This is a genomic window from Corynebacterium mustelae (assembly GCF_001020985.1).
In the GTDB taxonomy this organism is placed as follows: Bacteria; Actinomycetota; Actinomycetes; order Mycobacteriales; family Mycobacteriaceae; genus Corynebacterium; species Corynebacterium mustelae.
Window position 1 is genome coordinate 3,170,945 of the sequence record NZ_CP011542.1, and the last position, 56,217, is coordinate 3,227,161.

62 protein-coding genes (1 of these 62 running past the window's edge) are annotated in these 56,217 nt (G+C 50.4%); 19 read left to right on the forward strand and 43 right to left on the reverse strand.

Annotated elements, in window-relative coordinates; genetic code table 11:
• Positions 1-82 precede the first annotated feature (82 nt).
• Together CMUST_RS14130 and CMUST_RS17090 are read right to left on the reverse strand one after the other, a co-directional pair.
• Complete coding sequence (locus CMUST_RS14130; RefSeq protein WP_236690127.1) at positions 83-427, reverse strand: Asp23/Gls24 family envelope stress response protein; 345 nt, start codon at positions 425-427, stop codon at positions 83-85.
• Positions 330-566, reverse strand: a complete 237-nt coding sequence (locus tag CMUST_RS17090) for an Asp23/Gls24 family envelope stress response protein (protein ID WP_236690128.1) — start codon at positions 564-566, stop codon at positions 330-332. The genes CMUST_RS14130 and CMUST_RS17090 overlap by 98 nt, the downstream gene beginning before the upstream one ends.
• Before the next feature lie 192 nt (positions 567-758).
• On the opposite strand from CMUST_RS17090, the gene CMUST_RS14135 reads away from it, so the two are divergent.
• Complete coding sequence (locus CMUST_RS14135) at positions 759-1,292, forward strand: phosphotransferase-like protein (RefSeq protein ID WP_052844804.1); 534 nt, start codon at positions 759-761, stop codon at positions 1,290-1,292.
• Between the two features lie 212 nt (positions 1,293-1,504).
• On the opposite strand, the gene CMUST_RS14140 is transcribed toward CMUST_RS14135, so the two are convergent.
• Complete coding sequence (locus CMUST_RS14140; protein ID WP_047263052.1) at positions 1,505-1,726, reverse strand: hypothetical protein; 222 nt, start codon at positions 1,724-1,726, stop codon at positions 1,505-1,507.
• A gap of 119 nt (positions 1,727-1,845) precedes the next feature.
• On the reverse strand, positions 1,846-2,403 hold the full coding sequence (locus CMUST_RS14145) for a hypothetical protein (protein WP_047263053.1): 558 nt from the start codon (positions 2,401-2,403) through the stop codon (positions 1,846-1,848).
• Positions 2,404-2,797: 394 nt separating this feature from the next.
• On the opposite strand from CMUST_RS14145, the gene CMUST_RS14150 reads away from it, so the two are divergent.
• The gene (locus CMUST_RS14150) at positions 2,798-3,682 is read left to right on the forward strand and encodes a trypsin-like serine peptidase (RefSeq protein ID WP_052844805.1); all 885 of its coding nucleotides are present in this window, start codon (positions 2,798-2,800) and stop codon (positions 3,680-3,682) included.
• A gap of 69 nt (positions 3,683-3,751) precedes the next feature.
• Here the strand turns inward: CMUST_RS14150 and CMUST_RS14155 are convergent, their stop codons facing one another.
• From CMUST_RS14155 to serS, 3 genes are read right to left on the reverse strand one after another with little or no spacing between them, the layout of a single operon-like run.
• Positions 3,752-4,570, reverse strand: a complete 819-nt coding sequence (locus CMUST_RS14155; protein ID WP_047263054.1) for a Cof-type HAD-IIB family hydrolase — start codon at positions 4,568-4,570, stop codon at positions 3,752-3,754.
• Between the two features lie 9 nt (positions 4,571-4,579).
• On the reverse strand, positions 4,580-5,446 hold the full coding sequence (locus tag CMUST_RS14160) for a lysophospholipid acyltransferase family protein (protein WP_047263055.1): 867 nt from the start codon (positions 5,444-5,446) through the stop codon (positions 4,580-4,582).
• Between the two features lie 32 nt (positions 5,447-5,478).
• A complete protein-coding gene (serS, locus tag CMUST_RS14165; RefSeq protein ID WP_047263056.1) occupies positions 5,479-6,738 on the reverse strand; it encodes a serine--tRNA ligase in 1,260 nt (419 codons plus the stop codon).
• Between the two features lie 93 nt (positions 6,739-6,831).
• On the opposite strand from serS, the gene CMUST_RS14170 reads away from it, so the two are divergent.
• From CMUST_RS14170 to CMUST_RS14190, 5 genes are all read left to right on the forward strand, one after another.
• Positions 6,832-7,581, forward strand: coding sequence for a GntR family transcriptional regulator (locus CMUST_RS14170; RefSeq protein WP_047263057.1), 750 nt, complete (start codon positions 6,832-6,834; stop codon positions 7,579-7,581).
• Positions 7,582-7,591: 10 nt separating this feature from the next.
• Positions 7,592-8,599, forward strand: a complete 1,008-nt coding sequence (locus tag CMUST_RS14175) for a septum formation family protein (RefSeq protein WP_047263058.1) — start codon at positions 7,592-7,594, stop codon at positions 8,597-8,599.
• A gap of 27 nt (positions 8,600-8,626) precedes the next feature.
• Entirely contained in the window at positions 8,627-8,974 is a 348-nt protein-coding gene (locus tag CMUST_RS14180) for a metallopeptidase family protein (protein ID WP_047263059.1), read from the forward strand.
• Positions 8,975-9,399: 425 nt separating this feature from the next.
• Positions 9,400-10,401 carry a type IV toxin-antitoxin system AbiEi family antitoxin domain-containing protein gene (locus CMUST_RS16175; RefSeq protein ID WP_052844806.1) on the forward strand — a complete coding sequence of 334 codons (1,002 nt, stop codon included), beginning with the start codon at positions 9,400-9,402 and terminating at the stop codon, positions 10,399-10,401.
• A gap of 2 nt (positions 10,402-10,403) precedes the next feature.
• Positions 10,404-11,342, forward strand: a complete 939-nt coding sequence (locus CMUST_RS14190) for a nucleotidyl transferase AbiEii/AbiGii toxin family protein (RefSeq protein WP_047263060.1) — start codon at positions 10,404-10,406, stop codon at positions 11,340-11,342.
• A 461-nt stretch (positions 11,343-11,803) separates the two neighbouring features.
• On the opposite strand, the gene CMUST_RS14200 is transcribed toward CMUST_RS14190, so the two are convergent.
• Together CMUST_RS14200 and pheA are read right to left on the reverse strand one after the other, a co-directional pair.
• Positions 11,804-12,460, reverse strand: coding sequence for a histidine phosphatase family protein (locus tag CMUST_RS14200; RefSeq protein ID WP_047263062.1), 657 nt, complete (start codon positions 12,458-12,460; stop codon positions 11,804-11,806).
• On the reverse strand, positions 12,461-13,408 hold the full coding sequence (gene pheA / locus CMUST_RS14205) for a prephenate dehydratase (RefSeq protein ID WP_047263063.1): 948 nt from the start codon (positions 13,406-13,408) through the stop codon (positions 12,461-12,463). It abuts the gene before it with no gap.
• 59 nt (positions 13,409-13,467) lie between these two features.
• On the opposite strand from pheA, the gene CMUST_RS14210 reads away from it, so the two are divergent.
• From CMUST_RS14210 to CMUST_RS14230, 5 genes are all read left to right on the forward strand, one after another.
• Positions 13,468-14,646, forward strand: a complete 1,179-nt coding sequence (locus CMUST_RS14210) for an amidase (RefSeq protein ID WP_047263064.1) — start codon at positions 13,468-13,470, stop codon at positions 14,644-14,646.
• Between the two features lie 10 nt (positions 14,647-14,656).
• The gene (locus CMUST_RS14215) at positions 14,657-15,385 is read left to right on the forward strand and encodes a CPBP family intramembrane glutamic endopeptidase (RefSeq protein WP_047263693.1); all 729 of its coding nucleotides are present in this window, start codon (positions 14,657-14,659) and stop codon (positions 15,383-15,385) included.
• Between the two features lie 54 nt (positions 15,386-15,439).
• On the forward strand, positions 15,440-16,756 hold the full coding sequence (locus CMUST_RS14220) for an LCP family protein (RefSeq protein WP_047263065.1): 1,317 nt from the start codon (positions 15,440-15,442) through the stop codon (positions 16,754-16,756).
• 327 nt (positions 16,757-17,083) lie between these two features.
• Positions 17,084-17,656 carry a Panacea domain-containing protein gene (locus tag CMUST_RS14225; protein ID WP_047263066.1) on the forward strand — a complete coding sequence of 191 codons (573 nt, stop codon included), beginning with the start codon at positions 17,084-17,086 and terminating at the stop codon, positions 17,654-17,656.
• A 2-nt stretch (positions 17,657-17,658) separates the two neighbouring features.
• Positions 17,659-18,159 carry a type II toxin-antitoxin system death-on-curing family toxin gene (locus CMUST_RS14230; protein ID WP_052844807.1) on the forward strand — a complete coding sequence of 167 codons (501 nt, stop codon included), beginning with the start codon at positions 17,659-17,661 and terminating at the stop codon, positions 18,157-18,159.
• A gap of 70 nt (positions 18,160-18,229) precedes the next feature.
• Here CMUST_RS14230 and CMUST_RS14235 read toward each other — a convergent pair whose 3' ends face one another.
• From CMUST_RS14235 to CMUST_RS14335, 20 genes are all read right to left on the reverse strand, one after another.
• Positions 18,230-19,261 (reverse strand): hypothetical protein, encoded by a 1,032-nt coding sequence (locus tag CMUST_RS14235; protein ID WP_052844808.1) that lies wholly within the window; start codon positions 19,259-19,261, stop codon positions 18,230-18,232.
• The gene (locus tag CMUST_RS14240) at positions 19,261-19,857 is read right to left on the reverse strand and encodes an ABC transporter ATP-binding protein (protein WP_047263067.1); all 597 of its coding nucleotides are present in this window, start codon (positions 19,855-19,857) and stop codon (positions 19,261-19,263) included. The genes CMUST_RS14235 and CMUST_RS14240 overlap by 1 nt, the downstream gene beginning before the upstream one ends.
• Positions 19,858-19,878: 21 nt before the next feature.
• Positions 19,879-21,372 carry an alanine/glycine:cation symporter family protein gene (locus CMUST_RS14245; RefSeq protein ID WP_047263696.1) on the reverse strand — a complete coding sequence of 498 codons (1,494 nt, stop codon included), beginning with the start codon at positions 21,370-21,372 and terminating at the stop codon, positions 19,879-19,881.
• Positions 21,373-21,814: 442 nt separating this feature from the next.
• Complete coding sequence (locus CMUST_RS16915; protein ID WP_169748505.1) at positions 21,815-22,012, reverse strand: hypothetical protein; 198 nt, start codon at positions 22,010-22,012, stop codon at positions 21,815-21,817.
• A gap of 188 nt (positions 22,013-22,200) precedes the next feature.
• Positions 22,201-22,569, reverse strand: a complete 369-nt coding sequence (locus CMUST_RS14255; protein WP_047263068.1) for a VOC family protein — start codon at positions 22,567-22,569, stop codon at positions 22,201-22,203.
• A gap of 33 nt (positions 22,570-22,602) precedes the next feature.
• Positions 22,603-23,991 carry an aldehyde dehydrogenase family protein gene (locus tag CMUST_RS14260; protein WP_047263069.1) on the reverse strand — a complete coding sequence of 463 codons (1,389 nt, stop codon included), beginning with the start codon at positions 23,989-23,991 and terminating at the stop codon, positions 22,603-22,605.
• The gene (locus tag CMUST_RS14265; protein ID WP_047263070.1) at positions 23,978-25,012 is read right to left on the reverse strand and encodes a hypothetical protein; all 1,035 of its coding nucleotides are present in this window, start codon (positions 25,010-25,012) and stop codon (positions 23,978-23,980) included. Before CMUST_RS14265 ends, CMUST_RS14260 begins: the two co-directional genes overlap by 14 nt.
• Complete coding sequence (locus CMUST_RS14270; protein WP_047263071.1) at positions 25,009-26,037, reverse strand: 3-oxoacyl-[acyl-carrier-protein] synthase III C-terminal domain-containing protein; 1,029 nt, start codon at positions 26,035-26,037, stop codon at positions 25,009-25,011. Before CMUST_RS14270 ends, CMUST_RS14265 begins: the two co-directional genes overlap by 4 nt.
• Entirely contained in the window at positions 26,030-26,236 is a 207-nt protein-coding gene (locus CMUST_RS14275) for a phosphopantetheine-binding protein (RefSeq protein ID WP_047263072.1), read from the reverse strand. The genes CMUST_RS14270 and CMUST_RS14275 overlap by 8 nt, the downstream gene beginning before the upstream one ends.
• Complete coding sequence (locus CMUST_RS17095) at positions 26,233-26,622, reverse strand: acyl-CoA synthetase family protein (RefSeq protein WP_144414239.1); 390 nt, start codon at positions 26,620-26,622, stop codon at positions 26,233-26,235. Before CMUST_RS17095 ends, CMUST_RS14275 begins: the two co-directional genes overlap by 4 nt.
• On the reverse strand, positions 26,576-27,694 hold the full coding sequence (locus CMUST_RS14285; RefSeq protein WP_083987614.1) for an AMP-binding protein: 1,119 nt from the start codon (positions 27,692-27,694) through the stop codon (positions 26,576-26,578). The genes CMUST_RS17095 and CMUST_RS14285 overlap by 47 nt, the downstream gene beginning before the upstream one ends.
• Positions 27,667-28,332: a pyridoxine 5'-phosphate oxidase C-terminal domain-containing protein gene (locus tag CMUST_RS14290; protein WP_047263075.1), complete on the reverse strand. Its 666-nt coding sequence runs from the start codon at positions 28,330-28,332 to the stop codon at positions 27,667-27,669. Before CMUST_RS14290 ends, CMUST_RS14285 begins: the two co-directional genes overlap by 28 nt.
• Complete coding sequence (locus tag CMUST_RS14295) at positions 28,329-29,165, reverse strand: PhzF family phenazine biosynthesis protein (protein WP_047263076.1); 837 nt, start codon at positions 29,163-29,165, stop codon at positions 28,329-28,331. The genes CMUST_RS14290 and CMUST_RS14295 overlap by 4 nt, the downstream gene beginning before the upstream one ends.
• Positions 29,166-29,457: 292 nt before the next feature.
• Positions 29,458-31,353 carry a chorismate-binding protein gene (locus CMUST_RS14305; RefSeq protein ID WP_047263078.1) on the reverse strand — a complete coding sequence of 632 codons (1,896 nt, stop codon included), beginning with the start codon at positions 31,351-31,353 and terminating at the stop codon, positions 29,458-29,460.
• The gene (locus CMUST_RS14310; protein ID WP_052844809.1) at positions 31,353-31,976 is read right to left on the reverse strand and encodes an isochorismatase family protein; all 624 of its coding nucleotides are present in this window, start codon (positions 31,974-31,976) and stop codon (positions 31,353-31,355) included. Before CMUST_RS14310 ends, CMUST_RS14305 begins: the two co-directional genes overlap by 1 nt.
• 1 nt (position 31,977) lies before the next feature.
• Positions 31,978-32,421, reverse strand: coding sequence for a PhzA/PhzB family protein (locus CMUST_RS14315; RefSeq protein ID WP_047263079.1), 444 nt, complete (start codon positions 32,419-32,421; stop codon positions 31,978-31,980).
• 10 nt (positions 32,422-32,431) lie between these two features.
• Positions 32,432-33,568, reverse strand: a complete 1,137-nt coding sequence (locus CMUST_RS14320; RefSeq protein WP_052844810.1) for an acyl-CoA dehydrogenase family protein — start codon at positions 33,566-33,568, stop codon at positions 32,432-32,434.
• On the reverse strand, positions 33,568-34,389 hold the full coding sequence (locus tag CMUST_RS14325; RefSeq protein WP_052844811.1) for an SDR family NAD(P)-dependent oxidoreductase: 822 nt from the start codon (positions 34,387-34,389) through the stop codon (positions 33,568-33,570). The genes CMUST_RS14320 and CMUST_RS14325 overlap by 1 nt, the downstream gene beginning before the upstream one ends.
• Positions 34,382-35,743, reverse strand: coding sequence for an MFS transporter (locus CMUST_RS14330; RefSeq protein WP_236690129.1), 1,362 nt, complete (start codon positions 35,741-35,743; stop codon positions 34,382-34,384). The genes CMUST_RS14325 and CMUST_RS14330 overlap by 8 nt, the downstream gene beginning before the upstream one ends.
• 38 nt (positions 35,744-35,781) lie before the next feature.
• Positions 35,782-36,459: a class I SAM-dependent methyltransferase gene (locus CMUST_RS14335; RefSeq protein WP_052844812.1), complete on the reverse strand. Its 678-nt coding sequence runs from the start codon at positions 36,457-36,459 to the stop codon at positions 35,782-35,784.
• Between the two features lie 564 nt (positions 36,460-37,023).
• On the opposite strand from CMUST_RS14335, the gene CMUST_RS16920 reads away from it, so the two are divergent.
• From CMUST_RS16920 to CMUST_RS14350, 3 genes are all read left to right on the forward strand, one after another.
• Complete coding sequence (locus tag CMUST_RS16920; RefSeq protein ID WP_169748506.1) at positions 37,024-37,203, forward strand: hypothetical protein; 180 nt, start codon at positions 37,024-37,026, stop codon at positions 37,201-37,203.
• Positions 37,204-37,357: 154 nt separating this feature from the next.
• A complete protein-coding gene (locus CMUST_RS16640; protein WP_158408244.1) occupies positions 37,358-37,756 on the forward strand; it encodes a DDE-type integrase/transposase/recombinase in 399 nt (132 codons plus the stop codon).
• Between the two features lie 171 nt (positions 37,757-37,927).
• Positions 37,928-38,155 carry a hypothetical protein gene (locus tag CMUST_RS14350; RefSeq protein ID WP_083987620.1) on the forward strand — a complete coding sequence of 76 codons (228 nt, stop codon included), beginning with the start codon at positions 37,928-37,930 and terminating at the stop codon, positions 38,153-38,155.
• On the opposite strand, the gene CMUST_RS14355 is transcribed toward CMUST_RS14350, so the two are convergent.
• The 5 genes from CMUST_RS14355 to CMUST_RS14375 all read right to left on the reverse strand — a co-directional run bounded on the left by CMUST_RS14355 (position 38,152) and on the right by CMUST_RS14375 (position 43,627).
• On the reverse strand, positions 38,152-38,553 hold the full coding sequence (locus CMUST_RS14355; protein WP_047263082.1) for a hypothetical protein: 402 nt from the start codon (positions 38,551-38,553) through the stop codon (positions 38,152-38,154). The genes CMUST_RS14350 and CMUST_RS14355 overlap by 4 nt on opposite strands.
• A gap of 106 nt (positions 38,554-38,659) precedes the next feature.
• Positions 38,660-39,577, reverse strand: coding sequence for a DUF5926 family protein (locus CMUST_RS14360; RefSeq protein ID WP_047263083.1), 918 nt, complete (start codon positions 39,575-39,577; stop codon positions 38,660-38,662).
• A gap of 30 nt (positions 39,578-39,607) precedes the next feature.
• Complete coding sequence (locus CMUST_RS14365; protein WP_047263084.1) at positions 39,608-40,351, reverse strand: glycerophosphodiester phosphodiesterase family protein; 744 nt, start codon at positions 40,349-40,351, stop codon at positions 39,608-39,610.
• Positions 40,352-40,882: 531 nt separating this feature from the next.
• Complete coding sequence (locus CMUST_RS14370) at positions 40,883-41,833, reverse strand: L-lactate dehydrogenase (protein ID WP_047263085.1); 951 nt, start codon at positions 41,831-41,833, stop codon at positions 40,883-40,885.
• Between the two features lie 132 nt (positions 41,834-41,965).
• Entirely contained in the window at positions 41,966-43,627 is a 1,662-nt protein-coding gene (locus CMUST_RS14375) for a cytochrome c biogenesis protein CcdA (protein ID WP_047263086.1), read from the reverse strand.
• A gap of 281 nt (positions 43,628-43,908) precedes the next feature.
• On the opposite strand from CMUST_RS14375, the gene CMUST_RS16990 reads away from it, so the two are divergent.
• From CMUST_RS16990 to CMUST_RS14390, 3 genes are all read left to right on the forward strand, one after another.
• On the forward strand, positions 43,909-44,205 hold the full coding sequence (locus tag CMUST_RS16990) for a pentapeptide MXKDX repeat protein (protein ID WP_047263087.1): 297 nt from the start codon (positions 43,909-43,911) through the stop codon (positions 44,203-44,205).
• 97 nt (positions 44,206-44,302) lie between these two features.
• A complete protein-coding gene (locus CMUST_RS14385; RefSeq protein WP_047263088.1) occupies positions 44,303-44,866 on the forward strand; it encodes a sigma-70 family RNA polymerase sigma factor in 564 nt (187 codons plus the stop codon).
• Positions 44,863-45,531 (forward strand): anti-sigma factor, encoded by a 669-nt coding sequence (locus tag CMUST_RS14390; protein ID WP_047263089.1) that lies wholly within the window; start codon positions 44,863-44,865, stop codon positions 45,529-45,531. Before CMUST_RS14385 ends, CMUST_RS14390 begins: the two co-directional genes overlap by 4 nt.
• Positions 45,532-45,583: 52 nt before the next feature.
• Here the strand turns inward: CMUST_RS14390 and topA are convergent, their stop codons facing one another.
• Together topA and CMUST_RS14400 are read right to left on the reverse strand one after the other, a co-directional pair.
• On the reverse strand, positions 45,584-48,541 hold the full coding sequence (gene topA, locus CMUST_RS14395; protein ID WP_047263090.1) for a type I DNA topoisomerase: 2,958 nt from the start codon (positions 48,539-48,541) through the stop codon (positions 45,584-45,586).
• A gap of 393 nt (positions 48,542-48,934) precedes the next feature.
• Positions 48,935-49,138, reverse strand: a complete 204-nt coding sequence (locus CMUST_RS14400; RefSeq protein WP_047263091.1) for a cold-shock protein — start codon at positions 49,136-49,138, stop codon at positions 48,935-48,937.
• A gap of 296 nt (positions 49,139-49,434) precedes the next feature.
• On the opposite strand from CMUST_RS14400, the gene CMUST_RS14405 reads away from it, so the two are divergent.
• Positions 49,435-51,774, forward strand: coding sequence for a DEAD/DEAH box helicase (locus tag CMUST_RS14405; RefSeq protein ID WP_047263092.1), 2,340 nt, complete (start codon positions 49,435-49,437; stop codon positions 51,772-51,774).
• Here CMUST_RS14405 and CMUST_RS14410 read toward each other — a convergent pair.
• The 7 genes in view from CMUST_RS14410 to ssd are tightly spaced (at most 25 nt apart) and all read right to left on the reverse strand, a layout consistent with a single transcriptional unit that may run on beyond the window.
• A complete protein-coding gene (locus tag CMUST_RS14410; RefSeq protein ID WP_047263093.1) occupies positions 51,771-52,097 on the reverse strand; it encodes an Rv3654c family TadE-like protein in 327 nt (108 codons plus the stop codon). The genes CMUST_RS14405 and CMUST_RS14410 overlap by 4 nt on opposite strands.
• A gap of 2 nt (positions 52,098-52,099) precedes the next feature.
• Complete coding sequence (locus tag CMUST_RS14415) at positions 52,100-52,408, reverse strand: hypothetical protein (protein WP_047263094.1); 309 nt, start codon at positions 52,406-52,408, stop codon at positions 52,100-52,102.
• A 2-nt stretch (positions 52,409-52,410) separates the two neighbouring features.
• Positions 52,411-52,629: a DUF4244 domain-containing protein gene (locus CMUST_RS14420; protein ID WP_047263095.1), complete on the reverse strand. Its 219-nt coding sequence runs from the start codon at positions 52,627-52,629 to the stop codon at positions 52,411-52,413.
• A gap of 25 nt (positions 52,630-52,654) precedes the next feature.
• Positions 52,655-53,266: a type II secretion system F family protein gene (locus CMUST_RS14425; RefSeq protein ID WP_052844813.1), complete on the reverse strand. Its 612-nt coding sequence runs from the start codon at positions 53,264-53,266 to the stop codon at positions 52,655-52,657.
• The gene (locus CMUST_RS14430) at positions 53,263-54,078 is read right to left on the reverse strand and encodes a type II secretion system F family protein (protein ID WP_052844814.1); all 816 of its coding nucleotides are present in this window, start codon (positions 54,076-54,078) and stop codon (positions 53,263-53,265) included. The genes CMUST_RS14425 and CMUST_RS14430 overlap by 4 nt, the downstream gene beginning before the upstream one ends.
• Positions 54,075-55,241: a TadA family conjugal transfer-associated ATPase gene (locus CMUST_RS14435; protein WP_047263096.1), complete on the reverse strand. Its 1,167-nt coding sequence runs from the start codon at positions 55,239-55,241 to the stop codon at positions 54,075-54,077. The genes CMUST_RS14430 and CMUST_RS14435 overlap by 4 nt, the downstream gene beginning before the upstream one ends.
• Positions 55,241-56,217 carry the 3' portion of a septum site-determining protein Ssd gene (ssd, locus tag CMUST_RS14440; RefSeq protein ID WP_047263097.1) on the reverse strand. 103 nt of this gene lie beyond the right edge of the window, so the window shows 977 of its 1,080 coding nt (coding positions 104-1,080); its start codon lies off the right edge, out of view; it ends in the stop codon at positions 55,241-55,243. The genes CMUST_RS14435 and ssd overlap by 1 nt, the downstream gene beginning before the upstream one ends.

A 56,217-nucleotide genomic window follows, 5' to 3' on the forward strand; every position in this document is an offset into this window, starting at 1 on the left:
TGTGCCGAGGAACAGTCCAATGAGGATAGCTAGGTGTGTGGTCTTCATGCATACTCCTTGGTTGCAGCGTAGATCTTTGGGTTTACTTCAATTCGGTGGTGGAGGAGTTGTCAGAATCCTCGTCTGGCAAGTGGACGTCGGTAACGTTTACGTTGACTTCAATCACTTCGAGGCCGGTGGTGCCTTCAACCTGCTCGATAATATTGCGGCGGATAGCGTTTCCTACCTCTACGATGGAGACTCCGTATTCAACAACAACGGTGACGTCCACAGCTGCTTGGGTTTCGCCTTTTTCTACGCTAATGCCGCCTGCGACGTTGGTCTGAGCGTTAGGGATACGGTCGGTAAGCGCGGCGTGCAGCGTTGCCCATGTCGTAGACGCCGGGCACCTCGCGGGTAGCCATACCGGCGATCTTTGCAACAACATTTTCTTCAATGGTGGTTACGCCGTGCTCGGTTTGCAGCGGGCCACGGTTGGCGGTTTCGTTCTTCTCGTGACGCTTTTCTTCACGGTGCTGTGCGATCTCGCGCTGCTGACCGGTTTGTGGGATTGAGTTATTGTTCATTGTGTGTCTCCTTCAAAAGTTTGTAGTTAACGACTTTCGTCAACTGGGACACTAGTAAGACGCAGTGACTTGAGGAGTTGTCACGCCAATATTGTGTGATTTGAATCACTATATAGAATTGTGGGTGCGTGTCCTGGCGACATGCCGAGAAAAACCAACATGTTGCAGTATCAACAGAGAAAGATAAAAGCCATGATTGTCGTGATAAACGGCCCATCAAGCTGCGGAAAAACCTCCGCCGCCGCAGCTTTAACAAACATCGCCCCCGGTGCGTGGCTACGGTTTTCCATTGATGATTTCATCAACGCACTACCGCCCAAACTCGTTGGTTCCCCCGCCGGGCTAATGATTTCTGAAACTGGCACCGTCAGCACGGGCGCGACGTTTCATATGCTTTTCGACGCCTGGCTCAGCGCCCTAGGGCACCTCGCCCGCACCAGCGTTCATATTGTCTATGACGATGTTTTCCTTGACCCCATCACCAGCAAACGCACCCTTTCACAAGCTTTTAGTGGCAATGACATAGTGTGGGTGGCACTTGAATGTTCCCCCGATGAACTCGCACGACGCGAGGCCAGTCGTGGCGATCGCCCCGCCGGAATGGCTACCAGCCAATTAAGCTGTGTGGACCACCGCTACACAGCGGACATCAGGCTCACCACCGATCGGCTAACACCAGAACAGATAGCCCGGAAAATCCTTGGTTATATCAATTACCCAGAGTGAAAAATCATTCCCCCAGTCAAATAAATCCCCCGTTCCCACCAAGCCGTGACAATACGCAATCCAACACCACATCAGCTGTTTCGCAGGAGATCACACAGCAAAACCAAGCGAATAAAAGCAATGTAGAAGCACCATATCCTGATGCTTCTACATTGCTTTAAAAACAAAAAATATCAAGGCGAAAGCTTAGTCAAAAGACTTTTGGGCATCCACTAATCTTTCTTCGGCCGCCCATACACTGCCACAACAAAGAGAATTAGTGTTCCCAGTGCAACAAGATTGGAGTAAAGCTCCCAATCCACTTTTGAGTCAAAACCCAAAAGTTTAAGAAGAAAGACATACCCTAAGAGCCCCACAATCAATGTAACCCACCGCAATAGCAGGTTTTTCCATGATAAATCTATCGACCAAGCATTTTCCGCTCTTCTTTCCATCTCTTGCTCCTTTCTTTATGTCAAGAATCTAACTTCGAACCGTACAGACATGGTAGCAAATTCGACCTCGCCATCATGTCTGCACGTCAACGTTGCCCGGGAAATCCCTGAAATAGTTGCTACCAGTTGTGCCTACACTGCCAAGCCCACCAGGCAAGCATGCCAGCAATCGCAAATGCGTTACGCTTGATCCCTTGTTTCGCAAGGTGCTTCACAATAGCCCAAGCGGCTTTCGCATAATCCTTCTGCCCAATAAATGCGGCAACCACATTGACATCCAAAGCTTTTTTGATGTCATTCGTTGCTTTACCTTTAATGCATTGGAGGAATTCCCCAAAACCTTCTTCAACAACTTCATCCGATTCACGGAATACCTCGGAAGTGTTTGTACCCAATTGCGCCGCAGCATCTTCAAGGTTATCTTGCCCGAAGCGTTCAACGAAAAGCTGTTGCACTTCTGCCTCAGATCCAGCCTCATCCATTTCCTTTAACAGTTCAGCCAGAGCCTCAACCTGCTCTTCTTGTGTAGCATTTTCGAACTCTACAGCTGAAAGCTGCTGGGCAGAATCCTGCGTTTCGTACGTTACAGGTTGCGCATTTGCAAGTGAGATGTTCGCCATTGGTAGAATGGCAACCATCGAAGCGGCCACTAACCGCTTTGATAGTTCAGCTCGCATGATAGACCTAACCTTTCTTGCGAATGTTGATTTCTTGGACTCATGCACATACTCCACATTTGTGCATGAGTCCGAGACTAGATAAGACATAGAACTTTTTCTAGAAATGCAATAAAAAACTTTTAGCAATACCCCCACGATAGGGTAACCCAATGAAAAACTTGCTATAAAAACTGAGCCCTTATCTAAATTGAAGCAAATAGCAAACCAACTTCTTCATTAAGAGATAAAAGTTAAAGATTTAAAGCTTCACAGCTTCATTGAAAATTCGCACTACTTTCATTTATTTTTCTAAAAAATGAGGCAGTGATCGCAATGCTTCAGGTTTTTAGTCTAGGAAAAACATAAGATAAGGCGATTCCAAAAACCCCTCGGTTCGGTAATACTGCATTTCATGGCTATTCGAATTGAACATAGGCTTACCGCCATAATCAGCACATTGCTACTGGCTTTGTTAGCGTCTACTTCCCCACAAGCTTTTGCAGAAGAACAGTCCCAGCTTTCGCCTGTTGGCTACAACATTATTGATGGCAAACAAGACACCGAACATCCGATTACAAATAGTAGCTTGCTGAATAACCCTGGATTTACATCCACACCTTCATCGCAAGGAACACATTGGATGCTAGAAAAAGTCATCGGGTTCGACTCCAGGCAACAAGTCCACAACACTGCAACAGCTCCGTTTCGCTGGATTGGGCAAATAAACTTCATCGGCGCAGGTGGACAAGCAGAGTTTTGCACAGGCTCCCTCATCAGCAGTGACACCGTAATAACCGCTGGGCATTGCTTAGCTCGTGGTGCAGCAGATATTAGTTTTACCCCTGGAGCAAATGGAGATATCGAGTTGTTTCCGACGGCAAAAGCCACCCAGGTTTGGTACGACTCAAACTTTACAGATCCTGGCAAGGATTGGGGCATCATTAAGCTGGATCAGCCACTCGGTAACGAAGTTGGCTGGTTTGGAATGAAAATACCTACTGACAACGAGCTACAAGGAAAATTCGCCATCGTCATTGGATACCCATCAGATAAACAAACCAAAACCATGTGGAAAGATCGAAACAAAACGATTGGATTTACCGCAACTGAAGTTAAGTACCTAGCCGATACGTTCCGAGGTCAGTCTGGCTCACCTGTCGTTGACGACACTGCCACCCTCTATGCCCTACACCGGGGAGGAACAAATCGCCATAATGTTGGAACTCGTATCCACCCTGATTTATTCAGCATCATCGTGAATGTTTCAAATCTTGAAACCATTGAAGTCGGATCGTAACTTGACTTTGCCATTCAATTTTCGTTGAATGGCAAAACCACCTTTAACATGTACCTTGATTATCGACTTTTACGACTGTCCATAAACTCGCTCTAATACCCGCGCTACCCCGAAATCGTCGTTCGATGTAGTTACCTCATCCGCCACCTGTTTTAACGCGTCGATGGCGTTACCCATCGCAACACCTGTTCCTGCCCACCGAACCATCTCGATATCATTAGCCATATCCCCAAACGCAATGACATCTTCGGCGGAAACGCCCAGGATATTGCCCAATTCTTCAAGCCCGGAAGCCTTGGTCACATTCGGTGCGGATAGTTCCAGCAGACCTTCACCGATAGAGAACGTCACATGTGCGATGGATTCTGGAACCACGCTGCGCACAGCCGCATACATTTCTTTCGCCGATGCGGTGTGGTTGCGCAACAGCATCTTAATAGCGGGTTGAGAAACCACCGTATCCACGTCAGCTTCACCGTGTTCCTCAGATTCCCATGCGTGCACAAAACCTTCCGACACAAGGAAAAGCTCATCGCAACGATCAAAAGCGGATTGCCCAGCACGTTCCACGGCTACACCAACAGGTAACACTTCGTCTACCCGAGCAACAATCTCCCGCATCACATGCGGACTTAAAGTCCGGGTGTGCAGCACGCGATCCGCCTCGGAATCATAAAGCACCGCCCCATTCGCGCAGACACATATCGGGCGCAGTGGAAGTTGCTCCAGAACGGGAAACAGCCAGCGCGGCGGTCGGCCCGTCGCCAAGGTGAAGTGACTGCCAGCGGCTGTGGCACGTAGCACGACATCCCGAAGCCTAGGCGTGACACGTTCGCTGGAGGTTATAAACGTTCCGTCGACGTCACTTGCAATTAGCTTCGGGATCATTGTTCCATCTCACTTTTTCTTTTTGGCTTTCGCGGCCTTTTTCGCGGCGCGTTGCCGCTTTTCTTCTGCGTCTCGTTCGTCGGCTTCCGCCGGTGTGGGCGCAGACCCGCCTAAGGATTTCGGCCGCCAATATTCCCCACCGGGAAACGGCCCGTATTCTTCTTCATATTCAGCGCGCAGCTCGTCTAACATCACAGACATCGTATCCCTAAGCGTCTGTGTGTCTTTTTCTATATCACCAGATAGTTCAATGGGTGCCCCTGCGCGAACCCACACCGGGATATGATTACGCCCCAGCTTGCGCGGGTGATCTTTAGTCCAGACTCGCTGTGAACCCCACAACACCATCGGAATAAGCGGCACATTCGCAGTACTAGCAATGCGCACCGCCCCAGTTTTAAACTCTTTTAACTCAAAACTGCGTGAAATGGTGGCTTCGGGGAAAATACCCACCAAGTTACCGTCGGCCAAACTGTCAATGGCGGCATCTAACGACGATGCCCCCGCCGAACGATCCACCGGAATATGCTTCATTTTCCGCATGAGGGCACCAACAACCGGAACTTCAAAGATTTCTTTCTTCGCCATAAACCGCACCAACCGGTGCCCATGCAACTTGGCCACGGCCCCGCTGAAAATGAAGTCGTAGTATCCAGTGTGATTGGCTGCTAACAAAGCTGGGCCGGTACGCGGGATATTTTCCGAACCAGAAATAGAAAGTTTTATACCCTGGAACCGCAACATCGCGATCACTAACCGGATAATGATGGAGTTATAAATAGTTTCCCGGGATTCAGACGGGTGGGCTGGGATAGTGGTGAATCCGGGGCGTACCCAAAATATCGATCCGTGTTTTCGCCAACCGGCGCGTGCCATGGTGCGATTTCCTAACTTACGTGTTTAAGGGGTTACTTGATCGGCTCTAAAACGTCTTTGCCAACAAATGGCCGCAACGCTTCAGGAACAATAACAGAGCCATCAGCCTGTTGATTGTTTTCCAAAATTGCAACCAACCACCGGGTAGTAGCTAAAGTACCGTTCAACGTGGCAGCAACCTGTGCCTTGCCATTCTCGTCGCGGTAGCGGGTGCGCAACCTACGGGCCTGGAATGTGGTGCAGTTAGATGTCGATGTAAGTTCCCGGTAGGTCTGTTGGGTAGGAATCCATGCCTCAGTATCAAATTTCCGAGCCGCCGAGGATCCCAAATCACCGCCGGCGACATCAATGATGCGATACGGCACTTCAACTGCTTTAAGCATGTCACGTTCCATATCTAATAGCGCCTGATGTTGGGCGGCTGCATCTTCCGGCTTGCAGTACACAAACATTTCCAACTTGTCGAACTGATGCACCCGCAGAATTCCTCGGGTGTCTTTGCCGTAGGACCCCGCTTCTCGACGAAAACACGATGACCAACCGGCGTACTTTACCGGCCCCTGCGAAAGATCAATGATCTCATCCTGGTGGTAACCAGCCAAAGCCACCTCTGAGGTTCCCACCAAGTACAAATCGTCACGTTCTAAATAGTAGATCTCATCCGAATGCGCACCTAAGAAACCGGTGCCGCTCATCACCTCAGGCCGCACCAATACTGGCGGAATCATGAGGGTAAAACCAGCAGCTTTTGCTTTCTGCGCAGCTAAAGTCAACATACCAAGCTGTAAAAACGCACCGTCACCAGTGAGATAATAGAACCGGGCGCCGCCCACCTTGGCACCGCGATCCATATCGATTAGACCCAGCGAAAGCCCAAGATCAAGGTGATCCTTAGGTTCAAAATCGAAGCTAGACGGCTCACCTACATGTTCTAAAACCACAAAATCATCTTCACCGCCAGCAGGCGCTCCCTCGACCACGTTATCTATCTGCATCTGAAGGTCAGTTACAGTAGCTTCCGCAGCTTTACGGGCTTCTTCCGCCGCTTTCACCTTTGCTTTAAGCTCATTGGAACCTTGCAATAACGCAGGGCGTTCTTCTGGCGTGGCCTGACCGATCTTCTTCCCGAACGCGTTCTGCTCACTTTTCAGTTCGTCCGCCGCCTTGATGGCGATCCTGCGGGCCTCATCTGCAGCGATGAGCTCATCCACCAAGTCCGGATTTGCGCCCCGAGTGAGTTGAGATTGGCGAACAACGTCGGCATTTTCGCGTAGGAATTTCAGGTCAATCATGTCTATCAGCCTACCGGTAATGCCCGGGTATTACAGAACCCCTAACCGAAAAATCCAGCACTGGTTATTACCACTAGGGGTAGAATGATATACATGGCCGACACTCTTATGGAGCTGCCCGCCAGGACCCTGACTGACGGGACAGATACTCCAAAGCACCAACAACTCAGGGAGATCCTTGAAGATTACTGCACCCACCAGTTAAAACCCGGTGATATGCTGCCCGGCGAACGGGTACTAGAAGAAACCTATGGCGTTTCCCGCATCACGGTACGACGCGCCATCGGCGACCTGGTTGCCAGCGGCAAGCTTAGGCGCGCCCGCGGAAAAGGAACCTTTGTGGCCCACTCCCCCTTGGTCGCCCGAGTGCACTTGGCAAGTTTCTCCGACGAAATGTCGGCTCAAAACATTGAATCCACCTCCAAAATCCTGCAATCGGCGTGGTCTCCCGCCCCTGAAGATATTCGGGCATTTTTCAACTCCCCACCAAACCAACCACATACCCATCTACGGCGCTTGCGGTTAGGTGACAAAAAACCATTCTGTATAGATGACGGTTGGTACAATTCCGCTCTCGCCCCGAACTTATTGGAAAACGACGTATATAAATCCGTCTACGCGATTTTGGAGCACCAGTACGCAATAGCCATCACCAATGCAGAACAAATAGTCAGTGCCGTCGCAGCAACCATCGAAGAGGCCGAACTTCTGGAAGTCGATAAAGGAACCCCATTACTCAAGGTAGTGCGGCTTTCCCGGGCACACCACCGGCCAGTGGAGTGGTGCACTTCAGTCTATCGAACAGACCGCTATGCTTTGCGCTCACTGATTACTAAGGCATGATGGAATAACTATGGATAAGAAATGGCGCTCCGCAGAAGCTTTGAGAATCGCACTTGTAGCGGCCCTTGCTACAGTCGCTGCGATTGGCGGGTACAAACTCGTATCCTCCTCCACCCCGCAACCTGTCGCACCAGTGCAGTCTGAGGCGTCGCAAAGCGATAACGCCACAAACTCCATTTCGTTCACCTCAGCCGATGTCGGCTCCTGCCTCACCTGGAAGCTTGATGGCGGCGCCATAGCCTCCTTCGAACAAACTGACTGCGCTGGCCCGCACCGGTTTGAAGTTGCATCCCGCGAAGATCTTGCTGTCTACCCGTCTTCGGAATTCGGCGAGACCGCAAAACTGCCAAACCAAACCCGGCAAGCACAGCTGCGGGAAGAACTGTGTCTTGATGTCACTATGGAATACTTAGGTGGTTCCTTCGACCCATTAGGCCGATACTCGGTAGCCTCGATCTTGCCACCACAAGAATCTTGGAATGCTGGCGACCGAACCCTCCTGTGCGGCGTGCAAGCAACCGACTCCTCGGGCACCGTCATCACCACCACCGGCAAAGCCGCGCAACAGGATCAATCCCGCGTGTTCGCGGTTGGTTCCTGCGTTGCGGTGGATAGCGCCAGCGCCACCAAAGCGGTTGACTGCTCGGAACCGCACCAATTGGAAACCACCGCAATTGTTGATCTCAAAACAGTATTCCCGGACGGAACCCCCAGCATTGAAGACCAAGATTCGCACCTGCGTAAAGCCTGTACACAGGCGGGTCGGGAGTACCTCGGCGGTGAGGAACAACTCTACCGTTCTACCCTGCAACCATTATGGACATCGCTGCCAGCTAACTCCTGGAACCGTGGTTCACACAGTGTTAACTGCTCACTGATGTTCGCTGACGGCGAGAACCTCGGCACATTGGTCGGCTCTGCGAAGGAAACTTTCACCATTAACGGCAACCCGCCAGAAAACCGTCCAGAACGCTCCCCTATTGTTAACCCGGAAGCGTTAGACAAAGTAGAACACTAACCCCACCCTGACACCAGGAGGTGTGCCGTGATCGATATTAGCGATGAACGCTTTGAACAACTCGTGGATCAGGCACTAGCCAGCATCCCCGACGACATCATGCAGCACATCTTAAACGTGGTCTTTCTTATTGAGGACTTTAACCCCGACAACCCGTGGATACTCGGTCTCTACCACGGAGTGGCGTTGCCGAATCGTACCTTCGATCACACAGGGTATTTACCCGACACCATCACGATTTACCGGCAAGCGCTGAAAAATTTCTGCCGCACCGAGGAACAACTGGTAGAACAAACCCGAATCACCGTCATGCACGAGGTCGGACACTATTTCGGTTTGGATGAAGACGATCTGGATCGACTCGGCTACGGCTAGCAGAAAACGTGATTACTGAGCCCCCTTTCGCGCGCCAGGCTCTAACGCAGTGATTCAGCTGTCCATGCATTTCGTGATGGCTTCTCACACGTTCAAAATTTCAAGGCACAAGTCCCGTAATTAGATCGTGCGAGACGAGTTGTTGGTGCCAAAACTTTCCAATGGCGCGAGTTTTTCAACGCAACTTCAACCTCTATCAGCTTTGATGATCGGCGTTTGGAACCAATCCGATACCGCAAATGCACTAGTAAAGAACCTTTCCCCACATGGTTTGCTCATTTCACGACAATTCTGTCGCCCCAAAAGCCGGTAGGTATAGCTGACACTACTCACTGATGCGCAACTGGATTTGTATCATTTTTCTTTTAGCTAAACTTTGTTTGTATCGCTTATAATGATACAAAAAAGTAAATTAGGTGATACAAATGAAGAATATTGAAGTTTTAGAGGCGCTGGAGCTAGCCGCTTCCGACCAATGGGGGATTATCACTACTGCGCAAGCCCAACGGGAAGGCGTTAGTCGACTTCAGCTGGGGCGCCTGGCCAACAAAGGCGTTGTCATGCGAGTACGTCAAGGAGTGTACCTTTTGCCATCAGCCCAACATGGGCCTTTCACGGACATCCGCGTTGCTTGGGTTGCACTAGGCGGAGATCTGTTTCCTGATGAACGATGGGAATTAGAGGAAAAGCTTGTCGTTTCGCATGAATCTGCTGCGCTTATCCATCGGATTGGGGACTTGATTCCAGCGAAGTTAACGTTTACTTCAACGACAAGGAAACAAACGTCTCGAGACGACATTTATATCTATGTTAATCGTGGAGTCTCGTGGGCAGACGTTGTCAATGTTGATGGCTTACCAGTGACATCAGTAGAACGTACAGTAGCTGATTTGGCAGCAAAGAAAATCGAGTTTGGTTACTTGGCCACGATCGTTGTAGATGCGTTGCAAAAAGAGGGAGTCCGATCGAGAACTCTTTCTACCAAGCTTGACGGTGTAGCAGGGGCCTATGGTTTTGCTTCTGGTCAGGAACTGGTGCTTGAATGCCAACAGCAAGAGGAAACGGAAGGACACCGACACGAGATTGAGGCCGATCTTCCCCCAGCCATCAGGCAGGCCCTGGAGGAATTGGCTGTACAGAACTCTTCCGTTATAAGAACAATCATTGAAGAACTATATCGACAACAGACGGATAGTGGTTCACCATCCGCAACGCTTGCCGAACTCGCCACGAAGGACGTGCCTGTGAATACACCATTTCTGGATTCACTGTTAAAGAAACAAGTTGACCGCTCTACGAAACCAATAAAATCAATCATTGAGGAATCTCGGAGTTTTGCAAAGACACAACGTGCGCTAGATACGTTTTCACGCAGATCAAAACAGGATTCTGATAGAAGTTCTGATGTCGAAAAAGAAGGGGAGTAGACATGAGCCAGTCTTCAAGTCGCGCCGCGGAGCGCGACTTTAAAAGAAGCCTTTCTACTCGCATCGGTAACCTTGCGAAGGAAACAAAACGGAGCAGGGACAGCATTCAATTTGAGTTAGTTTTTCAGTGCTTCCTCCATCGGGTTTTTACTGAGGCTACTGACGCCACACAATGGGTGTTGAAAGGGGGAACTGCCTTGTTAATGCGTAATGGGCATGGTCGCTTCACCCAAGACATTGATTTAGCTCGGGCTACAAACTGGGAAAACCCGGATGAGATACGTAGAGAATTTGAGCAGATTGCTCAGCGAAAAGTCCATGATCCTTTTACTTTTTCGGTGACGTCAGTGCATACTACAAGTTCTCCCCGACCCGATGGATACGCAACGCCGACAGTTGAGGTGAAGCTGGAAGCTAAGCTGGGCGCGACTGTTTATCACAGGATTAAAATCGATGTCTCTGTTCAGCGACATACTCAAGCCCCAATGGAACGAGTACCCATTGATCCTCTCCTCAATCAGCTAACCAAGGACGGAGGGTATGATTCTTTCGATATTTTTGCGACCGCTATCGAAGCACATCTTGCGGACAAAATCTGCGCTATGTACGAAATCCACCATAGTGGGGCTAGTAATCGTTTTCACGATTTAGCCGACATCATTCAAATTATCTGTACACAAAATTTTTCCGCTGCAAAACTGGTAAATGTTCTAGAACACGAAGCTCGCCGTCGCAGTATTACGTGGCCGACGAAGCTAGTTCTCCCTAGTCCCGAATGGGAGAAAAATTATAAACAGAACGCCCCTAGCTACGGACTACCAGTAGAGCTTTATCCTTTAGAGGCTTCACTGGATTTCGCAGGAAAATGTCTGGACGAAGTCCTACAACTTCAACGTATCCATGGCACCTGGAACTACCTGAGACGTATATGGGAGGATTAGCAGAAACTATTCAACACCGTGAAGATTCTAAGGTTAAGCGGAAACTGCGCGTTTTTAGAAGTTTCATTTGCCTAAATTGAGGACTGCCCCACCTTACCAACGTAGCCGCAGTGTTTAACAAGTTTAGGTGGGCTTGGGCTTCGCTTGTCGACGTTTTAACGCCACCTCCCGCATGTAGCTGAACAGTCTCTCTGTTGCATTCATCCTCACTGAGCGAATGGTGGTAACGAATAGGCAGGGCTTACGGTGACATATCACTCCGTCCGATGGGGAAACCCAATCGATAGTGCAAACCAGTCATGAGCGCTGGGCCTGAACTTATAGTGCACCACATCATCTAAACCCCGTGTGTTGAATGATTTATTGCCCAAACCGCAGCGCCCATCGACCCACATGTACTCGCTGGCAGACCGTAAAACTTCTAGATTCTTATCCGCTGCGATCATGCTTACTCTTCCGTATCAGACGACCTCATCCGCCCAGTGTAGACACCGCCAACTGCCGAAGTCGCCGGTTGGTTCGATGACGGCGAGGGAGCCATTGGCAATGTACCGGTCATTGATAACAGAGCGGTCGCAGGTGGTTCCGTGCAGTCCGATCAGGCGAATCGCGGCGCCGTGCGATACAACAAAAAGGTCTTTGCCAGCTGCTTGTTCGTAAGCCTTATGGAGGGAAGGAACGTAGCGGTTAAGGAGTTGTCGTGGGGTTTCACCACCAGGAAGCCCCACGTCAAGATGCCCAGCTTTCCAGCCGGTTAGCGCCTGATTGTAGTGCTGGTGCGCTTCCTCGGAATTGTGGCCTTCGTAATCGCCGCAATAGATTTCGTGTAATCCAGGAAAAACTGCGGTGGGTACGGCGGAAACGCCGACCCCAAGTTCCCCACTGGTTTGTGCACCGTAGCCCAGCATCGCCAGGTGCAGGCTTTGTTGGGCGCGTAGCGCAATGGAGCTGACAGCAAGCCCCAGTTCCGGGGCTATTTCGCGCAGTCGTTGCCCAGCCGCGAGTGCTTGTGAGCGGCCCATGTCGGTGAGCTCCGCCCCTGGGGGTCGGGTATCGAGATAGCGGCGTGCGTTGGAAAGCGTGCGGCCATGCCGCATGAGAATGATTTTTCCGCCCATTTATTCTGACTCGCTTTCCTGCCCTACTGCTGCGGCTTTCACCCACGCGTCGGCTTCCGCTAATCGTTGTCTGTGTTGATGAAGTTCTAATTCGCGGTCATTTGCTTGTGCCACTGGCCAGGAGCCTAAAAACCTAATGGAATCGCAATGAGTGTATAACGCGCGCAGCGCTTCGGCCACAAGCGGGTCGGCGATATGCCCGTTGATATCAACGTGGAAGCGGTAAGTGCCTAACCCGGTTTCGATGGGTCGAGATTCAATCCGGGATAGGTCCACGCCCCGCACCGCAAACTCAGTGAGAGCGGCAACAAGGGAACCGGGTTCATTGCGCAGCGTAAATACCACTGCGGTGCGGTCAACCCCGGTGGGCTTAGGTGGCGGGCCGCTGGGACCAACCACAACAAAACGGGTGCGGGCACCGGCGACGTCGGCGATGTCATCGGCGACGATGTCAAGGGCGAATAAGTCCGCCGAACGGGTGGGCGCTGCGGCGAGGTCGGCGCCGCCGTCGGCGACGAGTTGCGCGGCGGCCGCGTTGGAGGATGCGGGAATGAATTCGTGTTCCCCGATGGTTTCCGCCAGCCACGTTTTCACTTGTTGATAGGCAACCGGGTGGGTTGCCACTCGGTGGACCTGCGATAGGTCGATGCCGGGTTTCACCATCATCGCAAAGGCGATAGGAAGATCCAGTTCGGCATAAATATGGACGCCGCGGCCAGCAGCAATGGCGTCGAAAGTGGGGGTGACGGGGCCGTCGACGGAGTTCTCAATGGCGACACAGGCGAAATCCGCGGCACCGTCGCGCACGGCGTCGATGGCTTCGCGCGGATTGGTTGCTGGAAGTGGCGTGATGTCTAATGTGCGAAATACCCCGGTTTCGGCGAATTTCCACAGGGCGGCTTCGGTGAATGTTCCTGCGGGGCCGAGGTAGGAAACAGTGGCGCTCATGGCATTACAGCTTATCGGGTATTTGTTAGTGTGCGACAGTTAGCGGGTACTCTTGCACCATGTCAGAATCCGTAGAGTCCTTTGCGCAATTATGCGCGGCGGTAGAAAAACTGCGTCCGGAAGAGCATGGTTTTGCATTTTTCGACCCTTCGGCAACCCCCACACATTCCGGCAGACTCAGTGGCTGGATCATTCCGGCGAAGGATTTATCAGACGTCGCAGGTATGCCGACCACCATGGGTTCGGTGCATCGAACGTATATCGCCGAAGATACGGATGAATTTATCAGTGCTTTTCGACGCCAGGGGGCACTCGTACCCGGCAAATCCTTAAGCCCAGAAATGGGACTAACTGCCTATACCGAGCCGGTTGGGTTACCCCACCCCGATAACCCAACATTGCCGGGGCATACACCTGGTGGTTCCTCCGGCGGGGCGGCCGTCATGGTGGCACGCGGGCTGGTACGGGCCGCGCACGCCTCGGATGGTGGTGGTTCCATCCGGGTCCCGGCTGCGTGCACTGGCTTAGTAGGCTTCAAGCCCACGCATTCGGTGGGTTTTGCCAATCCGGTCGCCCAAGGTTTTATCACCGCAACCGTGGCCGACGCTGCGTTTGTGCATGATATCCCCCTGGTTTCCGATCTGCGCCCCTTGCGGGTCGGGGTGTTGTTTGAGCCGGTTCATGCGGAAGCTGACCTCGCCGACCACTTAGGTGCCGCTGTGGATGCGGCCGCAGCTACGTTAAGCGCGGCAGGGCATACGGTAATTCCAGTCAGTCGCCCCTATGGTGATGCACCATTCGCGGCGTTTAAAGACATCCTGGCGTTGCGGTCAACGAAGATCACTGGCGATGCCTCTCCTATAGTGTCCTGGCTTCAAGACCTGGGATTAGGAATCGGACCTCGCCGCCGCGACGCGGCCGTTACGGAATTCATGTCGGTGCGATCGCAGTTGCTTCGGGCCTGGGATATTGATGTCCTGCTCAGCCCGATGCTGACTTTCGATCCGCCACCGATTGGGTATTTTTCTGCCATGAAGCCGGAAGATGATTTCTATGCCCAAACGCAATGGACACCGTGGGGCACGATGTTTAACATATCTGGTTTAGCTGCCGTTTCGATTCCGTTCCAGCGGATCCGCACCCCTATTCACTTGGGTGCGTTACGGGCGTCGCAAAGCGAATTATTAAGCCTCGCAGCATCCCTGGTACCAGACCCGCACCGCCGCGTGGAGGATTAACGCAATGCCTATGCCCCGGAAGAAGCTACTGCATGAGATAGCGATCGTCCTTGTTATCACCTTCGGAATATCTGGTCTACGTTCAGCGTTGCGGTTGATCAATTCGTTGGCTCAACCTGAGCCATTGAATAAGCAGACTGCCACCATTACTGACCATCAGTCGACGGTCATGTGGATCGACTTGGCGTTGCAATTATGCAGCGCGGCAGTGTTATTCGGCTGGGGCTTTTTGGCGTTGTTCTTGCTGGGACGCACGCTTAACTCCGATGTAGAACGCTGGCCGACGAATATCGCACATGGTGCGGGACTAGCCGCCCTCATTGGGTTGCCGGGCTTAGCATTGTATGTGGCGGCGGTACACTTTGGCTGGAGCAAACAAGTAGTTCCCTCAGCACTAGATAACGTCTGGTGGGAAGCACCCGTTTTGATTATCTGGTCGGCAGCCAATGCCTTTGCCGAAGAAATCATCGTGGTGCTGTGGTTTCTAAGCAGGTTGAAACAACTGAACATCTCCCCACTGTGGGCGCTTAGTTTATCGGCACTCCTTCGAGGAAGTTACCACCTCTACCAGGGGATTTCTGCCGGTTTTGGCAATATTATTATGGGACTGATTTTCGGTGCCTATTTCTATAAAACCGCGCGGATATGGCCGTTGATTATCGCCCATTTCCTCATCGACATCGTCGCGTTTGTAGGCTATTCCCTGCTGCGCGGCAATTTGAGCTTCTTAGGCTTGTAATTTTTTAAGCTGCGCACCGCTAACCCACCGTGGTTTTCTACTAGTCTTAACCCTATGACTTCGCAGGGTTCTCGCAAAGATGACTACCTCCGCAATGCGCAGGGGGAAATAATCAAGGATCGATTTGGTCGCCCCGTCCTCCGGCGCGGCACCCCGACCACGCAGTCGTCGGCAAGCAACCCAACCCACGGAAACGCCCCGGTGCGCAGACCACGCCGCGACGGCAGCGGCGCGTCACGGCCGCACCAGCAACCACCTGCACCTACGCAGCAACCAGCTACCCGCTATGAAGCTTTTCCCGCCCAACAGCGGCAACTACAGCAACCGCAACAGCAACAACCACCTCGGCCTAAACAATACTTTCCGCCCGCACAACCCACTCGGGCCGCACCCAGTAACTACCAACAACCACAGCCACGCCCAGTGCAACCAGCACACATCCCGGCCAGCCCGGCGCGCCGCCGTCGGTTCCGGCCTCGGGGTTGTGTGGCTGGCTTTACCTGGCTGGTCGCCATTGTCTTGGTTTTGGGTATCGCTGGCACGCTGTGGCTTGATTCCCGGTTAAACCGTACCGATGCCGAACCGGTGCAACATGTTGCGAATACCGCTGGCACGAACTGGCTTTTGGTTGGTTCGGATTCTCGCACGGGGCTGAGCGAAGAAGATGTGCAGCGGCTAGGCACCGGTGGCGACATTGGTTCCATGCGTACCGACACGATTATGTTGTTGCATATTCCGCGTAGCGGGAAAGCCACCCTTGTTTCGTTGCCGCGTGATTCCTATGTCAACATTCCGGGCTATGGGATGAATAAGATCAACGCAGCGTTTACCTTCGGCGGCGCTCCGCTTTTGAGCCAAACGGTGGAGGAAGCCACTGGGCTTCGGATCGACCACTACGCCGAGATCGGCATGGGTGGTCTTGCCAATGTTGTCGATGCGGTTGGTGGCATTGAGGTGTGCCCGGAGTACCCCATTGAGGATCCGCTGGCTAATTTGTACATCGGCGCTGGCTGCCAGACGATTGACGGCCCGACCGCGTTGGGTTACGTGCGTACCCGCGCCACCCCGATGGGGGATTTGGATCGGGTACAGCGGCAACGGGAGTTCTTCACGGCGTTGGTGAAGAAGACGTCGTCGACAGGTACCCTGGCTAATCCGCTGCGGATCATGCCGACGATCAATACCGTCACCGGCAGTTTTACGGTTGGGGAATCCGACCATGTGTGGAACCTCGCGCGGGTTGGGCTTGCCATGCGCGGCGGCCTTGCCACCGAAACGGTTCCGGTTGCTGGTTTCGGCGATTACGACGTCGGCAGCGTCGTGTTGTGGGACGAGGCGGCTGCCGCCCAACTATTCTCCTCCCTGCAATAGTCTTTGCTTTTCGACGCCCTCGGGTAGTCCGCCCCGCCGGGGTTACTTCGATTACATCGGTGTTCCGGGCGGGGTTTTATGCTGTGTGGCGATAATTAACATCTTGCTTATCATCGACTTGGGGAGACCAACCTCGGACTCTATATATGCCGTTATAAGGTAAAAGTGAGTTATGGAAATACAGTGACCTGAGCCAGTGTTGATGTGATCAACTTCCATGAGATTTTCATCATTCCATTTCTAACGCTATGAAATCACCAACGTAAAGCGTAGAATGGCTGACACTTAATATTTGCTTTCATAATTCGTCAGCAAAAGGAGGGAAACATGGCAACTGTGTACAACGTGGGTCAGCTGATTACTGAGCTGGTTCCTAGCATTGACAAAATGCGACTTTATAAGTTGTGCTTTTTCTCTCAAGGCTGGCATCTAGCTTGGACCGGAATGCCTTTGTTCAATGAAGAGCTGCAGGCATGGACCATGGGGCCTGTACCAAAGTCCTTGCGGGATCGTTCGGACAGAATTGCTGACGGATGGATCGTTTCATTCATCCCGAATGGGGATTCAACTACGCTTTCGTCGTATGAACGTAGCGTTGTTGAAAATGTAGTTGCTTTCTATAACGCGTATTCTTCAGAAGAGCTTTCAGAAATTAGTCATGGTCGTGCATGGCTTGAGGCTCGGCGAGGGCTTCCGCACGATGCAAAATCTGAACAGCCACTCAGCATCACCACGATTCGTGAAGAATTCACCGATCGTATCCGTTCAGGTGAACCTGCCCCTACAGCTCCGGCAGAAATATTCAATAATACCGACTTCAATTTTGAAGACATGCTTGAGACTGCAATCGAAATTGAAAAGGAATGGCACCGCACATTTGAACTACTTGCCAAGCGATAGCGTTGTCTCCAAAAAAATTTTCACAGCAGACTGACGAGGAACGTATTGCAGCTTTCCTCGTCAGTCTCGCGTGTGAGCTTAATAAAAGATGCGGTAAACGAAAAACTAGTGAAGGGGTTCCAGAAGCATACTCCGGATACTCAGTAGAAAAAGATCTTTTGGAGTCTGCGGTTTACGCTCCTTTTCAAGTATTTAGCAATCACCGACCTAGATATGCATCACCCTATGACCGCGCAGCCGCATTGATAGTTCACATCGCCAAAGGACACCCTTTCGGCGATGGAAATAAAAGAACAGCGCTTCACCTTGGCTTGTCCTATTTACGATACTTATCAATACGTATAACTGAACCAGATGGTGAAGCTGGATCGAGATTTGTCGAAGAAATCGTCATCAGTTCGCATCCATATGACCTATTGATCCGGCAGGCTAGCCAGCTCCTTCAAGAATGGACTGAACCTGATGCCACCGCTAAGTCGCATCGCAGTAAGCCTAATGAATAGGTGCACTCTCTGATATCAGTCACTGTATCTCCCAGCCCAAGTAGAAAATATAGCAATACTTCTATATGACTTACAGCGACCAGGCGGCAAGTGCTGCGAAGGTGACGCCTGCGACGAGTCCTGCGAGATAATAGCTGGCCACATCGGGCGAGATGGAGAAACCGAAACCCGAGTCCATCACCACGAAGTTGGTCACGGTGCGTGGTTTGGATCGAACTGTTGCTATCCACCCGACTGAGATGGCCGCACAGATGATGGCGGGTAGTATCCCGTGCGGTTGCCACAGCGTAAGTAGTATTCCGACCGCGAGTAGTGTGTGAAGCGCGATGAACAAGCGTCGCACCCGGTGGGCGGCTGTGGTGGACATTGGGCCAAATGTAGCTACACGTGCTATTCCGGCGCCGATCATTCCCCAGCCGATCAGAAAACTGACGCAGGCAAGCTGCGGCGCACTGGCTGCAAGAGCGATTGTGTAGAGCAGAATGGCAAGGGCGATAAGTGGCAGGTAGAAGCGGCGATAGAGGCGTCGAAAAGCAAGCAAAAGGTAGTTCGCGGTGGGTGTTTGCTTACGCCACCACTTCGGAGTTTGGGTGATAACAGTTGCCGCAATGGCGTTTGATACCAGTTCAGAATCTTGGATACTAATCCCGCCAAGGCCGACGTCGCGGGTACGGCCAGCAGTCAGCAGTTCAGCCAGCGTCCAATTGCGCATGCCGAACAGGATGCGGCTTACTGCGGCGATGGTCGCCAGCTGCCACCAAAAATCGAGTGCGATACCGATTGCCGCCGCACCCACCGTAACCACACCAAGTTGAAGGAGTGAATAGTGGTCGATGCCGGACATGGTGCGGGTGAGCTTAGCGTGGTACACCCAGCGGTGCTGCGAAAGCGCCCGCAGCGGCAAAAGTTGTTCCGCTAAAACATTTGTAAGAAGAACCGCGGCGATTGCGGCCGCCACCGACACCGACCTAGGCACCCGGGCGGTCACCTGCGGCAATTCGGGGACGAGTGCGGTTCCGACGCTGATGATAAGCCCGGCACAGATAGCGAAAACCACGGCGATATACACAATGTCACCGGTGCGCGCGAGGTAGGTTTTCATTAGAGCAGCACCCGCTCGTCGCAGGCCCACAACATGTCCTCGCTGTGGGTTGCGATGATAATGGTCACCCCGGTGTCCGCTATGGCTCGTAGTTCCTCGGCGAGAAAAGCCTGCCAGGTTGCGTCGAGATGCCGTTCGGGCTCGTCCATAATCAACACAGTTGCCGGTAGATAAAGCTGGGTTGCCAAGTAGGCGCGCTGTCGCTGTCCGCTAGAAAGATAGCTTGGCGGCAACGCCGCTAATTCGTCCAGCTGCCAGGGTTCCAGTTGCTCGGTGAGGTCGACCTTTGCCTTGCGCTCAATCAGTGCGATGTGTTCCCCAAGACTGAGATCGGGCAGGAAAATGGGATCGTCGATGTGGTTAATCCGGCCAGAATTAGTAACATCACCAGGCGGAACACCGTTGAGGCTGACGGTGCCGTCGTAAGGCTCAAGGTGCCCAGCCAGCGTAAGAAGCAAGGTGGTTTTACCGGCGCCATTCACGCCGGTAATGGCGTACATTTTCCCAGGCTCAAAGGTGCGCTCAAGCGTGGTGAGCGGGATCGTTCGCCCGATCGTGGCGTTGATATGTAATCCGTTATGCTTTTCGACGCCCATTGCTCACCCGAGTCTAAAAAATCAGCCCTGCTCTTTCCGCTCCACCCAGAAATCGGCATTCTTAATGCCGAGCGCCTCCGGGTCAAATTGGGGATCGCGGCCAGCCTTCTTCTGCTTCCGGTAATCCCACAGCGCTTTATGCGCCGGAACCTGTAAGAACAATATTGCGATGATATTAAGCCAAGCGGTTAATCCCACGCCGATATCACCCAACGCCCATGCGGTGCCAGGGGTAGTAACGGCACCAACCACCACTGAGACAACGACCAGCACCCGCAGCCCCCAAATGATTCCACGCCGCGCCGTCCGGTTCGGAATCCACCGGTTGAAATAAGCCACGTTAGTCTCCGCCATGTAGTAGTAGGCGAGCACCGTGGTGAAGGCGAATAACGCCACCGCCACCGCCACAAAGCTGGGGCCCAGCCCAGCGGCAAAGGAATTAAGACCTTCCTGCACAAAACCAGGGCCAACTGGCACATCCGGGTTAATGGAACCTGGGTACACGACAGCACCGTCTTCACTTTCACCCTGGAACACCCGGTACATGTCGGTGGAGATAATGATGAAAGCCGTCGCCGAGCACACAAATAAGGTGTCAATATACACCGCGAAAGCCTGCACAAACCCCTGCTTAGCCGGGTGGGAAACCTCAGCAGCCGCCGCCGACTGCGGCCCAGTGCCCTGCCCTGCCTCATTGGAGTAAATACCTCGCTTCACACCCCACATGATGGCCACACCAAGCATGCCGGAAAACGCCGCTTCCTTATCAAAAGCAGAACGGAAAATGAGGCTGAATACATCGTCGATCCGGTCATAGTTGACAATCATCACAACAACAGATGCAATGATGTACAGCACTGCCATGAATGGAACAATCAGAGCCGCGAAACTAGCAATACGCTTAATTCCGCCAATGATGATGACCGCAAGAGTCACACCCAAAACCGCAGCGGTGATATAGAAATCCACACCCCAAGCGTTCTTCATTGCGGCAGCCACACCATTAGCCTGGATTCCGGGCAAGAAATAAGAGGTGGCCAGAATCATGGAAACCGCAAAGACAATGGCATACACCAACATGAATGGTGCCGCAGCGGTGTGCTTGAATGCCTTTTCAATGTAATAAGCAGGCCCACCCCGGTACTCACCGGTGTCTTTATCCTTTTCCTTGTAAATCTGCGCCAGCGTACATTCCACAAATGACGTCGCCGAACCCAAAAGCGCAACCATCCACATCCAGAAAACCGCGCCGGGCCCACCGAAGGCAATAGCGGTGGCCACGCCAGCAATATTGCCCACACCGACCCGACCAGCCAGCGAGATCATCAGTGATTGGAAGGAAGAAACGCCAGATTCCGATTTCTTACCGCCCACAATTTGGCTGACCATATCGGGAATACACCGAATCTGGAGAAATCCCGTGGCGAGGGTGAAAAACACCCCAACCGCCAAGCACAGGAACACCAAGGCTGGCGACCAAATGATCCCATTTAATGTTTCAATTACAGTTTCCATTGCATCCACCCAACCGCCATCATTATGTGACTAGAGTCACCGAGCAAGAGTATGGGAACTATTGTGCAATAAAATCCGCCGCAATGTGCTCATTTCGTTTAAAAACACGCCCATCAACGAAAGCAGATTTCCCCACGCACCCACATCCGGGTACCGAACGGCACCCCGTGACGCCCGAAGACCCCATGAGCATCAAGACGAAGTTTCTTTTAAAACGCAGTGAGATGCTTTTCGACGCTTGAAAAATCTAAAGGCAACGTATCGCCACATTCCAGTCAGTTGGGGTGTCACGAATGTACGCGTACACTTGGACCTTAAAGCCTTTGACTGACGATAACCATGAGAGGTAATAAACCCACCGACACGATGGTTATTCAACGTCTGGCAGATGAACTCGACGTCAGAAACGATCACGGTAGTGGTCGATAAACCTGATCATTTCCTAAGGTTTCGGGTCGAGTTCCGATGCGAAAAAGCCGACGTAGCCTTTGAGCTGCTCATTAATATCCCGTAGTTCCTGGTTTTCACGACGCAACCGTGCATTTTCGGCGATCACATCAGCTTCATCACGGTGAATGATTTCCGCGCCATCCACGCCTAGCCTTTCTACACCCACTGGGCGTGCCGTATGCCACGACACACCAAGCCTTTGGCGCCACACATTCACACGCCGCCCGCAACGAGCAGATCTTCAGCCAGAATCCGGTCCTCAACAAGACGGACCACACGATCCTTGAGCATCCTGATCACATTTCCTTGGCATACTCCAGATTTTCCCATCTACTCAAACGGAACAAAACCCGGGACACTTCAAGTTTTCACCTTTGATTAGTCAATGGGCGCAACTCTAATGCGGTTCCCGTCTGGATCAGCTACGACAAAAGTTTTTCCGAAAACATCATCATGGGGTTCCTCAAGAACGGATACTCCCTGTTTAACCCATTCATCGTATGTGGCGAGGATTTCTTGCTCGCCACCTCCCAGATTTACGCATACTTCAGATGTCCGGGAGCCAGCATTCATAAGTGAATCGCTTTCCCCGGTCCAGAGCGCAAGAGAAACTCCCGATGCAAGATCCATGGTTACATAACGAGGAGATTCAAAGCTAGTTTCTAGGTTAAGCAGTTTGGTATAAAAAGCCACCGATGCATCAAGATTTGATGCATATACGATAAACACAATCTCACGATTACCCATCTTATAAACACTCCTATTAGGTTTGGTTGGCAGTTATTTGGAAAAAGAGTTGAGAAAAGGTCTCTCCATCAGTAAGAATTCACTTAAATGCCCATCATGGGGCAAGTCTCGAAAACTCGCTGTGGTCGGCTCATTGATTAACACGCGCCCATTAGAACGGGATCGGAACACCTTAGCTATGATGTCGACATCAGATGTAAATAATGATGTAGCGAGAGATCTACTAAGCATTCTTTTTATGTCTATATTTTCGATCGTAGAAATCTCTACCAGCGGAAAAGGCAGCTCCAAGATCTCTTGTCCCTCCCGGTGTTGTTTACGGCGAAAAACAATAGGCCCTGCAATAATCCTACCATCCAACGCGGTGGACGTGCCATCATAGAGAATTTCTACGTTTTGGTCAGAGTAAAATCCCCCTGTAAGGGCGTGAAAACGGTCAACAGAATAACAAGGTCTATCGTCTTTACCAGTTTGAACCCGACACTTAATTGCATTGTCGAGAGATTTTATGAGAAGCGACTCCATTTCCCCGGATTTTTCCGTCAAAAGGAGCAACGAGGTATTGAAGCAAGCCACACCGCCAGTTGCAATAATAGATTTGATAATTTTCTCAATCGTCCTGCCATCCTGACGGCTGGGGTCGATTATCGTTGCAGACCTCCCTGGCCCATAAACCTTTATATCAGTACGACCACTGTACCTTTTCTCTAAAGATTTACCGCCGAAAATGATAGACAAATCGCATCTATCAACTAGAAAGTCGCTGGTGAGGTGATCGCAATAAATCACCGAAAGAGCTCTTTTGGGCACACCTGCTTTAATAAGACTTTTTGAAAGCCGTAAAGGAGTGAACGGATCCCGGATCGACGGCCTAAGAATAACTTTATAGCCATAAAGAAGCGCTTCCACCCAAACGCTATTTGGCCCGGGGCTATTGCCTGGAAGGTTAACAAAAAGAGTATCACCTTTGCGAGCCCGCATAAGGCCAAAGGAGGGAGGTGATAATTCTCCTAACGAGTTGAGGAAAAAACTATTTCTTCTACGTGCCCCTCTTGCTTTGGCAGGTACTTCTAGAACTGCTTGCGCCAGCCGCTTTCCGGATTCCTTGACCATTTGCACAGAAAGGCCAGTGGCTTCTGCAACCGATTTACTATACCGTTCGAAATCCTGCCCCCAAAAAGTGGCCGTTGTAAATAGGTTTGCAGCCTCAGCAAAGACACTTTGATCTATATTCAACAATTCGCCGTCTATGTTCTCAATATTAAACAGATCTGATCGATAGTTGACTTCAGCTGCGGAAACCAACTCCACGCGAGTGGATGGCACTCCCGTGATTTCACTGGTGAATCGGCTAGGTAAACTTTCAAACTCACCATGTATTAATGGAGGAATATGATTTAATGATGGGTTAGTAAACTCCATTTATAAAATTCTCCTTAGCCACGATTTGTTGGTTACTGAGACTAACCAGCCCGTCAGCAGCTATAATTCCAAAGTCTCGATCAGGCATTGGAGGATATAGATGGGTCTTAGAAGCATGGGCGTATGCTAATCTTCCTTCGCCTGTTTCCCAAAAAGCATCCTCGTCTTCGCCACATATGAAAAGCTTTGTGAATGGTGCGTGGAAACTAAACCATTGTTCCGTTTTTTTGCTGCTCAAGTCCACCGGAACTTCTACTCCAAATCCTAGCGTCATCGTATTTCCCAAGACCCCAAAGAAAGGCAGCCTTGGAAAAATCACATCCCGCATGAACATTTCCGACTCGTTATCAAAGGGCATTCCGCCCCAACGAATCGAGATATGATTCTCATTAATCACGTCAACGAGCTGATTATCTCTGACTAGGTTTTGCAGAATTGGTGGAGTCGTAATAATGCATCCCACGTCCTGAGTGAGCAACACGTTCTTCATCTGGTCTATCAAATGTTGCGAATAACCATCCACATTACCGCCATAGCTAGCGGCATTTTTAGCCCATCGTGGATCAACATCAATGCGAAATGCCTGAGCGCCTTCTTTACGGGCACCTCGAATAGATAATTCTCCTACAACGTGCGGCCCAGTAGGCACCGAAACAAGCCAGTTTCTACCTGGGTGATGTCCCCACTCCAACATTCTGCTAGCTGACCAATCGATCAACTCATTAGCCCATTCTTCGCCGAGAATTACGCGTTTAGGTACGCCAGTAGTTCCACCGGACTCAAAAAAACCAGCGATTTTGGTTTTTGCGATCCCTGAGGGAATGAAATCTTCAATTGGGCGTGTTCTAAAATCTTTCTCTAGCTCAGAAAAACCCTTGGGGGGTACCCCATCCAAGAACCACTTTACTATGAGTTCTCTGCTCCACCCGCTTAGCTTTCTCGAAATCCAATACTTGGAGCCCGTCGAGTCCGATGTATGCCAGTCAACCATTTTATGGACGTGGTCGGCATAGGTTTTCATGAAAGATCATCTCCAACAATACCTGTAAGTGCAGCCCACTTCATTCCAGTGGAAATCGTAGAAAGAATTATCCGTTCTCCTCGATGAAGTCTCCCTGACTCAAAATAATCGATGAATGACAGGATGGGGTCCGCACAACCACAGTGTCCGTGTTTCGAAACGAGATCAGCGTTGCTGCGTTTTATCCGAGACTGTCTTGCAATCTCTGCAATGGACCGAACTCCCTCTAGGGTATGGAAAAGGCAACCTGCAGATTCATCCCATTGGGCATTTCTTTTAACTTGGGCGATCACATCTGCCATCGTGCTGCTCCGAATCTCAATAAAATGATACAGCTCTTCTGGCGTCATTCGATAAATATCTTGGATCCTTTCTCTTCCTGGTTTGTAATACTCTGGGGAAGAAGTCGGAACAATCATTGGTTGAGCAGAGCCACCAAACTCAATTCGCATCATGTCAACAAAATACGGAATAGATACTTCTGCGAATGAACCCAAGCGCAATAAGTATTCATCATGCTCTCCCGAGACCGTGACGACAGTCGCAACAGCAGCATCGCTTAAGATCCCATTCAACAATGAAAATCTGTCATGATGAGCATCTGATACCTTTTGAGCCTGAACGACAAGGCCCACCACACCACCCCCGTTTTTCAGCATATTTGAAGCTTCGTCAAATGCTGTTACAGCTGAACCGCACCCTTCCGTAATACATCGTGTACGGATTCGATCAACCCCTAATTCCGCCCCGACTTGACATGCGAAGTCGATCCCTGGGTAGTCAGCTATATCAGTATGAGCGCCGACAATAAAGTCAATATCACCAGCTGTAAGTCCTGCATTCTGTAGAGCTTTCACTGCAGCATCGCCGCCCATCTCTCGAAGAGATTTATTGGATTTGTAAAAATGGTTATAACCACCAGCTTCAAGAGCTTTTATTTGAGCGTCAACTGGATAATCTATCCGACTTAGAGACTTTTCCTCCCCTACACTCGACCCCAATCCAACTATGTCTACATTAAGCATCACGCTTCCCCCATTCTCCAATAGGCTCACTTAATATTTCATTTATTGATACTTGAATACCTTTTTGAGCCAATTGTTCCTCCAGAGCTAGCGCTGTTATTGAATTTCCACCGAGATCGATGAAGTTGTCACCAGGCTGCACTTCGTCGTCAAAGAGATCGGAAAGAAAATGCAAAATTATGCTTTGCTGATAAGTCATTTCTGGTTCTCCTTATTTGTCAGTTCAGAAATCTTGTTGTGATCAATTTTTCCGCGATCTGTGATAGGCCATTCGTTCGGCGAAAGAAAGATATAGCGGGTTGGACGAGGGAGAACACCCGAATTGCTTACTACTTGGCGAAGAGTCCGTTTATCAATCGAACTAGTACCATCGGTCTTGATTGCCGCAAATACCTGGTCAAAGGGGGGACAAGAAACAACCCACAGATATGCATCCTCAACGTCCTTCTGAGACAGAAGTATATCGACCGTTCGAGAAGGATCGATTCTCTCACCATTGATCTTTAAAAAGCCTGATGACCGGCCTTTGAAGATTAGGTCACCGGTTTCTTTTTTTTTCAACGATATCTCCCGTTGCATATTCATCAGTCTTCACTATGCCATCACCGAGGTAGCCTTCGAACACTTGAGATCCAGAGAGAAACAATTCCCCGCTAGAAATATTAACTCGTAAGCACATATCCCCCATTGGATCCCCAATAGGCACAGACGATAGCGCCATATCCTGGCTAGTTAAAAGGTGCACGCTACAAAAGATCGTAGCTTCTGAAGGTCCATAAGCGTTATATATCTGGACTTCATCAGGTGTGACATTGCTCGGAAGATGCCGCAAAGCATCCCATCCAAGACGCTCTCCACAGAATAAAATCGACCTGGCGTCTTCAAAAAATTGCTGGGAAGTTGCAGCATCTAGCTGGCCTATTTTTTTAAGTTCAGACGGTGTCAGGGTTATATTTTGTGGGGAAAATTCAGCAATTTTTCTGTATTCTACCACAGACCATTCAGCTATCGGTGTCGGGCTAATTATAAATTTCCCTTTAAAGAGGACACAACCAAATATTTCCCAAAGGGCCAGATCAAAAGATGGACGATGTTCCCAAAGCCAAGTCTCTCCAGACACCAACGTAAGCTTTTCATTTGCGGCAAATAGCATACTGCTCAGGTTAGATCTAGATATCGGAATGATCTTCGGAACACCTGTTGAGCCGGAAGTCTTAACAACGTAAACCCATTCCCGGTTCCCGAAATCCTTACACTGATTCTTCTTTGTGATATACGAGAGGTTGCCAGAATTAGATCCCAGCTCCACAACCAATACATTTCCATATTCTGATAGCTGCGCAGAAACTGAGTCTGCTTGCTTTATATCATTCGACTCAATACAGAAAGGAACCCTTTTTTTAATCGCCGCTAAAATCCACGCAAGTAAATTCGCGGAGTTAACTCCTCTTATAACTATAAACGCTGACGGCGACAAATTATATTTACCCATATGTGCCGTTGCCTCACTGATTTTTGCAGACAAATCACGTATCGTCGTCTGGGAACTTTGAGATTCTGCAATGATTGAATCTAACTCTTGGTTCAAATAATTATCTACCAACAATTCAAGATAATCGCGCTCTAATCTCATGGCTGAAGCACCTTTCTTGTCCATTCCGAGGCAGAATCATTGGACTTTAAATAAAGGTATCGATGATGCACTCGGTCAAAATCGCCTTCCCAAAACTCTATTTCTGTAGGCTCAAACATCAACACCACGAACGATTCAGGACATGGTAGTTTTTGAACATTCTCCATTGCGTAATACTCCGCAGCTCTACTGCGCAAATATTCAATTTTTTCGGTTGATGCTTCTTTACTTTGTTCTGATAGCGCTGATACGATGTCCATGTTCGCAGGCCGTTCCATCCACCATTCTTGGGCTTTCAAGGCAGAAGCTTCCCTAAGCATGCCACGAATATTGAGCTGTCTGCGTAATTTGGGCCAATAGACATGCCAAGACGCACTTTCAAGAACGTTTTTCCCACTCCATTTCCTACTGCCTCTGTGAGTAGCCAAACTCATAGTATTGCCCGAAAAACGAACATTCATTGTGCGAGATGAGATTAAATCGTTGTCGTCAATCGTGGAGAGGGTTCCTACACAAAACTTGTATTCTTTGCCAGAATTATCTCCCAACCATCCGTGGATAATAGTCCAGGGATCATCTAAGCGTTTTTTTAAATCCATAATTAATGGGACATCTGCAGAAAAATCCACTGCTTCACCATTTCCACTGGTGGAACTATTCATAGTACAAATTCTCCTTCTCCGATTAGAGTTGTTTGTCCAGAAAGCGTATAGAATGCGTTTTCAACCGAATAGTCGCCACACATTAGGACTCCAGATGCTCTTCCGACCCCCTGCGTGACCTCAATATGCGTCAAAGAAGGCGCTGATTTTCTTATTTCTTTCAGAATAGGAATTACCGCCGTCCCCGTAGCGCGATCTTCATAAACTCCGTAAGAGGGACTGAACATCCTATTTTCAATGTATTCTCCCTCAACGAAATAGGCATTTAAGGCTATATCCTTGAATCTTTTCAAACTCTCCCAGTTGGGATCAAAACTTCGCAATTCATCAAGGGTGGGGACTTTAACTAAAACATGACGAGGACCACAATCATAGATAGGAAGATCTTGTTCCTGCATTGAAAGCATTTGGCATAGTTTGGCACTGTCTTCATATACACTCCGCAGAGGGTCTGGAATTCTAAGATACGATGTCGCTCCATGGTGAGTTTCAAGTAATTGAAACTCAACCTGCATATATCCTGTATCAATGATTCCCTTTTTGATCCCCCACATTTCTCGAAAAGACCTAATAGCACCAATAAGAGGGTGACCCGCAAACTTCATAGAGTCATTAGGGTTGAAAATTCTTAATTCTATTATTGGGTTTGGTGTCCTTTCTGACCAAGAGATAGCATTCACGAATACGCACTCGGAAAGATTTACAAAAGAAGTTATTTGCTGTCTAACTTCTACACTCAAATTGCCGTAATCGTATACGACGTAAACTGGGTTACCAAACCCGTAAGATGTTGAAAAAGCACCGATCAGGTGATTTGCAATTCTAGCCGTCATAGGGATTCACCCCCTACCAAATGTTCAATAACAATAAACTCTTGATCCAAGATAGGACTCCGGCCAGTTACGTGCTCACCTATATTGATTTGTTTTGTACAATCTATTGGCTTGTGGTTTGTGGAACACATGATAGCACCCCAATATTTCCTATCAAACGAACCAATCCAGATCTTTTCCAACAAATTAGGAATACTTTTCCATTCTGCGAACCGTCGATGGGTTTCCTCCTCCAGAAGAACGAACTCATCTTCAGAGACGGACCACACTGTTACTCGTGCACGCATTGGCTTCATTTGGTTTGCCTCTTCTCATTAATGAGACTGGATACCTCTCGGCGCAAGAAATTTGCGCCATCTTCACTTAGCACAGATTCGGGGTGCCATTGAAAGGATCTAAAACCTTGAGTTTTTCGATAATTTAAAGTCCTCATTGTTTTATAATCAATTACTTCAAAGCTATTATAGGCAGCAAATTTCTGTGTTTTGCCTCCTCCAACGTCGAATTCAGACCTACGACCCTGTGCAGATCTTCCAGGAACACGAGCGATTTGATATCCGTCAGCTTTAGCTAATATTTGGTGGCTTAAGCAAACAGCACATATCGCCACATTCTTTTCTTTAGCAAGTTGTGCCCAATTCAAAATGGCTTTAGCACGGCGATCTTCAACTCGTGGATCGCCCGGGCCGGGACCCAAAACTACGCAGTTAAAATCTTTCAGATCAACCATTGCACAGTCCCACTTGATAACTGTTACCTCGTAGCCTTCCCCTTGTAATATATGCGCAATCATCCAAATGAAATTGTCCCCGCACTCAATAAGCAGCACTTTTTCGTTCGCCTCACTTGCCGAGTATTTGTTGCGGTTCATCCCCCTCCATACGGCTGGAATTTGTTGTGCCCGGCGATCGATAATCTGACGGATTTTATTTGACTCAACTAGCCAATCTATCCTGTCAAAACTTTTCTTCTGAGCGCATGGGCTATCCGGAATCCCCAATGTAAGCCCCATCATTTTTGCCACTGCATATGCTTTGACGTCTACCTCTTCAACTTCTAGTGCCGGTTCTGAGTCCCGTACAATTGTGGCGCCTGCACTGATCTTTCCTACGGAGTCACCAACACCAAGCTCCATACTCCGGATCACTAATGCGCTTTCCACCTCATGTGCCCCTCCAGGTGAGCGTTGTATCACGCCGCAAGCTCCCGCATAGAATCCTCGACTGCTTCGTTCTATAGATGCAATATGTTTTTCCGCAGATCTTGCTGGACTCCCAACAACAGTTGGGGCGCCCAAAGCTTCTAAAAGAGCTTCTCCCAGGCTGGATGTGAGTTTCCCATTAATAGAATAGCCAGTATGCAGGATATTTCCGGACTGAATGATTTGAGGACCATCTACCGATATCCAATCCTTACATAGTTTGGCCATTATTTTTAGCTCTTCATCTAGAACCATGTTTAATTCATAGATCTCTTTTTCGTCCAATAAAAATTGTTCCACAGTTCGACTATCAGCTTCTCCTTTATATGTTCCTGATATCGGTGTCATTTTCGCTTCTCCGTTACACAAGGTGATGAGAGATTCTGGGCTTGCACCTACAACAAAGTTCATTCCGTCAAACCAGACATAATTCCAGTAGCCCACAGATTTTGACGAAAGAACGCCCAAAAAACACGCCCACGCTGCTTGGTCAGCAAGGATGTTCTTAGGAAACGCAACATGATAGTCTCTCCGAAAGACAAAGTTGCAGCCTTCGCCAGTTTCGATCAGGACCTCCTGCGCATAGTTAAACATTTCCTTTTGTTCTTCATCTGAGTTGTTGGGCAAAATTGTGACTTCTGCATTAGCATTTTTCGCAAAAAGCAAAGCTTGTTCACGGTCAGTTTCGTCAATCGAAAGTACCTGATGTTGGGTTACATTAAACATCATTGGTTTCAGGTCATCCTGTACAACAATACTGTCACGCTCCGCAATCGCTGAATAAGGGAACATGAAGCACTGGAGGTCAGATTCTTGGCAACACTGATTTATCTCCAGAATCGAATCAAGACAAATCACCTTCTCACCCTCGTAAATATAGACGCGGCTTGGGTCCTCACGTGCAATCTTTAAAAAGAACGGTTTACCACTGTCGGTGCATTTCTTCCAGGCTCGGTTCAAAATGGTCAAGCCGGGTGAATAGACCATTATCCATCGTCTCCAAACTCGCTTGAATAGAGTAAATCAGAAGAATAAGCAGATAGAAGATTGACCGTCAGCTCATGGTCTACGGATGTAAAATCTGCAATCGCATCAGGAATAAGAAATGATTCTAGATCTCTGTTAACACAGTCGTAAGCTGTCGCAATAATTCCGACAGATCCATAAATACCACACAAAACAAGTTGATTGCGTCGGGTCGCGCTTAAAATGCTCGCAAGATTCGTGGACGCAAACGCTGAGTATCGTTGTTTAGTCACAGTGTAGTCAGTAGAAGACCTACTAAGGCGTGGATCCAATTCAATTTCGGTTCCCGATGAAGCCATTCCTTTCCCCCAAAGGTCTCTTATTATTCCGCGTTCTGCTCTATCGCCATAACCCGCCTGACCACTGAAAATAATCGGCATCTCATAATTTCTAGCTGCCTTAATTATCCGGTTTGTGGCATCCAAGAGTTCTTGTTGCAAAAGAGGTGAAAGAAAATTTAAAAAATAATTTTGATAATCATGTACAAGGAGCGCTGCCTGGGAAGGTTTTAGTTCCCAGCGCCTCTGACTATCAACTATCGGGATATCAGCGATCGAATAGCTAATCTTAGGGATATCGGTCATTTTATTTATCTTTCGGAATATCTCCACGATCAATTCGAGGAACGTTCATTCCCAATGCTTGGAGCTGTTTTACAGGATTCATAAACTCACGTTGCTCTACGATTAATCCATTCTCGAATTTGAAAGCATGTAGGAAATGATTCTCGTAGTAACGTGGACCATAGGCTGGGTAGTTGATAGTCCCTTTTCCGTCGCATTCTGCCCAGATTTCATCGGGGTCGGTTGTCTCAATTATCCGAATATTAAACCACTCCCAGTCAGGAAACGATTTAAGTGACCATTCCGCATGTTCTAGAAGTTTATGCCGCCCCGTAGTGACCACTGCATCACTGTCCGTGGTGTAAAGTCCGGCACTTCCGTCTTCTGCAAATAAGTACGGTCTTTGACGTCGATCTTCGGGGTCGTTCGAAAGATATTTTCTGACTTTCTCAACATTTGTGGTCATTGATGCCTCCTTAAAGCATTTTGGTGAGATTAAAGGGGTCGTCTCCAAACAAAGCAATACCTGCGGCTTCTTCAGGAATAAACTTCGAAAAACCTCCATGGAGTGCCCCAACATGAATGTCTTTCCAGATTTCTGCGGCTGGATCACCTTCCACCATGACAGAAGATCCCATTATCCATACAAGTTCATCAGCCACTTCACGACACTGATTCATAACCCTTGAAGCCCTAACACGCAGCAGTGCACGATTCTTGGAACTCCACAGTTCCCTATTACCGTTTGCTACTCCATCAACAAACTTGGCACCGCCCTTCCCGAATTCATATATTTCTTGCACTTTCGAGACCAATCCCCCAATAGTTGATCGAATGGTTCCCGAATCTTTTCCGCAAACATAGCTAGATCCCCCTATGGGGTTCTTAGAAACACGATCGATTGCGATGTCAAGAAGGTGAAGAGTTGCTCCAACAATTGAACCTGTTAAACAGTTCATGAGAACACCAGTGAAGAGATTCCGATATGAAGTAGCGTGGTTATCACATATAGATCCCTCCAAAATAGCAGAATATGGAATTAATGTATCCTTATCGAGCACTAATGATTCAGCTTTTACCGTGTGACTTCCCGTGCCTTTTAAACCGATGGCCTTCCAGAAATTGACTACCGCAAGTTCGGTAGATGGCATAAGAGCTACATAGACATCTCCTCCTGGCCGATCATCCTTGACTAATCCAACAAACCCTCCCGACTGTTCATAGCCTGAGCAATATTTCCACTCTCCATTTATAGTCGCCGTATTTTTTTTATCGTCAAACGTAACTACTCCTGGTCGTCCGAGCACCATGGAAACAATCGGATGTCCAAATTGTTCTATAGTTTGGGCGGGAAAATTCCCCAACATCGACCATGCAGAGTTTGATACGCCAACAACCCACGCCAAGGATGCATCAAAGCGTCCCAAAGAAACACACGTTTCGTAGACTTCAGAAAGTGACTGTGGTCCATCTAAATGCCACTCTGAAAGTTTCGAGAATACGGAAAAAATTTCTGGTTTTACACTGGACTGCTTGCCCAAAACTAACTTGGTGCGTTCCCATTCATCCGCAACTAGATGTACTAGGGTATCAACATCTTTTTGAAATAACATTATCTACTTCCAAATCGGAGCAGTTCTTTTAAAGTCTCTTGAGAATCCAACTCGAATAGCTTCGTAACTTGATCGTGCCCAGTCCCCGCTCGTGGCATCGGTGACTCGTTAATCATCTGATCAAAAAGAGGAACTGAAGATTCCGTATCGTACAATTCAAATCCACAGCGACAGTTTTCTTGTAGCCATAAATCGTTATACCTTGACGAAGAAGGGGTTCGTTCTGCATAACTAGTAGCCCATCCCGTACCTATATGGGGCCCCGGATACAGACAACCTACCTGAATGCCGAACTCTGCAAGTTCAATACGAAGAGTTTCGCTTAAAGCTCTAACCCCGTACTTAGTTATTTGGTAGGTACCTAAGTTGGGCCAACAATGCAGCCCTGACATGCTTGAAACGAAAATGATTCGTCTATCCCCAAATGACGGCATAGCGCGAAGCCCTGCTATGGCGACATTCCTGGAACCAACCACATTTACTCGAAAACTCGCTTCAAGATCGTCTGGAGAAACATCTTCGATCGTCCCAAAATGAGCAAAGGCAGCGGCACAAACAACATGAGATATATATGGCAACTTATGTTCCTGCAATGCCGAGTTGAGGGCTTGCTCAAGCAAAGGATAATTTCGGATATCCTGTTTTATTGAGAAAAACTGTCCGGGAAATGCGGATTCAATATCCGAAACGGAATCTGGCTGTCTCGTTATTCCAACCACTTTGTCACCTTGCCGAAGAACTGCTAGCGCCCATTCACGGCCAAGACCACTACTTATCCCAGAGAAAAGCCACACTCTTTCTTGTGAATTGTAATCAACCATTCTTTACACCTCTCGATATGTAAGCAGCGATTAGGAGAGCAATGCCAACAAAAGTAAAACCAACAAAAGAAGCAAATCCGACAGATTGGGCATCAGAGGACTCTCGCCCACCTAAAGCGGACGAAACAATAAAAGCTACAGTCACTCCGCCGATAGCACTGAACGCTTGTCGTACCCAATTGTAAAAAGCTGCAGCTTCACTTATGATTTCATCGCCGACGGCCAGCATAGAACTGTTTGCCAAAGGTCCGAAAGCAATTCCAGTCCCTAATTCAGCCAGTACCAGGATTATTATTGATGCGATAATCAAGAAAGCTTTTTCATCCGCCCCGATAAACGATAAGCCCCCAAACAGAAAGCAAGAAATCGAAAAGATTATTAGACCAGATATAATTAGAAGCCGCGTTCCCCACTTATTTGACCAGACCCCTGCCAGCACTCCAAAAATGGCGTTTACTACTGAAGCAAAAACCATTAAGCAAATGATGGTTATTTCATCAAACCTCCACACATATGAAAAGGAAAGCGAAAGAGGAAGATAGTAGGCCGTGAGACTTCCTCCCAGCAACGCCGAAGCAAAAACTGCCGCTTTGTATGGGTACTGATCTGTCTTGCTAAAATCCACGATAGGAGCGATTAACCCACTACGACGCAGTTTGATAACCATTGCCCCAAGGATAAAAGCAATAACTATCATTATGACGCTAAGCCCCGTAAAACCATTACCAGGACTTAACACTTGTATTCCATATACGAAAGCCATCAAAGCCAGGCCAGCGATTATCGGGAACGACATTTGCCTGAAAGTAAGTAGCCCATCGGAATATGTAGTTTCAAGAGCCACAACTGACAAGATTAACGAGAGTAGGATTACGGGGATGTTCACCCAGAAAGCAATCTCCCAATATCCAAAAGCGGCTACACTTTTCGCCAGAACAGGGCCAAGCCCTGTTCCAATACTTGCGACTGCACCCCAAATACCGAAAGCTAGACCACGATCATCCGGCTCGAACATGTTAGATATGAAAGCCATACTCTGAGGTGTTATTAATCCTGCCCCTACTCCCATCACGAAACGCGCGATCAGTATCAAATGATAATTACCCGACAGAGCACCTAGTAGTGAGCCTGCTCCCACCATCAAAAGTCCGACCGAAAATATTTTCTTTCTGTCCTTTATATCACCTAACCTCCCTCCAAGAAGCAACGTTCCTGCATATGCAATGAGGTAAAGATTGTTAACTGCCGCAACTTCCGAAACCCCCAATTCAAGGTCGGAGATCAGCAGTGGGTATAAAAATGGGATTAGTGTGGTGTCTAGCATAATGATAAAAAATGCTAGACAAAGGCTCAAGAAACCAAGCCTGCGTCGTTGCGATAGTGAGTTCATCGTTACGCTTTCCTGGCGCTCGCCACCCAGACGGGGAGTAACGATTCCCCAACACTATTTCTGTTTATTGTTAATTTATACATCTTTATCAATTCTTCTATAGATGAATAAACACCGCAGTAAAAATCTAGGTCAACGGAAATATCCGAAAAACCTGCTTGCGTAAGATTCTCCACTAATTGTTCTTTGGACACTGCAAGTTTTTTTGGCATCCCGTTTGGGACATCGGCAAATGTAATAACCAGCAATCTACCACCCTGATGTAAGTAGGTAGAAAGGATTTCCAGGTAGCACGAGCGCTCTCCAGACGGAATGGTATGATAGACAGCTGAGTCTAAGATAACGTCGAAGTATTCACCCCACGATTCATTAATGTCAAAAATATTCTTCTGACGATAGTCAACATTTGAACCTTCATGTCGCTTTTTGCACATCTGAATCGCATCATAGGACAAATCAATAGCGGTAACCGCAAAGCCCTCAACGGAGGCAAACTCCGCATTTTCCCCAGTCCCACATCCAACATCCAGCAACTTCCCCTTAGGGCAACCTACAAGAGCTTTTTGGACAACCTCTTGATGATGCCCTACATCCCACGGAATCACCTTAATTTCCACCTCGTTCATTAGCGTTTTCCCCTCATAAACTCCAGCAAGGTTCACCTGGTCAAATTCGTTCATTTTTATCCTTAACAACCGAGTCAAACGTCTTTAATCACTGACAAAAAATGGGCGATACGGCCATCGTACATAAGTTTTGCTACATTTGCAGTAGACTTTTGTATCCCATTTTGCTGGCCTACACACCCTTCCGGGGGTGTTTCTGTGTTTTTGTCGCGTGTTTGGGGTGGTTTGTAGGTGAATTTTGTGGGGGTGGTTTTGGGCGCGGATGAAGTGTCCTCGTCAGGGGAATGTTGCAGGCATCGATTGCCCGCGGCTTAAACGCTGAAATGGATGCACACTTAGGCTATGAGCACGGTGACCGGGAAGGTGAAGTGTCCCAGGTGTCGATTAGGGATAGTTGGTACCGAGTGTCCGCGTAGTTGGTACTGGGGTTCCGGGTAGTCGGTATTGAAGTGTCCCGGGTTTTGTTCCGTTTGAGTAGATGGGAAAATCTGGAGTATGCCAAGGAAATGTGATCAGGATGCTTAAGGATCGTGTGGTCCGTCTTGTTGAGGACCGGATTCTGGCTGAAGATCTGCTCGTTGCGGGCGGCGTGTGAATGTGTGGCGCCAAAGGCTTGGTGTGTCGTGGCATACGGCACGCCCAGTGGGTGTAGAAAGGCTAGGCGTGGATGGCGCGGAAATCATTCACCGTGATGAAGCTGATGTGATCGCCGAAAATGCGCGGTTGCGTCGTGACAATCAGGAACTACGGGATATTAATGAGCAGTTCAAAGGCTACGTCGGCTTTTTTCGCATCTAGACTCGACCCGAAACCTTAGGAAATGATCAGGTTTATCGACCACTACCGTGATCGTTTCTGACGTCGAGTTCATCTGCCAGACGTTGAATAACCATCGTGTCGGTGGGTTTATTACCTCTCGTGGTTACCGCCAGTCAAAGGCTTTAAGGTCCAAGTGTACGCGTACATTCGTGACAGAAACATTGATAGAGCTGATCCGACGTATCCACAAGGAAAATTACTGAAGTCTACGGTGTCTGCACAATGGGGCATGCTCTACCGTCGTGCTGGGGTGACTATTGGCCGTGAACAAACAGCACGTGTGATGCGTTTGGCGGGTGTGTGCGGTACAAGCAAAGGTAAAACCCCGATCACCACCCGTAAAGGCACACAAGCAGATACCCGACCAGACATGGTTAACCGTAACTTCACAGCCAGTTGCCCTAACCGGTTATGGGTTGCTGACATTACCTATGTACTAACCAGGAAAGGGTTTGTGTACGCCGCTTTCGTCACCGATGTATTCTCCCGCACGATTGTCGGCTGGGCTTTATCAGATTCACTGCGTACGTGAGGCATTGCCGCTGCAGGCTCTTAACCAGGCTATTGCTTTACCGAAGGAAACTACCGGGCTGATTCACCATACAGGCCATGGCACACAGTACGTCAGTATTGTTTACAATCAGCGGCTGAGAGAATCAGGGATTACCGCATCAACCGGCACAGCAAAAGGATTCTTATGACAATGCCCTCGCGGAAAATGTCAACGGCTCCTTATAAGAATGAACTCATCAATCCCCACAGATGGGTTGATGCTGTAGAAGTTGAAATCGCCACGTTCCAATGGGGTACTTGGTGGAATGAAACCAGACTCGAAGAAAACCTAGGCTACCGCACACCAGTCGAAGTCGAAACGGAATATTGGAACACCAACCACCAACAAGAAATAATAGAAAACAAGGCAAATGCCTAGGAACAAAACCCGAGGCAGTTCAAAATCCCCACAAAATCTCTCATTCCACTGCGAAACAAACTGGACAGGTTCAACAACATCAAACCCATCAATCCACGAACAAACCCATCAATCCACGAAAAAGTCTCATCATCTCTCACCCCAAAGTCTCTGCCTCCCCCGATTGTCTCCCACCGCAGCGCCACATCAAGCACCTGATTACCCGCAAGCCGCCACCTAAGCTGCGGCGACAACCACCACAACTCCGCAACCTCCTCCATCACCAGGACATACTCAACCCCAGCCCACTCCATACGCGCAGTGTAAAAATACGGATCATTCTCGAATCGAGAAACCCCTGTATCAAACAATGAAATATCAGCATGGAACGTCGGAAAGAAAAGCGAATCAATAGCCATGTTTATCCTCCGGGGTTAATTTTGACGCAAGTGAAATACATAAAAGCCCACCCGTACCTGCCTTTTTGGCCAGATTCGGGTGGGCTAGCACCCGGATTGATTGCCCCTAGCGAATGGTCACCTGGCGCGACTGAATGTTCTGCAATTGCCGCCGTTCTTCCGGCGTGAGCTGAGCATCGTTGTCTAATTCCGTGACGATCTTTTTATCCAATGCCAGCAATTCATCCTTGTAGGTGGTGTGTGACCGGGTTGGGTCAAGATCCCACACCGGTACCGCAACCCCATGGGTGCGGAAAACACCGGCGAATTTGGTTTCTTCGCCCAGTTTCAATTCACCTTTCGCCGCAATCCGGGCTAAAGCACGAAGTACCTTGTCTTCGTCTTCCGGCCGCACCCACCGGATGTACGCCTTGTCGCCAGCGTCGATCCACCATACGGCGCCTTTGATGTCAGCATCGATGCGGTGCGATGGCATAACGTTGTCGTTGGCGACTTTGATTGCCTGTGCATGCTCCGGGCTGAGTTCTGTACCTTCCGGCAGCCACCAGTTAAAGTCATCGAATCGTTGTATTTCGAGCGGTTGGGAAACGTCGAAAAGCTCGGCGAGTGCGGGTTCGGTACCGTCGGCCGCGACGCTAACTAGCTGCTGCCCCGGCGCGGCGTCTTGTAACCACCGCAGCGCGAAAGCTAGGTCACGGTGTGGGTTGTGCGAACGGGAGCCGATTTGCAGTGCGACGAAAGCATCCCCGCCTTCGGATTCTTCCCGCACGATGGCGGCGGTTCCGCCCGGCAGCACCGTGCATAGGTACACGTCGCGGTCGACGCCTGTGACGTCGATTTTCGCGGTTGCTGAAGGCACAAACTCTTGTAAAGCGATCAAGTCTGCTTCGGATTTCACGTCGCCAAATGGTCGTGGGTCGCGCTCATTGGCGGCACGTTCGGCGGCGCGGGCTGCGAGTTTCGCTTGACGACGGCTCATCCCCGCTGGGAGTTGTTCTTTTTCTTTCCGGTTCTTTTTAGCCATGAGTTACAACTTACCTGACGGTTTCGTCACTCACCCAGCCCGCCCCAGAACTTTTACTGCAATGTCTGGATAGTCTGTCGCCATCACCCCAACGTCGTGGCTATCTGCCCACAGCATGTCGTCGGGGTCATTTACTGTCCACATGTAGGGTGCATATACTTGGGCATCGCGGTCCAGAATCCAGGTGTCGAGTTTCGCCCGCTTGAGGGAAATGCCGAAATTATTCGGGTGGGAAAAATGCAGGTCAGCCGGGTTGACCTTTGCTTCCCATTCCCGCCGCAGGTAAAAGGTTTCAATGGCGGGAACTAGGGCATTCATGCGGCGAACTGCTGCGTGGGAGAACGAAATAAAATGAACCCGGTCACTCTGGGCTAGACCGTGATATTTCAGGCATAGCGCAAGCTGTTCTTCCAGCATGCGCCCCATGCGGGTGGGGTGCTTGGCTTCGATATAAATGTGTTTGTCGTCGGTGGCGAACACCATGTCGAGCAGTTCGTCCAACGTCAGAATCCGTTGGAGGCTAGCTGCGCCGGTTACGGAATCATCACCAATATTTAGTCGCTTAAGCTGAGCCAATGTGGAGGTGGACACCACCGCCCTTACCCCTGCTACTCGCAGCATTGTCCGATCGTGGGTGCAGACAACATGGCCGTCTTTTGTCAGCCGCACATCGCATTCCACCCCATGTATCGGCAGTTGAAGGGCCTTTTCATAGGCGATGGGCGACATCTCCGGGTAGCGCCCGCTGAAACCTCGATGGGCGACGATGTGCATTTAAGCCTCTCCCCTTTTTTCATGACGTCCTGCGGCACTTGGTTTTAAGCCCTTGACTTACGAGGATACGCCCAAATCTAATTGCCAGACGCTTCGTGGGTTTTATTGATCCCAGTCCTTCAAGCCTTTCGGGTGTTGTAAGGGTGGCTGGCTTGAGCTTTTCGACGCTTCCGCCGCCCGCTGCTACACCTGTTCCGTTCGTTTGAAACTGTCAGTGTGATACTTAATGCCGTCACCGGCACAATCGCGTATCTACCATTATCGGCCGTCTACAGATTTTCGATCCAACCCATTGGGATACACCGGCTGAAGTCGGAGATTTCCTCAAGTAGAAGCGTTTCCCCTGGTGTTTTACCGCATTATCTGCGTTATTTCGGGAATCTCCGACTTGACCAAACGGGAGGTGACTGCCTGTCAGCTATCTGCCAAGTCCTAAGCTAGGCGGTAGCGCATAAGAAACCGGCACCGCGATCCTGTCGGTGACAGTGCCACGGTGCCGGGTTGATGCTAATTAAGGAATCCGCTTAGCCGTTAGGCAGGAAAGAATTCTTCCTGAATTTTCCTGAGAGTATTGGCGGAATGTTGGAAACGTTCCATCTCATGATCGGAGATTTCCAACTCGACGACCCGGCGAATGCCTCGCCGATTGATGATGGCAGGGGTACCAATGTAGATGTTTTCCTCACCATATTCACCGTTGAGCAGTGCCGATACTGGTAACGCTACGTCTTGGTTGTGCAAGACGGCGCGGGTGATGCGCGCCAAGCCCATACCAATGCCGTAGGACGTCGAGCCTTTGGCGTCGATGATCGTGTATGCCGCGTCCCGAGTTTCCTCAAAAACTCGCTCAAGTTCGGATTCCAGGCCAGGGTTCTTTTCCAATTGTTTACGCATGGAAACGCCAGCTATTGTTGCAGACGACAGAACTGGGAGTTCGGTGTCGCCGTGTTCGCCGATGATGTATGCGTGGACGGAGGTAGGAGCGACTTCGTAGCGTTCGCCCAGCATGTAGCGGAACCTGGCCGAATCTAGGACGGTTCCGGATCCGATCACCCGGTGCCAGTCTAGGCCGGAGTAGCGCCATACGGCGTAGCTGAGGATGTCGACCGGGTTGGATGCGACAAGGAAAATTCCGTCGAATCCGCTGGCCATGACCTCATCGACGATGGATTTCATGATTTTCATGTTTTTATCCACGAGTTGCAGTCGGGTTTCGCCAGGTTTTTGTGCAGCGCCGGCGCAGATGACGACCATTGCAGCGTCTTCGCAGTCGGCGTAGGTTCCTTTCGTAACCCGAGTGCGCGATGATGCCCACACAACGCCGTGGTTAAGATCCATGACGTTGCCTTCAAGCTTTTTCTCATCAATGTCGATTATGGCCAGATGGTCGCAAGTTCCTTGGTTCACCAGCGCGTATGCGTAAGCCACTCCAACATCGCCTGCCCCAATGAGCACGACCTTATTGCCCACGATCTCTTTCATATCCCAGCACACCTTCCCGAATCTTTTGCTTTTCGACGGTTGTTTTTCACGACAGCCACTACCGCCAAGTATGCCCGATTTTTTCTGAATATGCCCGATTGAAAATGGATCTGTGGGCAAGATCGCACACTTTTATCCGAATGTGAACGAGTAGAGTTCCAGCCCTTCAGATGGGATCACGGTAATCAATTCTGGTTCATTCTTGTCTTTACGGACAATGTCAACGGAACCGTCTTCGGTGATATCGAATTCTTCGGTTTCACCGGATTCCCGCTTCACAGTGACTTTGCCCTTGCCACTAAGAACCAATTGCACCCATTTAGCCTGGTAATTCAATTCAATATGTGCATCCTGAGACTGAGGAGTAATCGAGGTTTCCGCAACTTTCCACTTTCCGGCCAGGGAGTAGAATCCAAGTTCAGGGGTCTCACCAGTACCGAAGTCGTGTTCACCAAGCCGCTCGCCACGGACAGCATTCCACTGATACTTAGAACGCTCAGCACCGAGGTAAGTTTCTGGGGAACGTGGCTCGCGAGTTTCAGCTTCCACACCTTTTTCAATCGGATCTGGCAGGGAGATGCTTGGGTCGCGGTCTTGAAGCAGCTGGCGGATAACCATTTCGGTTTCGGCATAATCGCCTTCGCCTTCATGAATTTGACGCAGCTTACCGGTGTGGTCAGCTAGGTAACGTGCTGGCCAATAGCGGTTATTGAAGTTCTTCCAGGTAACAAAATCATTGTCTTGTACAACTGGGTAATTGATCTTTTGTGTTACAACAGCATCCTTGACGTTAGCCAACTCGCGTTCAAAGGCATATTCCGGAGCGTGAACACCGATAACTTCAAAACCGTAATCTTTATAGTGATCGTACAACTTGGTGATGTGCTCATTTGCGCGCTGGCAGTTGATGCATGCATACGCCCAGAAATCTACAAGCGATACTTTGCCGGAAGTGTGCGGATCAACTGGCTTATCCGTGTTTATCCACTCACCTAACCCTTCGAACTTAGGCAGATCGCCGCAATCGTGCGCTTCAGAGGCACCTAACGTCCGGCACGCTTCCAGGCTACCGCCAGCAGTAGCGCCACCCGCTTGAATTTTTTCGCCCAGCGCCTGCTGTGCTGCACCTGTCCAGTCTGGCAATGCCCGTTGAATGGCAGCTGGTGCGTCGTACGCGAGTGCCACTGCTAGCGCGATAACAACCGCACCCGCTCCGCGTCGAAAAGCATTGCCGCGCTTCTGGAACCAATCCACCCGCTGTCCAATCTGGTTACCACCAAGTGCGAAGCCGAGAAGAGGGATCGCAGCACCAACTGCAAAGGAAATGGTCAACGCGATGATCGTTGCGTCGATCTCACCGGTTGCGGCAGCAACGGTAATGGCAGCCAAGACTGGACCAGCACACGGAACATACACGGCACCGAGGGCAAGGCCCACAGCAAAACCACCTCGACCCTGAACTTTAGACTGCAAGAAATTGGCTTTAGGTAACCGATCAAACGGTGCTTGAAGGATCCGCCCAATCGCCGGGATGATCATTCCCAACCCCACAAGTACCAAAAGCCCGATGCCAACCCACCGAACTGTATCTTGTGGCAACCCCAGCGCATTAAGTACCACAGAACCGATCAACGTAATTATGGCAAAGCTAAGCGCCAACCCAGCTACCACGAGATAAGGGCGACGTTTATCACCAGCACTAACTGCTAAGATAAGCGGCAGCACCGGGATAATACATGGCGACAAACTTGTTAATATGCCGCCGATCAAACCTATGAGAATCATTGAAAACATGGCGTTCCTTTCATGAATCATCCCGCTTCACAAGCGGCTCATAAAGGGTTACGACGCTGGCGAAAAAACGGATTGGAAAAATTTTCAATTTTCCCACCAAATCACTACCTAGCTGCGAAAACAAAAGTTTTTAAAAATTTTTTCTAAAAATCCAATCCAGTGTGCCACCCCGCTCCGAAACAATTTGTGAGTGCCACCGAATGGCACATCACAGATAGGTTTTCCAGACCGACATCTCAAGCAAACAGACAGTTTTCAGATTCCATACAAGGAGTACTCTCATGACCAATCGTAAGTTCATCGCTTCCATCTTCGCACTCGGCGTAGCAGCAACCGGTCTGGTCGCTTGCAACGATTCCGGTTCCTCCGCTCCAGCTTCCGAATCCGCCATGATGCAAAGCGACAAGATGGAAAAGGATGCCATGGAGAAAGACGCCATGGACAAGAGCGACAAGATGGAAAAAGACGCCATGGAAAAGGACGCCATGGACAAGAGCGACAAGATGGAAAAAGACGCCATGAGCCATGACGACAAGATGGAGAAGGATGCCATGGAGAAAGACAAGATGGAAAAGTAGCCGTTAGGAAAAACGACATCGGCATCGTCAGCCGTCGTAATGCGCTGGATAGTTCAGTCTTTTCTCCTTTGAGTATTACCCGGTATCCTAAAGGATCATGGAAATATCCAGCGAAGAATTGCTTGTAAATATCGCCCAAGGCGATAAACAAGCCTTCGGCACCCTCTACGATCGCACCGCAGCCCGCGTTATTGGTATCTGCATGCAGATACTGCATAACCGGGCTGTAGCCGAAGAAGTCACCCAAGAAGTATTCATCGAAATATGGCGTAATGCCCACGCATTCTCCCCGGACAAAGGCAGTGCGCTCGGTTGGATTCTTCGGCTCGCTCGGTCGCGGGCCATTGATAAACTCCGCTCTCGCACTGCGGCTTTGGCTCGCGATGAGCGTGACGCCGCGTTGGAAAATGTCACTCGATATGTTGATGTCGAAAGTGATGCGCTAGGTGCAATTGAAGGTGAGCATCTACGCGCCGCAGTCGACGACATCGGTGAACCCCACCGCAGCGCAATCATGCTCACGTATTTCGGCGGGCTCAGTCAACAACAACTCGCCGAACACCTCGGTATACCACTCGGAACCGCCAAAACTCGGGTGCGTGATGGGTTAAAGAAACTCAAAGCCGCACTGCATGTGACTCAAGGAAAGGAGGGACGATGACCAACCATAACGATGACTGGCTCACCGACTTCGACGATACCGAATTAACCGAAGAAGAGCGCCGCGATCTAGCCGATGCTCTAGCACTGTCAGCGGTTCCACTTCCCCCTTCAGTTGGGCTGAAAGCAGACATTTTCGCCGCAATCGATAACGTCGAACAGCAAACCCCTGTCGCCGAAGTTATCCCAATCCAACGGTATCGCTCCCGTCGAATGGTGGCGATAACTTCCATTGCGGCGGCGGTAGTCGTAATCGCCGCTGCGGGAATCACGTTACCGCAGCTTTTCGACGCCCCAACCAGCACTATCACGACACAAGCTTTGTCTGGTGTTGATGCCATGCATGAAATCATGGATGCTGACGACGTACAAAGCGCCAATATGGATGTCAGCGGTGTGCAATTGCACGTTGTTTCCTCTGATGCCATGGATAAAGCAGGCGCGATGGTGCAAGGAGCCCCAACAGTCAAGGAAGGAATGGGCGTCCAGGTGTGGAGCGTCACCGACTCTGGAAAAATCATCTCCGCTGGGGTAATCGGACCGGAAGATCATACCGATGTATGGATGCCCTTTGCTGAGGCAACTTCCAAAGTAATCCTCACTGAAGAACCACTGGCTGGCAGCGAAAAACCAACCGGTGCAATGATCGGGGAAATGAAACTATAGTTTTTCCGTGGAGTTAGAAAAAGGCCGGGTGGTTTCATCCCCGGCCTTTTCACTATTTCTTTCGGCTTCCTGCTTTGACTACCCGCTTGGTAGTTTTAGCGGGTTTCTTCGCCGCCTTTTTCGTGGTCTTTTTCGTGGTCTTTTTCGTAGTTTTCTTCGTGGACTTCTTCGCAGCTTTTTTTGTGCCGCCTTCAGCAGCTTCCTTTGCACGCCGTTCAGACAACAGTTCATTCGCCCGAGCGTCGGTAAGTGTCAGCGGGTCATCGCCACGCCGCAGCGACGCATTGGTTTCACCATCAGTGACATAGGGGCCGAACCGGCCGTCCCTCACACTCATGGGTTTGCCCGAAACATCGTTATCACCCAATTCCTTGATAGCCTGCTGGCTGGTGGCACCCCGTCCCCGGCGTTTCGGCTCAGCGTAGATGCGGCGTGCCTCGTCGAGAGTAATGGTGAAAATCTGTTCCTCGCTGGAAAGCGACCGAGAATCAGAACCCTTCTTTAAGTAAGGACCGTATCGGCCATTTTGCGCGGTAATAACCTCATTATCACTGGGGTCAACTCCCACTTCACGTGGCAAGGAAATCAATTGCAACGCCTCTTCCAACGTCACGGTCGATGGTTCCATGGAAGAAAACAGCGACGCAGTTGCAGGTTTAAGCGTTTCCTCAATGATCTGATTGATGCGCTTTTCCTTCGCCGCAATGGCAGTTTTGGTTTCCCAATTTTTAGGGCGCTTCCCTTCTGCTTTCCGCTGTTCGTCCTCAGCGGCACGCTCCTCGGCGACGATTTCTTCCGCCTTTATTGCGACCTTTTCTTTCTCGTCCTCACCCATGATTTCTGTGACATATGGACCAAATCGCCCTTCTTTGGCAACGATCATGCGGCCATTCGCCGGATTGAGCCCCAATTCACGGCCAGATTGCGGTGTGGCAAAAAGCTTCTCCGCATATTCCAGGGTCAATTCATCAGGCGTGGTGGTATCCGAAAGATTAGCCCGCTGGAACTCCGGCTCCCCGTCCTTGATTCCGATTTGCCGCTCCAAATACGGCCCGTACCGGCCCACCCGCACGTAGATCGGACGGCCCTCGGCGTCGTCGAAAAGCGGAAGGGAGTTTACAACCCGGGCGTCGATCTGCTCTAAATTATCGCCGACCAGTGCTTTAAGCCCGCCTTGCCGCGCGATGGTTTCGGCAGTGGCATCGGAGGCATCCGCATCGCCGAAGTAGAACCCCTTGAGCCAATTGGCACCCACCTCGTTTCCGGCGGCAATATCATCCAGTTCATCTTCCATGGAAGACGTGAAATCGTAATCTACCAGCGCCGCAAACGACTTCTCCATCAACCCCACAACAGCAAAGGCTACCCAGCTCGGCACCAACGCATTACCGCGCGAATACACATAACCGCGATCCTGAATCGTCTTAATGATGCTCGCATAGGTGGACGGACGGCCAATGCCAAGATCCTCCATCTTTTTCACCAGCGACGCTTCGGTATAGCGGGCAGGCGGGTTAGTGGAATGCCCCTCGGCCTCCAACTTATTCACACCCAACTGATCGCCCTGGGATAGCTGCGGCAAGTGCCGCTCCGCATTATCGGCAACATCCCGGCCGTCCGCCTGCTTGGTGGTTTCCACGTAGGCGCGCAAGAAACCCTGGAACGTAATGGTCCGACCCGTCGAAGAGAACTCAACCTCAGTGCCATCAGTAGCCCGGCCCCCGATGGTGACTTTCATCGACGTGCCCTTGGCATCCGCCATCTGGGAGGCCACGGTCCGCTGCCAAATCAACTCATACAGCTTGTATTCTTCCGCATCCAATACCGCGTGCAATTCACCTGGGGTAGCAAACCGTTCACCCGCAGGGCGAATCGCTTCGTGCGCTTCCTGGGAGTTTTTCACCTTCCGGTCGTAGCGGCGCGGACCAGCTGCAACATAACTGTCACCATACAACGCGATTGCTTGTTCCCGAGCTGCCGTTAACCCCTGCTCCGACAACGTGGTGCTGTCGGTACGCATATATGTAATATGTCCGTTTTCGTACAGTCGCTGCGCAATCCGCATCGTACGTTCAGAAGTGTAATGCAGCTTCCGGCCCGCCTCTTGCTGCAAAGTCGAAGTCATAAACGGCGCATAAGGTCTACGAGTATAAGGTTTTTCCTCCACTGATAGGACGGAAAAGTCCACCCCATCGAGTGCCTGCACCAAGTGCTCAGCACGCTGCTTATCGACGACAACAACGTCGCCAATAAGCTCTCCCTTGTCATTGAAATCACGACCCAATGCCACCCGTTTACCATCAACCGCCGTCAACCGGCCGTCAAACTCTCTCGGGTTACCATCAGTTGCGGGCTGACCCGTATCAAACAGGGCCTTTAAATCCCAATACTCGGCAGAAACGAACGCCATGCGCTCGCGTTCCCGCTCAACAATCACCCGAGTGGCAACCGATTGCACCCGGCCCGCCGAAAGCCGTGGCATCACCTTTTTCCACAACACTGGTGACACTTCATAACCATACAGACGGTCCAAAATACGCCGAGTTTCCTGCGCATCAACCAGGTTCTCGTCCAAATCACGGGTATTTTCAGCAGCAGCAAGAATCGCAGGTTTGGTAATCTCATTAAACACCATACGACGCACCGGAACCTTAGGCTTCAAGGTTTCCAGCAGATGCCACGCAATAGCTTCCCCCTCCCGATCGGGGTCGGTTGCTAGCAGTAATTCATCAACCTGCTTGAGCTTGGACTTGAGATCAGAAACTTTCTTCTTCTTGTCCGGGCTCACCACATATAGTGGTGCGAAATCATCATCAACGTTAACCCCCAACCGTGCCCATGGTTCCTTCTTAAACTTGGGTGGTACATCCGCCGCGCCCCGTGGCAGGTCACGAATATGTCCCACCGAAGCCTCGACAATATAATCCCCGCCCAAGTAAGGGGCAATTTTTTTCGCTTTTGTCGCAGACTCGACGATCACGAGACGCTTAATGCCGCTACCTTCAGCCATGAAACGAATGAACCTCAATTCGGTTAACGCACAAATAAATCACATCGCGAGTACCCACCCAATATGCATACACACTCACACCGGGCAAACACCACTAGATCTTCCACCAAACACTAGATAAGGTTCAGCAGAAAATACAGACGTTTCCTTATAATACGGGGCTATTGCGCAACTTTGTCCAACCAGATACCCCTCGGCGTTTTCCCGGAGAAATATTTTGGCAGCACAGAACAAAAATATTTCCGCCATTTAGCCACGGTATCGGCATATCGACGTCGTTTAACCCCTGCAACCCACATAAAAATATCCCAAACATAAACCATGCAAACTACACGGAATAGTTGGGGATACCTAAGCGCGACGGTGCAACCGATCACGCATCAATCGTCTCGGTTACAGTGCCCGGACACCAAGCGCCTGTGGGCCTTTTGCGCCATCGCCGACCTCAAATTCAACCAATTGGTTTTCCTCCAACGACCGGAAACCGTTGCCCTGAATCTCCGAGTAGTGGACGAACACGTCGGCCGAACCGTCCTCTGGTGCGATGAAGCCGAAGCCCTTTTCAGCGTTGAACCACTTTACAGTGCCCTTAGCCATAGTATTTTCCTTCATGTGTTGCTATTTTTCGGTGCGTGGCCCGAGGGATTAAAACAAGGTCGATCACGTATCACGCACACTTAACGCAGCGGTCAAGCTTCCGCTGAACCTCAATGGCACAATTTTGGTTATCCATTAAGGTGGCAAAAAATCACGTTGCTAAAATGCCTCTAGGATTGGGTACCTAGTGTGGCGACCTTCATCCAAGTGTTCCACGTTTGGCAACAAAACGGGAGGGCTAGCCAAACAAAACGGCACAACCTGCAGGTCACCGGCGATAAATTAAAGGAGCAGCCATGCCCCAGCCTAGCCCCAAAGTAGGGTACCACCTCGGCGCAGAGCTCATCGACGCCCTGCGTAATCGCTTCCCCAACTCCGCCTGCACCCACCTACGCACCATACCCGCCACACAAGCTGAATACGCACCTTGGCCCCACTGGATTCACCCCAGCGTTAAAGAAAAACTACTCCACTCGGGCATCACTGCACCGTACTCCCACCAAGCCGCAGCCGCAGACAGCGCCTATCACGGCAACCACACTGTTATCGCAACTGGCACCTCATCCGGAAAATCACTGAGCTACTACCTACCAATATTGAGTACTCTTGCCACCAATCCAACAGCATCTGCGTTGTACATCACCCCCACAAAAGCATTAGGCTCGGACCAATTATCCAACGCAACTGTACTAATACGTGGGATTAGTGAACTTAATTCCGTCCATCCCGCACCTTATGACGGCGATACTTTAGTAGAAGCCCGCACCGCTATCCGCGACACCTCACGCTTCATTTTCACCAACCCGGACATGCTGCATAGCGCAATCCTGAGCAACCACCACAAATGGGGTCGGTTACTGCGCAGCCTGCGGTTCATCGTGATTGACGAATGCCACAGCTACCGTGGCGTATTCGGTGCACATGTCTCGTTGGTTTTGCGTAGGCTACTAAGGATCGCTCGCACATACGGCAGCAATCCGACGGTGATACTCGCTTCCGCCACCACCGCCACCCCAGCTGAGCATGCGAGCAGACTCATCGGTGCCCCCGTTACGGCAATAACAACTGATACCGCCCCCGTTGGGGCACGCACAATCGCATTGTGGGAACCTGGCTTCCTTGAGGGTGCCACGGGTGAACGTGGCGCCCCAGTGCGTCGACCCGCACCCACTGAAGCAGCAGGAATGATGGCAACTTTGGTGACAGAAGGAGCACGCACCCTCACCTTTGTACGGTCGCGGGCACAAGCGGAACTAGTGGCGCTTAAAACACAAGAGGAACTTAATAGCCACGGCCGGTTCGACCTCAGCAACCGGATCGCATCCTATCGCGCAGGCTACCTAGCCGAGGATCGCCGCGCTCTTGAGCAACGACTTGACGACGGGACTCTGCTCGGTGTGGCCACTACCAATGCACTCGAACTAGGAATCGATGTTGGTGGCCTAGATGCAGTTATCACCGCTGGATTTCCAGGAACCATAGCCAGCTTCTGGCAACAAGCAGGGCGGGCTGGCCGACGAGGCCAAAGCTCCATCATCGTGCTGATCGCCCGAGATGACCCACTCGACACGTACCTCATCCACCACCCAGAGGCGCTTTTGGATCAACCTGTAGAATCAGCAGTGTTCAATCCCGCCAATCCCTACATCTTGGCAGGTCACCTCTACTGCGCAGCCTTGGAAGCACCACTCACTGATACCGAAATCTCCGAGCTGCAAGCAGAGCAAGTGGCGGCGTCCCTAGCCCAACAAGGAGTACTTCGCCAACGCAATAACGGTTGGTTTGCCACGTTGCCCCCAGGTGCAACCGACCCACATGCGTTGGTATCCTTACGCGGTTCTGGCAATCATGTAACTATCGTGGATAGTGACGATGGCAGGATACTTGGCACGATTGACCAAGCACAGGCCAGCTCTCAGGTACATCCCGGCGCGGTTTATCTGCATCAAGGCGAAAGCTTCGTTGTGGATTCGCTTGACTTGGATAGCATGATCGCCCTCGTACACCCAGAGATTCCCGATTACTACACCCACGCCCGTTCCACCACCGATATCCGTATCGTTCGTGAACCAGAACATGTCCACAACCCAGCCACTGGTTTGTGGGTGTCACATCTCGATGTCGAAGTAACCAACCATGTGGTCGGATACATGATGAAAAGTTTTAGTGGCGATGTCATAGCCACCGTACCGCTGGAATTACCACCCCAGACTTTGGTGACCAAGGCCGTCGCGTACACCATCGATCCTGCGGTGTTGGATGGGTTAAAAATTGACGACATTCCTGGCACGTTGCATGCTGCGGAACATGCCGCGATTGGACTGCTGCCGCTTTTAGCCACCTGCGACCGGTGGGATATTGGTGGCGTATCAACTCCGCTTCATGTGGATACGGGGCTACCCACAGTATTCGTTTATGACGGACATCCTGGTGGTGCAGGTTTTGCCGAATGTGGTTTCATGCGGTTTGGTGAGTGGATTGCCGCAACGTATGATGCAGTTCGCTCATGTGTGTGCGATTCTGGCTGCCCATCGTGCGTCCAGTCGCCTAAATGTGGAAATGGGAATTCTCCGCTGGATAAAGCAGGTGCGATCAAGCTTTTAGGGGCATTATGCACGATGCTTGATGCAGGTTAACGCGGACCAGCTCGTGCGGTGGCGGTAGCGGAATTCTCAACCACGATAACAGTAACGTCGCTACCAAACACTGAGCATTTGTAGATGGTTGCTTGGTTTAACTGCGCGATATAGTCAGCTTTTCTGCAGGGGTGTTCACCGGAATACACCGCCCAGGCGCCTGCAACTGCCGCCAAATCAGCCGCGACTTGGGCACGATGGCTGGCAATTGTGGTGTTAATTAATGAAGCGATAACTAAAAGTACGGCGGACAAGGCTGCGATCAGGCCAGCGGTGGTTACTGTCGCGCTTCCAGCTTCATCGTGGATCATAGTGTGCCGCATAGTTACTGCTCCATTGGGAAGATAGCCTGGGCTGTCATGGTTCCCAACGGGGCGGGAACGGCAGCGCTGGCCGTAGCAAGACCAGCATGTTCCGTGACTGTTATGGTTCCTCGTGGCGGTTGGTAGTCGGTGCCAATCGCGTAGGCACGTGCCGCTGCACCAGCGATGTCAATAGCGGAAAGGTATGCCGCTAATGTCATTATTCCTGCCACCATCAATGAGAAAACCACGATGAGGGCACTTAAAGCGATGGCAGTTTCCACCGTGGTAGAGCCCTCATCCTCGGTAAAAATGACACCGACGTTTCTCATGTTTATGCCGGCGACTTGCTTAGCGCGTTGGTGATGATGGACTCCAACGCATCGGAAACGGAACCTGATGTGACAACCAAGTACAGTGCTCCGGCAAGCGCGGCTGCAGCGAGTGCGCCCATCGCGTATTCGATGGTTGTAGAGCCTTCGTCGTCGGCAAGTAGGTCCGGTACGTGCCAAGTGGTCCAGGCATGAATGATAGTTGAAAAAATTTTTTCCATGATGAATTCCTTTCTCTGGTGAGATTTATGTAGTGATGATTTTTAGTCCGAGTTCCAACACAACTGGTGCCAGCCCGAGAAGGAAGAACGCGGGTAGATAGCAGAGGGTAAGCGGCAATGCTATGAGAACGCCTGCACGTTCAGCGCGCGCAGTGGCATGGTCATTGGCATCTTGACGCAGCTTTTCCGCACCATCGCGGTACCCTTGCGCGAGCGCCGCCCCGGATCGTTGCGAGTTGGCAGCCAGCGTCGCAACATGTGCGTAATGGGAATCGGAATAGAGTTCCGCCCACGCTTTTTCAGCTGATATTCCAAGTTCCAAAAGACTCGCTGTCCGGTGCCAGCTTGGGGAATTACTCGCGGTTGCTACCGCAGCCGCTGCATGAGCTGGGCTCAACCCAGCTTCGACACAAGCGGCATATAATTCCAAGTCGGCGGCGGCCGCGACCGGATCCGTATCTGTTTTAGGTGTACGTCTATGCAGTTTGTTATATAGCCGATAAAGCGTGGATTGAAGCGGCCCATCGCGTATCTTTGTGCCGATTGGTTTTTCGGTCGTGGTGGATATGCGCAGCGCTGGGTTCGGACCAGCTAGCATTATCGCGCAGCCTGCCAGTAAAGCAGCAATGATTATCATGTTGTTGCCCTTTCGATAATGCGGCGTGACCACAGCACCCCAGCGCATTCGCAACCCATTCCCAGAATGAGGATGGCTCCACCCACCCCGCCGCCGAATAAGAAACCGGGAGCGTCGACACCTAGTGCATAACCCATGCCGATGCCCAACAGAGGCAGCGCCGCCAGAATGATCGCGCTTACAGTCGCACCTTGGATACTCGCCCGCATTCGGGCGTCATGGCGCATCTTGTGGTTAATCTGCTCGTGGAGATGACGCAAAATCTTGGTCATACTAATGCCGTGTTGTTCTGCTATGTCCCACATGCAACCTAGTTGTTGAAGATGACGGTTTTTCGATGTACAGAGGTACCAACTGCCAGCACCACCAATTGCGGCATGGCTGAGTGCCACTGCTATGTCGGCGTGTATATGAGCCTCATCTACCTGTTCGCTTGCTGTTTTCAAGGAGTTAATAACACTTGCACCTGCCGATAACTCAGCTATTGCGGCTTCAAGTAACTGCACTATCTGTTCATTTTGGGTACGAAGTACCCGCTGCGCCGTGATGGAACGCAGTACCACCACCATGGTGGTGGTACCGATGAGACATGCGATGACGAGCGAAACAGGGATTGAAATGAGCTGATTGGTCAGAAAAACACCGACAGCCACTACCAACGCTATGCCTGCGGGTGGCGCTTCTGAGAGTCGCTTGAATGTCTCACGCCATGGCGAAACGCCCGTGGCAGCGATGCGGTGTTTTGGTGGGGGCGGTGTCGCTATCAGGATGGCTACAGCGAAGAGCAAAGAACACGTTGTTATCGGGTTCATCGACACCGCCCCCAGTCGATATGTGGAGCGGAGGAATCTGAAATGTTCCATAGGATTTCGACAGTGGTGGGAAAACTTTTTAATATCCCGATTTGGTTTAGGCGCCGTCGTCCATCGGCTAAACGTTTCATTACTAAGATCACTGGCGATGCTGCGGCAAGCTGCGACATGAGCGCGTCACGTTGCATTCCGCCTTGTGCAGCGAGTGCTTCCAGGCGAGCAGGCACTTCTGTGATCGAATTTGCATGAATCGTTCCAGCACAGCCATCGTGGCCGGTATTGAGCGCAGCAAGCAGATCAATAACTTCGACACCACGGATTTCGCCAACAACGATGCGGTCGGGTCGCATCCGAAGTGACTGTCGCAATAAGTCAGCCATGGTGACTTCACCGTGGCCTTCGGTATTAGCCCCACGGGAAATAAGGTTGAGGACGTGTGGGTGCTGCGGTCGTAATTCGGCGGTGTCCTCAATACAGATGATTCGTTCTTTCGGATCAACCTCGCCTAATAGCGCAGTCAGCATGGTGGTTTTCCCGCTGCCGGTTCCGCCCACAACAATGAAGGACCGCCTAGCCGCAACCAATTCTTTAAGATTTATAGCTGTTGAATCATTAATGCTGTGTTTTTCAATGAGTGTTTCCAATCGGGCATCAGCTTGCCGAAGCACCCGCAACGAAATGCAGGTTCCCGCTTGTACAGGTGGAGATAATATGGCGTGAACACGTATTGTTGTGCCGTCCGGTCGAAGCAAGAATCCGTTTGCGAAGCATTGCGCCTCATCAATACGACTGCCCGCTGCAGTTATTAACCGGGTTGCCAATTGGCGTACCTGCTGTTCGGAACTAAATCGAACCGCTGCTTGTTCCAGGCCGTTGCCTCGGTCGTACCATACAGTGCCAGTGCCGTTGACAAGAATGTCCGTGACATTCGGAATTGCCATGATTTGTTCTAATTGACCAATTCCAACGGAGTCGTGACGCAGTTTCCTCAAGACTGCCAATACATCGCTGTCGCTTAAAATCCCGCCTGCTTCAGCACGAACTAAGCGGGCTATTGCTTCCGGATCTGGGATTGTCGTGGGATCAACCGCCGTTTGTGCAGCGAGCGTATGCTGGACTTTCTCGGTGATTGCTTCAAGGTCAAATGTGGTTGCGCCGGGCATTATGCCACCTGCCGAGCTGGTTGGTCATCGTAGTATTTCGCCGCAGCTTCTGCTATGGCTGTAGCCGCGAGCCGCAGTGGTTTTGGCTGTTGTATATGACTTAAACCAGCGGTTTCAATAAGGCGCGCGAGGCCAGCGGTTGTCCGAATTTCTACGGTAGGGCTGATACCGACGATGGCTTCCATGTCTTTGGTAGATAGCCCCGACCATCCTCTGTGCCGGATGCTTAGTCCGCAGGGAATCCTGTTACTTCGCAATTTAGCGACTATGCGCTGCGCATTTGCAGTTGCTCGAACTTCCGCAGGACTAATAATTTCCACGTAATCGCAGTGATCGGCAACGGTATTGAAAAACGGTGCATGACTCGGAAGATCTAGGATCACTTGGTATTTTGAGCTCAGAATCCGTATTGCAAGCTGTATTTTTTCCTCAGTTATTCCGCTGACTAACCCACCCCGCGCAGTTGTCAGTAGTGCGAGGCCATTGTCTGTTTGTGGCAAGGCGGTAACGATGTCAACGGGGTCAACCGTGGTGTCTGACAATCGCAAATCCGCCCATCTGATTCCCGCGCGCAATTCACAGCCAAGAAGTAAATCAATCCCCGCGGAATGTGGGTCGGTGTCGATAAGCACGGTTGGGATCTCGGTTGCGCTTTGAAGCGCAACGCTGGCTGCCAACGTAGAGGCTCCAACCCCACCAACTGATGCCGTCACAGCGATGATCGGATATCTGTCTGTCGGTTGCCTGGCAGCGGATTGATTGCCTAGTTCGCTTAGCAGTTGTTTCAATTCGGCAGGAATAATAAAGGCATTGATGGCACCGACATGTACAGCCAGTTTCCAATCAATGGGGCCAGGTTCGGCGAATAATAAAAATAGTTTTCCACTGGTACGGTACATCGCCGCGTGTGCGGCCGTGGTTGCGTCGACAAGCAGTGCGGATGCTTTAGGGGCATATCGGATAATGTCGCGCGGAT

Excerpts from the sequence above, each read along its gene's own strand:
- CMUST_RS14200 (WP_047263062.1), bottom strand. The coding sequence starts at position 12,460 with ATGGGCGGAAAAATCATTCTCATGCGGCATGGCCGCACGCTTTCCAAC.
- CMUST_RS14265 (WP_047263070.1), bottom strand. The coding sequence starts at position 25,012 with ATGAAAACCTATGCCGACCACGTCCATAAAATGGTTGACTGGCATACA.
- CMUST_RS14305 (WP_047263078.1), bottom strand. The coding sequence starts at position 31,353 with ATGGTCTATTCACCCGGCTTGACCATTTTGAACCGAGCCTGGAAGAAA.
- CMUST_RS14430 (WP_052844814.1), bottom strand. The coding sequence starts at position 54,078 with ATGAACCCGATAACAACGTGTTCTTTGCTCTTCGCTGTAGCCATCCTG.
- CMUST_RS14405 (WP_047263092.1), top strand. The coding sequence starts at position 49,435 with ATGCCCCAGCCTAGCCCCAAAGTAGGGTACCACCTCGGCGCAGAGCTC.
- CMUST_RS16990 (WP_047263087.1), top strand. The coding sequence starts at position 43,909 with ATGACCAATCGTAAGTTCATCGCTTCCATCTTCGCACTCGGCGTAGCA.
- CMUST_RS14420 (WP_047263095.1), bottom strand. The coding sequence starts at position 52,629 with ATGGAAAAAATTTTTTCAACTATCATTCATGCCTGGACCACTTGGCAC.
- CMUST_RS14160 (WP_047263055.1), bottom strand. The coding sequence starts at position 5,446 with ATGGCACGCGCCGGTTGGCGAAAACACGGATCGATATTTTGGGTACGC.
- CMUST_RS14400 (WP_047263091.1), bottom strand. The coding sequence starts at position 49,138 with ATGGCTAAGGGCACTGTAAAGTGGTTCAACGCTGAAAAGGGCTTCGGC.
- CMUST_RS14145 (WP_047263053.1), bottom strand. The coding sequence starts at position 2,403 with ATGCGAGCTGAACTATCAAAGCGGTTAGTGGCCGCTTCGATGGTTGCC.
- CMUST_RS17095 (WP_144414239.1), bottom strand. The coding sequence starts at position 26,622 with ATGAATATGCAACGGGAGATATCGTTGAAAAAAAAAGAAACCGGTGAC.
- CMUST_RS14240 (WP_047263067.1), bottom strand. The coding sequence starts at position 19,857 with ATGGGCGTCGAAAAGCATAACGGATTACATATCAACGCCACGATCGGG.
- CMUST_RS14290 (WP_047263075.1), bottom strand. The coding sequence starts at position 28,332 with ATGAATAGTTCCACCAGTGGAAATGGTGAAGCAGTGGATTTTTCTGCA.
- CMUST_RS14315 (WP_047263079.1), bottom strand. The coding sequence starts at position 32,421 with ATGACCACAAATGTTGAGAAAGTCAGAAAATATCTTTCGAACGACCCC.
- serS (WP_047263056.1), bottom strand. The coding sequence starts at position 6,738 with ATGATTGACCTGAAATTCCTACGCGAAAATGCCGACGTTGTTCGCCAA.
- pheA (WP_047263063.1), bottom strand. The coding sequence starts at position 13,408 with ATGAGCGCCACTGTTTCCTACCTCGGCCCCGCAGGAACATTCACCGAA.
- CMUST_RS14215 (WP_047263693.1), top strand. The coding sequence starts at position 14,657 with ATGCCCCGGAAGAAGCTACTGCATGAGATAGCGATCGTCCTTGTTATC.
- CMUST_RS14365 (WP_047263084.1), bottom strand. The coding sequence starts at position 40,351 with ATGCACATCGTCGCCCATCGAGGTTTCAGCGGGCGCTACCCGGAGATG.
- CMUST_RS14355 (WP_047263082.1), bottom strand. The coding sequence starts at position 38,553 with ATGGCTATTGATTCGCTTTTCTTTCCGACGTTCCATGCTGATATTTCA.
- CMUST_RS14375 (WP_047263086.1), bottom strand. The coding sequence starts at position 43,627 with ATGTTTTCAATGATTCTCATAGGTTTGATCGGCGGCATATTAACAAGT.
- CMUST_RS14275 (WP_047263072.1), bottom strand. The coding sequence starts at position 26,236 with ATGACTTATCAGCAAAGCATAATTTTGCATTTTCTTTCCGATCTCTTT.
- CMUST_RS14245 (WP_047263696.1), bottom strand. The coding sequence starts at position 21,372 with ATGGAAACTGTAATTGAAACATTAAATGGGATCATTTGGTCGCCAGCC.
- CMUST_RS14390 (WP_047263089.1), top strand. The coding sequence starts at position 44,863 with ATGACCAACCATAACGATGACTGGCTCACCGACTTCGACGATACCGAA.
- CMUST_RS14150 (WP_052844805.1), top strand. The coding sequence starts at position 2,798 with ATGGCTATTCGAATTGAACATAGGCTTACCGCCATAATCAGCACATTG.
- CMUST_RS14385 (WP_047263088.1), top strand. The coding sequence starts at position 44,303 with ATGGAAATATCCAGCGAAGAATTGCTTGTAAATATCGCCCAAGGCGAT.
- CMUST_RS14335 (WP_052844812.1), bottom strand. The coding sequence starts at position 36,459 with ATGAACGAATTTGACCAGGTGAACCTTGCTGGAGTTTATGAGGGGAAA.
- CMUST_RS14415 (WP_047263094.1), bottom strand. The coding sequence starts at position 52,408 with ATGAGAAACGTCGGTGTCATTTTTACCGAGGATGAGGGCTCTACCACG.
- CMUST_RS14210 (WP_047263064.1), top strand. The coding sequence starts at position 13,468 with ATGTCAGAATCCGTAGAGTCCTTTGCGCAATTATGCGCGGCGGTAGAA.
- CMUST_RS14320 (WP_052844810.1), bottom strand. The coding sequence starts at position 33,568 with ATGTTATTTCAAAAAGATGTTGATACCCTAGTACATCTAGTTGCGGAT.
- CMUST_RS14370 (WP_047263085.1), bottom strand. The coding sequence starts at position 41,833 with ATGAAAGAGATCGTGGGCAATAAGGTCGTGCTCATTGGGGCAGGCGAT.
- CMUST_RS14135 (WP_052844804.1), top strand. The coding sequence starts at position 759 with ATGATTGTCGTGATAAACGGCCCATCAAGCTGCGGAAAAACCTCCGCC.
- CMUST_RS14220 (WP_047263065.1), top strand. The coding sequence starts at position 15,440 with ATGACTTCGCAGGGTTCTCGCAAAGATGACTACCTCCGCAATGCGCAG.
- CMUST_RS14255 (WP_047263068.1), bottom strand. The coding sequence starts at position 22,569 with ATGGGTAATCGTGAGATTGTGTTTATCGTATATGCATCAAATCTTGAT.
- CMUST_RS14155 (WP_047263054.1), bottom strand. The coding sequence starts at position 4,570 with ATGATCCCGAAGCTAATTGCAAGTGACGTCGACGGAACGTTTATAACC.
- CMUST_RS14435 (WP_047263096.1), bottom strand. The coding sequence starts at position 55,241 with ATGCCCGGCGCAACCACATTTGACCTTGAAGCAATCACCGAGAAAGTC.
- CMUST_RS14410 (WP_047263093.1), bottom strand. The coding sequence starts at position 52,097 with ATGCGGCACACTATGATCCACGATGAAGCTGGAAGCGCGACAGTAACC.
- CMUST_RS14360 (WP_047263083.1), bottom strand. The coding sequence starts at position 39,577 with ATGGCTAAAAAGAACCGGAAAGAAAAAGAACAACTCCCAGCGGGGATG.
- CMUST_RS14350 (WP_083987620.1), top strand. The coding sequence starts at position 37,928 with ATGCCCTCGCGGAAAATGTCAACGGCTCCTTATAAGAATGAACTCATC.
- CMUST_RS14175 (WP_047263058.1), top strand. The coding sequence starts at position 7,592 with ATGGATAAGAAATGGCGCTCCGCAGAAGCTTTGAGAATCGCACTTGTA.
- CMUST_RS14140 (WP_047263052.1), bottom strand. The coding sequence starts at position 1,726 with ATGGAAAGAAGAGCGGAAAATGCTTGGTCGATAGATTTATCATGGAAA.
- CMUST_RS14310 (WP_052844809.1), bottom strand. The coding sequence starts at position 31,976 with ATGACCGATATCCCTAAGATTAGCTATTCGATCGCTGATATCCCGATA.
- CMUST_RS14270 (WP_047263071.1), bottom strand. The coding sequence starts at position 26,037 with ATGCTTAATGTAGACATAGTTGGATTGGGGTCGAGTGTAGGGGAGGAA.
- CMUST_RS14425 (WP_052844813.1), bottom strand. The coding sequence starts at position 53,266 with ATGATAATCATTGCTGCTTTACTGGCAGGCTGCGCGATAATGCTAGCT.
- CMUST_RS14235 (WP_052844808.1), bottom strand. The coding sequence starts at position 19,261 with ATGAAAACCTACCTCGCGCGCACCGGTGACATTGTGTATATCGCCGTG.
- CMUST_RS14170 (WP_047263057.1), top strand. The coding sequence starts at position 6,832 with ATGGCCGACACTCTTATGGAGCTGCCCGCCAGGACCCTGACTGACGGG.
- CMUST_RS14190 (WP_047263060.1), top strand. The coding sequence starts at position 10,404 with ATGAGCCAGTCTTCAAGTCGCGCCGCGGAGCGCGACTTTAAAAGAAGC.
- CMUST_RS16175 (WP_052844806.1), top strand. The coding sequence starts at position 9,400 with ATGAAGAATATTGAAGTTTTAGAGGCGCTGGAGCTAGCCGCTTCCGAC.
- topA (WP_047263090.1), bottom strand. The coding sequence starts at position 48,541 with ATGGCTGAAGGTAGCGGCATTAAGCGTCTCGTGATCGTCGAGTCTGCG.
- CMUST_RS14325 (WP_052844811.1), bottom strand. The coding sequence starts at position 34,389 with ATGGTTGATTACAATTCACAAGAAAGAGTGTGGCTTTTCTCTGGGATA.
- CMUST_RS14295 (WP_047263076.1), bottom strand. The coding sequence starts at position 29,165 with ATGACGGCTAGAATTGCAAATCACCTGATCGGTGCTTTTTCAACATCT.
- CMUST_RS14285 (WP_083987614.1), bottom strand. The coding sequence starts at position 27,694 with ATGGACAAGAAAGGTGCTTCAGCCATGAGATTAGAGCGCGATTATCTT.
- CMUST_RS17090 (WP_236690128.1), bottom strand. The coding sequence starts at position 566 with ATGAACAATAACTCAATCCCACAAACCGGTCAGCAGCGCGAGATCGCA.
- CMUST_RS14225 (WP_047263066.1), top strand. The coding sequence starts at position 17,084 with ATGGCAACTGTGTACAACGTGGGTCAGCTGATTACTGAGCTGGTTCCT.
- CMUST_RS14260 (WP_047263069.1), bottom strand. The coding sequence starts at position 23,991 with ATGGAGTTTACTAACCCATCATTAAATCATATTCCTCCATTAATACAT.
- CMUST_RS14130 (WP_236690127.1), bottom strand. The coding sequence starts at position 427 with ATGTTGTTGCAAAGATCGCCGGTATGGCTACCCGCGAGGTGCCCGGCG.